The sequence below is a fragment of the Burkholderiales bacterium genome, assembly GCA_023511995.1.
Classification (GTDB): Bacteria; Pseudomonadota; Gammaproteobacteria; order Burkholderiales; family Thiobacteraceae; genus Thiobacter.
Map to the genome: position 1 here is coordinate 1 of JAIMAL010000015.1, position 56720 is coordinate 56720.

General features: G+C 65.9%; 52 protein-coding genes, 1 tRNA gene and 1 riboswitch (1 of these 54 running past the window's edge). Of the genes, 14 read left to right on the forward strand and 39 right to left on the reverse strand.

All coding sequences use genetic code 11. The features are described 5' to 3' along the window. Positions 1-22 precede the first annotated feature (22 nt). The 4 genes from K6T56_08680 to trxA all read right to left on the reverse strand — a co-directional run bounded on the left by K6T56_08680 (position 23) and on the right by trxA (position 3719). Positions 23-682 (reverse strand): MBL fold metallo-hydrolase, encoded by a 660-nt coding sequence (locus K6T56_08680; GenBank protein MCL6556418.1) that lies wholly within the window; start codon positions 680-682, stop codon positions 23-25. Between the two features lie 162 nt (positions 683-844). Beyond that, on the reverse strand, positions 845-1513 hold the full coding sequence (locus K6T56_08685) for a metalloregulator ArsR/SmtB family transcription factor (protein MCL6556419.1): 669 nt from the start codon (positions 1511-1513) through the stop codon (positions 845-847). Positions 1514-1984: 471 nt separating this feature from the next. Continuing rightward, complete coding sequence (rho, locus tag K6T56_08690; protein MCL6556420.1) at positions 1985-3244, reverse strand: transcription termination factor Rho; 1260 nt, start codon at positions 3242-3244, stop codon at positions 1985-1987. A 148-nt stretch (positions 3245-3392) separates the two neighbouring features. Continuing rightward, complete coding sequence (gene trxA, locus K6T56_08695; protein ID MCL6556421.1) at positions 3393-3719, reverse strand: thioredoxin TrxA; 327 nt, start codon at positions 3717-3719, stop codon at positions 3393-3395. 208 nt (positions 3720-3927) lie between these two features. Here trxA and K6T56_08700 point away from each other — a divergent pair, with 208 nt between their 5' ends. The 3 genes from K6T56_08700 to K6T56_08710 are packed head-to-tail and all read left to right on the forward strand — an operon-like array spanning position 3928 to position 10213. After that, complete coding sequence (locus tag K6T56_08700) at positions 3928-4251, forward strand: ferredoxin family protein (protein MCL6556422.1); 324 nt, start codon at positions 3928-3930, stop codon at positions 4249-4251. A 26-nt stretch (positions 4252-4277) separates the two neighbouring features. Further along, a complete protein-coding gene (locus tag K6T56_08705; protein ID MCL6556423.1) occupies positions 4278-6995 on the forward strand; it encodes an exodeoxyribonuclease V subunit gamma in 2718 nt (905 codons plus the stop codon). Continuing rightward, positions 6992-10213, forward strand: coding sequence for a UvrD-helicase domain-containing protein (locus tag K6T56_08710; protein ID MCL6556424.1), 3222 nt, complete (start codon positions 6992-6994; stop codon positions 10211-10213). Before K6T56_08705 ends, K6T56_08710 begins: the two co-directional genes overlap by 4 nt. On the opposite strand, the gene K6T56_08715 is transcribed toward K6T56_08710, so the two are convergent. The 3 genes from K6T56_08715 to K6T56_08725 are packed head-to-tail and all read right to left on the reverse strand — an operon-like array spanning position 10194 to position 11795. Then, complete coding sequence (locus K6T56_08715; GenBank protein ID MCL6556425.1) at positions 10194-10724, reverse strand: Mut7-C RNAse domain-containing protein; 531 nt, start codon at positions 10722-10724, stop codon at positions 10194-10196. The two genes, K6T56_08710 and K6T56_08715, sit on opposite strands and share 20 nt — an antisense overlap. Positions 10725-10755: 31 nt before the next feature. Then, complete coding sequence (locus K6T56_08720; GenBank protein MCL6556426.1) at positions 10756-11088, reverse strand: DUF2069 domain-containing protein; 333 nt, start codon at positions 11086-11088, stop codon at positions 10756-10758. A gap of 2 nt (positions 11089-11090) precedes the next feature. Beyond that, positions 11091-11795 carry a DUF2470 domain-containing protein gene (locus K6T56_08725; GenBank protein MCL6556427.1) on the reverse strand — a complete coding sequence of 235 codons (705 nt, stop codon included), beginning with the start codon at positions 11793-11795 and terminating at the stop codon, positions 11091-11093. A 94-nt stretch (positions 11796-11889) separates the two neighbouring features. On the opposite strand from K6T56_08725, the gene K6T56_08730 reads away from it, so the two are divergent. Continuing rightward, positions 11890-13104, forward strand: coding sequence for a YihY family inner membrane protein (locus K6T56_08730; GenBank protein ID MCL6556428.1), 1215 nt, complete (start codon positions 11890-11892; stop codon positions 13102-13104). Here K6T56_08730 and K6T56_08735 read toward each other — a convergent pair. The 15 genes from K6T56_08735 to K6T56_08805 all read right to left on the reverse strand — a co-directional run bounded on the left by K6T56_08735 (position 13097) and on the right by K6T56_08805 (position 26153). Then, complete coding sequence (locus K6T56_08735) at positions 13097-14686, reverse strand: hypothetical protein (GenBank protein ID MCL6556429.1); 1590 nt, start codon at positions 14684-14686, stop codon at positions 13097-13099. The genes K6T56_08730 and K6T56_08735 overlap by 8 nt on opposite strands. A gap of 152 nt (positions 14687-14838) precedes the next feature. Next, the gene (locus K6T56_08740) at positions 14839-15582 is read right to left on the reverse strand and encodes a metal ABC transporter permease (GenBank protein MCL6556430.1); all 744 of its coding nucleotides are present in this window, start codon (positions 15580-15582) and stop codon (positions 14839-14841) included. Further along, complete coding sequence (locus tag K6T56_08745) at positions 15579-16478, reverse strand: zinc ABC transporter substrate-binding protein (GenBank protein MCL6556431.1); 900 nt, start codon at positions 16476-16478, stop codon at positions 15579-15581. The genes K6T56_08740 and K6T56_08745 overlap by 4 nt, the downstream gene beginning before the upstream one ends. 25 nt (positions 16479-16503) lie before the next feature. After that, entirely contained in the window at positions 16504-17835 is a 1332-nt protein-coding gene (locus K6T56_08750) for a hypothetical protein (protein ID MCL6556432.1), read from the reverse strand. Positions 17836-17899: 64 nt separating this feature from the next. Continuing rightward, positions 17900-18199: a hypothetical protein gene (locus K6T56_08755; protein ID MCL6556433.1), complete on the reverse strand. Its 300-nt coding sequence runs from the start codon at positions 18197-18199 to the stop codon at positions 17900-17902. Positions 18200-18323: 124 nt separating this feature from the next. Further along, positions 18324-18680 (reverse strand): hypothetical protein, encoded by a 357-nt coding sequence (locus K6T56_08760; protein MCL6556434.1) that lies wholly within the window; start codon positions 18678-18680, stop codon positions 18324-18326. Continuing rightward, complete coding sequence (locus K6T56_08765; GenBank protein MCL6556435.1) at positions 18665-19849, reverse strand: class I SAM-dependent methyltransferase; 1185 nt, start codon at positions 19847-19849, stop codon at positions 18665-18667. Before K6T56_08765 ends, K6T56_08760 begins: the two co-directional genes overlap by 16 nt. Positions 19850-19898: 49 nt before the next feature. Beyond that, positions 19899-20867: a tyrosine recombinase XerC gene (xerC, locus tag K6T56_08770; GenBank protein ID MCL6556436.1), complete on the reverse strand. Its 969-nt coding sequence runs from the start codon at positions 20865-20867 to the stop codon at positions 19899-19901. Continuing rightward, complete coding sequence (locus tag K6T56_08775; GenBank protein MCL6556437.1) at positions 20779-21447, reverse strand: DUF484 family protein; 669 nt, start codon at positions 21445-21447, stop codon at positions 20779-20781. The genes xerC and K6T56_08775 overlap by 89 nt, the downstream gene beginning before the upstream one ends. Beyond that, positions 21444-22346: a diaminopimelate epimerase gene (gene dapF, locus K6T56_08780; GenBank protein ID MCL6556438.1), complete on the reverse strand. Its 903-nt coding sequence runs from the start codon at positions 22344-22346 to the stop codon at positions 21444-21446. Before dapF ends, K6T56_08775 begins: the two co-directional genes overlap by 4 nt. Before the next feature lie 2 nt (positions 22347-22348). Continuing rightward, positions 22349-23359, reverse strand: coding sequence for a sel1 repeat family protein (locus K6T56_08785; GenBank protein ID MCL6556439.1), 1011 nt, complete (start codon positions 23357-23359; stop codon positions 22349-22351). Next, on the reverse strand, positions 23337-23756 hold the full coding sequence (locus K6T56_08790; GenBank protein MCL6556440.1) for a CoA-binding protein: 420 nt from the start codon (positions 23754-23756) through the stop codon (positions 23337-23339). Before K6T56_08790 ends, K6T56_08785 begins: the two co-directional genes overlap by 23 nt. Then, complete coding sequence (locus K6T56_08795) at positions 23756-24430, reverse strand: methyltransferase domain-containing protein (protein ID MCL6556441.1); 675 nt, start codon at positions 24428-24430, stop codon at positions 23756-23758. Before K6T56_08795 ends, K6T56_08790 begins: the two co-directional genes overlap by 1 nt. Beyond that, complete coding sequence (locus tag K6T56_08800; GenBank protein ID MCL6556442.1) at positions 24427-25308, reverse strand: lipid A biosynthesis acyltransferase; 882 nt, start codon at positions 25306-25308, stop codon at positions 24427-24429. Before K6T56_08800 ends, K6T56_08795 begins: the two co-directional genes overlap by 4 nt. Then, on the reverse strand, positions 25305-26153 hold the full coding sequence (locus K6T56_08805) for a lysophospholipid acyltransferase family protein (protein MCL6556443.1): 849 nt from the start codon (positions 26151-26153) through the stop codon (positions 25305-25307). The genes K6T56_08800 and K6T56_08805 overlap by 4 nt, the downstream gene beginning before the upstream one ends. An 81-nt stretch (positions 26154-26234) precedes the next feature. Here K6T56_08805 and metK point away from each other — a divergent pair, with 81 nt between their 5' ends. The 3 genes from metK (at position 26235) to metF (ending at position 29839) form a co-directional block, all read left to right on the forward strand. Continuing rightward, positions 26235-27395: a methionine adenosyltransferase gene (gene metK / locus K6T56_08810; GenBank protein ID MCL6556444.1), complete on the forward strand. Its 1161-nt coding sequence runs from the start codon at positions 26235-26237 to the stop codon at positions 27393-27395. Positions 27396-27411: 16 nt separating this feature from the next. Further along, positions 27412-27490: riboswitch (S-adenosyl-L-homocysteine riboswitch) on the forward strand. Between the two features lie 14 nt (positions 27491-27504). After that, positions 27505-28914, forward strand: coding sequence for an adenosylhomocysteinase (ahcY, locus tag K6T56_08815; GenBank protein ID MCL6556445.1), 1410 nt, complete (start codon positions 27505-27507; stop codon positions 28912-28914). A gap of 91 nt (positions 28915-29005) precedes the next feature. Next, on the forward strand, positions 29006-29839 hold the full coding sequence (gene metF, locus K6T56_08820) for a methylenetetrahydrofolate reductase [NAD(P)H] (GenBank protein ID MCL6556446.1): 834 nt from the start codon (positions 29006-29008) through the stop codon (positions 29837-29839). A 58-nt stretch (positions 29840-29897) separates the two neighbouring features. Here the strand turns inward: metF and K6T56_08825 are convergent, their stop codons facing one another. The 11 genes from K6T56_08825 to K6T56_08875 form a co-directional block, all read right to left on the reverse strand. Beyond that, entirely contained in the window at positions 29898-30998 is a 1101-nt protein-coding gene (locus K6T56_08825) for a radical SAM protein (protein ID MCL6556447.1), read from the reverse strand. Beyond that, positions 30991-32052, reverse strand: coding sequence for an NAD(P)/FAD-dependent oxidoreductase (locus tag K6T56_08830; GenBank protein ID MCL6556448.1), 1062 nt, complete (start codon positions 32050-32052; stop codon positions 30991-30993). The genes K6T56_08825 and K6T56_08830 overlap by 8 nt, the downstream gene beginning before the upstream one ends. A gap of 7 nt (positions 32053-32059) precedes the next feature. Further along, the gene (locus K6T56_08835; GenBank protein ID MCL6556449.1) at positions 32060-33121 is read right to left on the reverse strand and encodes a lipoate--protein ligase family protein; all 1062 of its coding nucleotides are present in this window, start codon (positions 33119-33121) and stop codon (positions 32060-32062) included. Then, complete coding sequence (locus tag K6T56_08840) at positions 33114-34205, reverse strand: hypothetical protein (GenBank protein ID MCL6556450.1); 1092 nt, start codon at positions 34203-34205, stop codon at positions 33114-33116. Before K6T56_08840 ends, K6T56_08835 begins: the two co-directional genes overlap by 8 nt. Positions 34206-34237: 32 nt before the next feature. After that, a complete protein-coding gene (gene gcvH / locus K6T56_08845; protein MCL6556451.1) occupies positions 34238-34678 on the reverse strand; it encodes a glycine cleavage system protein GcvH in 441 nt (146 codons plus the stop codon). Positions 34679-34821: 143 nt separating this feature from the next. Next, complete coding sequence (locus K6T56_08850) at positions 34822-35331, reverse strand: DsrE/DsrF/DrsH-like family protein (protein ID MCL6556452.1); 510 nt, start codon at positions 35329-35331, stop codon at positions 34822-34824. 82 nt (positions 35332-35413) lie between these two features. Next, entirely contained in the window at positions 35414-35641 is a 228-nt protein-coding gene (locus tag K6T56_08855) for a sulfurtransferase TusA family protein (protein ID MCL6556453.1), read from the reverse strand. A gap of 108 nt (positions 35642-35749) precedes the next feature. Further along, positions 35750-36073: a rhodanese-like domain-containing protein gene (locus tag K6T56_08860; GenBank protein MCL6556454.1), complete on the reverse strand. Its 324-nt coding sequence runs from the start codon at positions 36071-36073 to the stop codon at positions 35750-35752. A gap of 73 nt (positions 36074-36146) precedes the next feature. Then, positions 36147-37076: a dimethyl sulfoxide reductase anchor subunit gene (locus K6T56_08865; GenBank protein ID MCL6556455.1), complete on the reverse strand. Its 930-nt coding sequence runs from the start codon at positions 37074-37076 to the stop codon at positions 36147-36149. 5 nt (positions 37077-37081) lie between these two features. Continuing rightward, on the reverse strand, positions 37082-37777 hold the full coding sequence (locus tag K6T56_08870; protein ID MCL6556456.1) for a 4Fe-4S dicluster domain-containing protein: 696 nt from the start codon (positions 37775-37777) through the stop codon (positions 37082-37084). Positions 37778-37797: 20 nt separating this feature from the next. Then, entirely contained in the window at positions 37798-40668 is a 2871-nt protein-coding gene (locus K6T56_08875) for a molybdopterin oxidoreductase family protein (protein MCL6556457.1), read from the reverse strand. Positions 40669-41153: 485 nt separating this feature from the next. On the opposite strand from K6T56_08875, the gene K6T56_08880 reads away from it, so the two are divergent. Both K6T56_08880 and K6T56_08885 read left to right on the forward strand, forming a co-directional pair. Beyond that, positions 41154-41229, forward strand: a tRNA-Thr gene (locus K6T56_08880). Between the two features lie 374 nt (positions 41230-41603). Next, positions 41604-43334: a hypothetical protein gene (locus K6T56_08885; GenBank protein ID MCL6556458.1), complete on the forward strand. Its 1731-nt coding sequence runs from the start codon at positions 41604-41606 to the stop codon at positions 43332-43334. Here the strand turns inward: K6T56_08885 and ppx are convergent. From ppx to rpiA, 3 genes are all read right to left on the reverse strand, one after another. After that, on the reverse strand, positions 43285-44790 hold the full coding sequence (gene ppx, locus K6T56_08890) for an exopolyphosphatase (protein MCL6556459.1): 1506 nt from the start codon (positions 44788-44790) through the stop codon (positions 43285-43287). The genes K6T56_08885 and ppx overlap by 50 nt on opposite strands. Positions 44791-44802: 12 nt before the next feature. Next, positions 44803-45504 carry a phosphate signaling complex protein PhoU gene (phoU, locus tag K6T56_08895; protein ID MCL6556460.1) on the reverse strand — a complete coding sequence of 234 codons (702 nt, stop codon included), beginning with the start codon at positions 45502-45504 and terminating at the stop codon, positions 44803-44805. A 62-nt stretch (positions 45505-45566) separates the two neighbouring features. After that, positions 45567-46223, reverse strand: a complete 657-nt coding sequence (gene rpiA, locus K6T56_08900) for a ribose-5-phosphate isomerase RpiA (GenBank protein ID MCL6556461.1) — start codon at positions 46221-46223, stop codon at positions 45567-45569. Positions 46224-46341: 118 nt separating this feature from the next. Between rpiA and ilvA the strand changes: the two genes are divergently transcribed. Continuing rightward, a complete protein-coding gene (gene ilvA, locus K6T56_08905; GenBank protein ID MCL6556462.1) occupies positions 46342-47859 on the forward strand; it encodes a threonine ammonia-lyase, biosynthetic in 1518 nt (505 codons plus the stop codon). 21 nt (positions 47860-47880) lie between these two features. Here the strand turns inward: ilvA and K6T56_08910 are convergent, their stop codons facing one another. Next, positions 47881-49269, reverse strand: coding sequence for an NAD-dependent succinate-semialdehyde dehydrogenase (locus K6T56_08910; GenBank protein ID MCL6556463.1), 1389 nt, complete (start codon positions 49267-49269; stop codon positions 47881-47883). A 101-nt stretch (positions 49270-49370) separates the two neighbouring features. On the opposite strand from K6T56_08910, the gene K6T56_08915 reads away from it, so the two are divergent. Then, positions 49371-51350 (forward strand): lytic transglycosylase domain-containing protein, encoded by a 1980-nt coding sequence (locus K6T56_08915; protein MCL6556464.1) that lies wholly within the window; start codon positions 49371-49373, stop codon positions 51348-51350. 32 nt (positions 51351-51382) lie between these two features. On the opposite strand, the gene K6T56_08920 is transcribed toward K6T56_08915, so the two are convergent. Further along, the gene (locus tag K6T56_08920; protein ID MCL6556465.1) at positions 51383-53143 is read right to left on the reverse strand and encodes a hypothetical protein; all 1761 of its coding nucleotides are present in this window, start codon (positions 53141-53143) and stop codon (positions 51383-51385) included. A gap of 74 nt (positions 53144-53217) precedes the next feature. On the opposite strand from K6T56_08920, the gene K6T56_08925 reads away from it, so the two are divergent. The 3 genes from K6T56_08925 (at position 53218) to K6T56_08935 (ending at position 55482) form a co-directional block, all read left to right on the forward strand. Then, positions 53218-53961 (forward strand): ABC transporter permease subunit, encoded by a 744-nt coding sequence (locus K6T56_08925; GenBank protein MCL6556466.1) that lies wholly within the window; start codon positions 53218-53220, stop codon positions 53959-53961. A gap of 16 nt (positions 53962-53977) precedes the next feature. Beyond that, positions 53978-54688: a hypothetical protein gene (locus K6T56_08930; GenBank protein MCL6556467.1), complete on the forward strand. Its 711-nt coding sequence runs from the start codon at positions 53978-53980 to the stop codon at positions 54686-54688. A 110-nt stretch (positions 54689-54798) separates the two neighbouring features. Further along, positions 54799-55482, forward strand: coding sequence for a prepilin-type N-terminal cleavage/methylation domain-containing protein (locus K6T56_08935; protein MCL6556468.1), 684 nt, complete (start codon positions 54799-54801; stop codon positions 55480-55482). Positions 55483-55488: 6 nt separating this feature from the next. Here the strand turns inward: K6T56_08935 and K6T56_08940 are convergent, their stop codons facing one another. After that, positions 55489-56720 carry the 3' portion of a monovalent cation:proton antiporter-2 (CPA2) family protein gene (locus tag K6T56_08940; GenBank protein MCL6556469.1) on the reverse strand. 739 nt of this gene lie beyond the right edge of the window, so 1232 of the gene's 1971 nt are visible here — the last part of the coding sequence; its start codon lies beyond the right edge, outside the window; the stop codon is at positions 55489-55491.

Consider the following 56720-nt stretch of genomic DNA (forward strand, 5'->3'; position numbering starts at 1 on the left):
GCCTGAACTGGAAAACACCTCATCAGGTATTTATGCAATCATACAGCCGCGTTGCACTTCGAGATTGAATCCACCAACCGATGGTGGAAGAGGGCTTGCCGGAAAGCCCCGCGCCACAGACGCTGCCCGCCTGATGCCCAGGGAAGATTTCCGTCTCATCGGGTAGGGTAAGTAGTTTGCCATGGAGCGAGTCGAAGAGCAGCCCAGCCATCTCCCGCTCGCGGCCCGCCAGATCAGGGCGGCCCACACTGCCCACGAAGAGGGTGTCACCCGTGATGACGAACCAGGGTTGTTCCCCACGCCGTTTGTCAGTAACGAGAAGGCAGACACTGTCCAGGGTGTGGCCGGGCGTGTGCAACACCCGAATGACCACGTTGCCGGCTTCGATGGTTTCGCCATCGGCAAGGGGGGTGAAGGCGAAACGCACCACACCGCGGTCACTTTCGTGCAGGCAGTAGTTCGCCCCCGTCATCTGGGCCAGCGCCCGGCCACCGGAATAGTGGTCGGCGTGAACATGGGTATCGATGACATGGGTGATGGTGACACGGGCCTCCTTCGCCTGGTCGATGAACCATTGTTCGTCACCAGCCACCACATCCACCGCCACCGCCTTGCCCAGCGTTCCACAGCCGAAAAAGTAGGAAAGGGACGCTTCCCGGGTCGAAAGTTGCCTGAAAAACATACCGCCCTCCGTGCATCGAGGTGGACACGGACTGCGTCCAATATTCAAATGATCATTTGATTGGAAAATCTACACCCCGGGGCAGGGGATGTCAAGGCAGAGGCTTTGGCAGGGTTGAGCCGGACGGCCCGGGGAGGGCGAGGGAAGGGAGAGGCGCTTGCGCTACGCGCCTTTCTCCACCGGCAGGCGCTCGGCCTTCCATTCGGGAAAACCCTCCTCCAGCCGGCGGGCGCGGTAGCCCTTCCTGCGCAGGATGGCGACAGCATCCACGGCAAACATGCAGTAGGGGCCGCGGCAGTAGGCGACGATCTCCTGGTCCTTGGGCAGGGATTTGAGGCGCTTTGGCAACTCGTTGACGGGAATGTTCACCGCCCCCGGGATATGGCCGGCGGCGAACTCCTCCGGCGGACGGACGTCGATGACCACCACGTCCCCGCGTTTCACCAGGCGGAGCAGCTCCTCCCGCTTGACGGGGGTGAGCCCGTCACGGCTGTCGAAGTACTCACGGACGATGCGCTCCACCTCGGCGAGCTGCCGCTCGGCCACCTGGCGCAGACAGGAAAGAAGCTTGGGGATGGCGGGGTCACTCAGCCGATAAATGACCTGCAGCCCCTCCCGGCGCGAGCTCACCAGACCCCCATCCCGCAGGACCTGCAGGTGATGGGAGGTGTTGGCCACCGACATGCCGGTGGCCGCCGCCAAGCCCTCCACGCTGCGCTCGCCCTGACCCAGCGCCTCCAAAAGCTCCAGCCGGCCGGGCTGTGCCAGCGCCTTGGCCACCCGGGCGAGCTGTTCGTAGAGGCGTTTTTTTGGTGGCAAATTCCCGTGCATGCAGGTATTCCACCAAATGTTTCGACCCTGCGCAAATCTGCCGCGGACCAGGACCTCTTCCGACGAGGCCTGAGAATGAGCGTGCACGCAATCTCCAGCAGCGGCGCCTTTCTTTGCGCAGTCTGCCGCCGCCACCTCGAGGCGCCCTCAGCCCCGCCGCATGCTGTCGAAAAAGTCCTAGTTGTCTTTCCTGGCGTGGAGTCGGTCCAGCAAAACGCCCTCCGCCGAGAGGTGCGGCTGCGGACGGGAAAAGCCGGGGCCCCGCCGCGCGGGGATGCGACCCGGAGCAGCCGCCACCTCGAGGCGCCCTCAGCCCCGCCGCATGCCGTCAAAAAAGTCCTGGTTGTCTTTCCTGGCGTGGAGTCGGTCCAGAAAAACTCCCTCCGCCGAGAGGTGCGGCTGCGGACGGGGCAAGCTGGGGCCCCGCCGCGCGGGGATGCGACCCGAAGCAGCCGCCACCTCGAGGCGCCCTCAGCCCCGCCGCATGCTGTCGAAAAAGTCCTGGTTGTTCTTTGTGGCGCGGATTTTGTCCAGCAAAAATTCCATCGCCTCGAGGTCGTCCATCGGATACAAAAGCTTGCGCAGGATCCAGATCTTTTGCAGGACGTCGGGCTTGAGCAAAAGCTCCTCGCGCCGGGTGCCGGAACGGTTGACATTGATGGCGGGATAGATGCGTTTTTCCGCCATACGCCGGTCGAGGTGGATTTCCAGGTTGCCGGTGCCCTTGAATTCCTCGTAGATGACGTCGTCCATGCGGCTGCCGGTGTCGATCAGCGCCGTGGCGATGATGGTGAGGCTACCACCTTCCTCGATGTTGCGCGCGGCGCCAAAGAAACGCTTGGGTTTCTGCAGGGCATTGGCGTCCACACCCCCGGTGAGCACCTTGCCGGAGGCAGGTTGCACCGTGTTGTAGGCGCGCGCCAGCCGCGTGATGGAATCGAGGAGGATGACCACATCCTTCTTGTGCTCCACCAGCCGCTTAGCCTTCTCGATCACCATCTCCGCCACCTGCACGTGACGGGAGGCGGGCTCGTCGAAGGTCGAGGCCACCACCTCCCCACGCACCGTGCGGGACATCTCGGTCACCTCCTCGGGGCGCTCGTCGATGAGGAGCACGATGAGCACCACGTCCGGATGATTGGCGGTGATGGCATGGGCGATGTGTTGCAACATCACCGTCTTGCCGCTCTTGGGTGGCGCCACCAGCAGCCCCCGCTGGCCCTTGCCGATGGGCGCGATCATGTCGATGACGCGGCAGGTAATGTTTTCCTCGGATTTGATGTCCCGCTCGAGGGTGAGCATCTCCGTGGGATGGAGAGGCGTCAGGTTCTCGAAGAGGATTTTGTTTTTGGCGTTCTCCGGCGGTTCACCGTTGACCGTATCCACCTTGACGAGGGCGAAATAACGCTCCCCTTCCTTGGGCGTGCGGATTTCCCCCTGCACCGTGTCGCCGGTATGCAGGTTGAAGCGGCGGATCTGCGAGGGGGAGACGTAGATGTCATCCGGGCCGGCGAGATAGGAGGTGTCGGGGGAACGCAGGAAACCGAAACCGTCCTGCAGCACTTCGAGGGTGCCTTCGCCGTAGATGCTTTCGCCCTTGCGCGCCTGGTTTTTGAGCAGAGCGAAGATGAGGTCCTGCTTGCGCATGCGCGCTGCGTTTTCGATTTCGTTGGCAACCGCCATTTCCACCAGTTCGGAGACGTGGCGACGTTTGAGGTCGGAAAGATGCATAGACTCGTGGCGCAGATGAGGAAGGGGTTGAATCGCGGGTGCGGAAACCGGAGACGCGGACTGCGCTCCCGGAGGAATCGGCCGGGCGCCCGTCTTGTGGTTATCGGGCGCCCGCCTTCAGGAAACTTCAGGGTGAAAAATAGACGCTTTAGAGATTACTGTCAATGAAGGCGGTGAGCTGGGACTTAGACAGCGCCCCCACCTTGGTTGCCTCGACGTTGCCATTCTTGAAGATCATCAGCGTGGGAATGCCACGGATGCCGTATTTGGCGGGCGTGGACTGGTTCTCGTCGATGTTGAGCTTGGCCACTTTGAGCTTGCCCGCGTATTCCTGTGCCACCTCGTCCAGGATGGGGGCGATCATCTTGCACGGGCCGCACCAGTCCGCCCAGTAATCCACCAGGACGGGGAGCTCGGACTGCAACACCTCCTGCTCGAAGGTGTCGTCGGTGACATAGTGAATGTGTTCGCTCATGGCATCCTCGCTTGACGAAAGACCCACCCGGAGGGGCCGGATGCGGGTCTGGGTGATGGGCTGGTTGATTGTTGTGGATTTTGTCGGGAAAACCGCAGCCTATCCTAACCAAAATCCCGCAGCTTGGGAAGCCGCGCGCGGGTTTTGCCCGCCCCCTTCGCGAAGGTTACAATGAAGCCCCTTTTTCCCTCTTGCGAGGCGTCCTGCCATGGCCTATGTCGTGACCGAAGCCTGCATCCGCTGCAAATACACCGACTGCGTGGAGGTCTGCCCCGTGGACTGCTTCCACGAGGGCCCCAATTTCCTGGTGATCGATCCCGAGGAATGCATCGACTGCACCCTGTGCGTCCCGGAATGCCCGGTGGGCGCCATCTACGCCGAGGATGACGTGCCCGAGGATCAGCGGGACTTCATCCAGCTCAATGCGGAGCTGGCCAAGGTGTGGAAAGTCATCGTCGAGCGCAAGGACCCCCTGCCCGACGCCGACGAGTGGGCGAAAGTGAAGAACAAGCGCGATCAGCTCATCCGCTGAAATCGCCGTCGGCAGGGCGCCGCCCCATGGATCTCGAGGCGCTTGCCCCCTTGACCGAGCTTGTCGCCGCCCCCACTGCCCTTAAGGAGGCGGCAGAGCGCATCATCGCCGCCCATGCCGATCTGCTTCCGGATCTTTCCCGGCTCATCGTGCTTTTGCCCAGCCTGCACGCGGCGGCCCCCTTCGCCCATGCCCTGGTGCGCGCCGCCCGTTGCCCCACGCTCGTTTTGCCCCAGCTCACCACCCTGCCCCAGCTTGCCCGGCAAATCCCCCTCACCGTGGAGGAGACGCCGGACCTGCTGCGGGAGGAAATGCTTTACGCCGCCTTGCGGGCGCAGGGGTGGTTTGCCGAACAAGACCGCTGGCAGATCACCCGGGCACTTCTGCGTCTTTTCGATGAGCTCACCCTCAGCCGGGTGGGACTGCCCGCTGACGCGGCCGGCTTCACCCAGCGCCTCGCCCAGGCCTACGGCGTGGCGGAGGGGGAGACGCTGCGCTTCGAGGCGCACCTGGTGCACACCCTGTGGCGGGCACACCATGACGCCCTCGCCGGCCGACCCGACGCCACCACGGCCTACGTGATGCGTCTTTCGCAGCTTGCCCGGGACGCAGCCCGCCCCCTCTACGGCATCGGGCTCATGGAACTTTCGCCCGTTGAAGTGGAATGTCTTTGCCGTTATGCCGAACGGCAGCCGGTGCGGCTTTTTGCCCCAGCGGTGTTTTCGGGGGAAGCCGACCCGCTGCAGGCAGTCCTTGCCGCCGCCTGGGAGCACACCAGCCCACCCCTGCAGGAACGGGGCCGGCAGTTGAAGTCAAGCCTTGCGCAGAGCCCCCTCGCGGGCAGGCTTGCGCTCTTCGGTGCCGGTAGCCTCGAGGAGGCAGCCCGGGCGGCGGAACACCAGGTGCGGCAGTGGCTTGCCGAGGGCAGGCAGAGGCTTGCCGTCGTTGCGCAGGATCGCCTCGCGGCGCGCCGCCTGCGGGCGCTTCTGGAACGGGCGCAGATTCTGGTGGAGGACGAAACCGGCTGGACGCTTTCCACCACCAGTGCCGCCAGCGTGGTGATGCGCTGGCTTGACCTCATCGCCGCCGATTTCCACCACCGGGAGCTCCTGGACTTTCTCAAGTCCCCCCTGGTGTTCGCTGATCTCGAGGCAGGCGCCCGGCGGGAAGCGGTCTATGAACTGGAGCAGCTCATCCGCTCCCGCAATCTGGTCTCGCGGCTTGACCACTACCTGGCAGCAGCGCAGGAAGGGGAATCCGAAAGCCTCCCCCTCCTGCAACGCCTTGCCGCCGCACACCGCATCTTAAGCGGGCAGGCACGCCCCCTGGGCGGCTGGTTCGACGCCCTTTTCACCACCCTCAACACCCTGGGCATCACGCCCGCATTGGAGAAGGATGTGGCGGGCCGGCAGTTGCTGGATCTGCTCGCGGACCTGCGGCAGCAGGCGGCAGCCGCCACGCACCGCTTCAGCCTGGCGGAATGGCGCCGCCTCCTCGACAGCCGCCTGGAGCAGGCGACCTTCCGTGATCCCAGCATCGAAAGTCCGGTGGTGTTCACCCATCTGGCGGCCATGCGCCTGCGCACCTTCGATGGGGTGATCCTGCTGGGCGCGGGGGAAGACCAGCTTCCTTCGCGGTCGGAGGGCGGGCCCTTTTTCAACGAGGCGGTGCGCCGGGAACTGGGCCTGCCCACTCGGCGAGAGGCAACAAGCCTCGAACGCCGCTCCCTTGCCCTGCTGCTTGCCTCAAGCCCCCGGGTGCTCGCCATCTGGCAGAAAAGGCGCGAGGGCGAGGAGGCGTTGCCAAGCCCCTGGCTCGATGGCCTGGCCACCCTGCATGCCCTCGCCTGGGGGCAGACGCTCATGGTGACGGAGGCGCCCCCCATGCTCCACGGGCATCCGCCGCAGCAGGCGGGAACGCCCCGTCCCGCGCCGCGGCTTGCGCCCCATCAGGTGCCCTGCCGCATTTCCGCCAGTGGCTACCGCAGCCTGCTTGCCTGTCCCTACCAGTATTTCGCCCGCCATGTCCTGGGTCTCAACGAGGAGGACGAGGTGCAGGTGGAGATGGAAAAGCAGGACTTCGGCAACGTGGTGCATGACATCCTTGCCCGTTTCCATGCCCGTCATCCAGGCCTCGCCGCAGCGGAACCTGAGGCCGCGGAAAGCGCCCTGCGGCGCGTGAGCGAGGAGGCCTTCGCCCCCCTCACCGCCCAAAACTACCTCAACCACGCCTGGAAATTCCGCTGGGAGAAGCTCATTCCCGCCTATCTCGCCTGGCAGGGCGAGCGGGAGAAGGAAGGCTGGCAGGTGCGGGAACAGGAGGTGGCGCGGGCGGTGGAACTGCCCCTGCGCAACGGCAGCACGCTGCTTCTCACCGGCAAGCTGGACCGCCTCGATGCCCGGCAGGGGGAGCTCGCCGTGCTGGACTACAAGACGGGTGAGGCCAGGCGCCTGAAAAAAAACCTGGAGCGGCCGGGCGAGGAGGTGCAGCTTCCCGTCTATGCCCTCCTTGCCGAAAAACGGGTGCGCATGGCGGGCTTTTTGAGCCTTTCCGGCGACAAGGTGGAGCTCGTGCCTTTCCCCCGTGATCTGGTGGCGGAAGCGGAGGCGATCGAAGCCCGCCTCATCGATCTCTTCGACGCCTTGCATGAAAGCGCGCCGCTGCGCGCCCAGGGCGTGGCGGAAACCTGCGCCCACTGCGAAATGGCGGGCCTTTGCCGCCGCAGTTTCTGGGGCGGGGAATGACGCCAGCTTCCCCCCTCACCCGCTCCGCCCTCGATCCCCGCACCAGCGTCGTCGTCGAAGCCTGTGCGGGCAGCGGCAAGACCTGGCTCCTCGTCTCCCGCATCGTCCGCCTGCTCCTTGACGGTGCCGATCCAGCGGAAATCCTGGCCATCACCTTCACCCGCAAGGCGGCGCGGGAAATGCGCACCCGCCTCAACGACTGGCTGCGCCGGCTCGCCACCGAGGACGAAGCGGCGGTCCGTGATCGCCTTCTGGCCTGGGGCCTCGCCGAGGATGAACTGGCGCAACGCCTGCCCCAGGCACGGGGACTTTTCGAGCGGGTGCTCTATGCCGATCCCGGCATCACCATCGACACCTTCCACGGCTGGTTCCTGAAGCTGCTCTCCCACGCCCCCCTGGGCGCGGCCGCCGGCGAGGTGACCCTCCTGGAACACACGGCCTCCCTGCGAGAGGAAGCCTGGCAGGCCTTTGCCGACCGCCTCGCCGGGGCGACGGAAGAGAAAGGCGCGCAGGCACTGGTCACCCTGTTTCGCGAATGGGGCCTTGCCAACACACGACAGGCGCTGGAGGATTTCCTCAACCGACGCACCGAATGGCTGGCCTTCACCGGGGGCGGGGAGGATGCCGTGGAACGCGCCATGGAAGCGCTCCACCGAGCCCTTGGCAGCCCGCCGGAAGAAGACCCCTTGGCCGCCTTCTTCCGCGGCGGGGCCGAAGAAGAGATCGCGTTTCTTGCCGACATCCTCAGCCGGGGCGGCAAAAGGGCGCAGGGTCTTGCCTTGCGGCTTGCGCGCGATGAACAGGACGATGAAAGCCGGTTTTCCGCGCTGCAAAGCGTGGTCTTCACCAGCGAAGGCCGACCCCGCAAGGAAGTGTTTGATCTCGTCGCGCGGGAAGCCGGGGAAGCGGGCACGGCGCGGCTGGAATACCTTTCCAAACGCATCCTGGATACGGCCGAGGCGCGGCTTGCGCGGCGCATCCTGCACCTCAACGAAGCGGCCTTCCGCTGCGCCACGGCCTATCTCGCCCAATACCAGCGGCTGAAGGAGGCGCGGGGGGCGCTGGATTTCGCCGACATCGAACTCTTCGCCTGGCGGCTCGTCACCACCAGCGATCACGCGGAATATCTGCAATACAAGCTGGATGCCCGCTACCGCCATGTCCTCATCGACGAATTCCAGGACACCAACCCGGTGCAGTGGCAGATTCTGCGCGCCTGGCTTGCCGCGAGCGAAGCAGCCGATCGACGCCCCACCGTCTTCCTCGTGGGTGATCCCAAGCAGTCCATCTACCGCTTCCGCGGCGCGGAGCCGCGGCTTTTCACCCTGGCCCGGGATTGGCTCAAGCTCCACTATGGCGCCATTCACCTCACCCAGGATGAATCGCGCCGGTGCGCACCGGCGGTGATCGATGTGGTGAACCGCGTCTTCGGCGCCCTGCCCGACTTCCCCCATTTCCGCCCCCACCGGGCCCATCGGCAAAGCTTGGCGGGGGGTGTGTTGATCCTGCCCCTTGCCGTGGCCGAAGAACCCCAGGCGGCGGAGGAACGGCTGCGCAACCCCCTCGTCGAACCCCTGCCGGAGCCCGTGGTGGGCCCGGCCTTGGAGGCACAGGCCCTTGCCGCCTGCCTGCGCGAGCTGGTGGGGCGTCTGCCGGTGTGGACGGAGACGGGACAGCGGCCCGCTCGCTTCGGCGACATCATGGTGCTCACCCGCTCCCGCAACCATCTCTCCCATTTCGAAGAGGCCTTCAAGGCTGCCGGGATTCCCTTCCTCAGCGCCCGCCGCGGGGGACTGCTGGAAACCCTGGAAGTGAGCGACCTGCGCGCCCTGCTGGAATTTCTCGTCTTGCCCTTCGCCGACCTGCGCCTGGCCCAGGTGCTGAAAAGCCCCCTCTTCGGCGCAACCGATGAGGACCTGCTATGCCTTGCGGGGCGAGCCGAACGCACCTGGTGGCAACGCCTGCAGGCCCTGGTGCAGGAAGGGCTTGCCAGCACACCGCTTTGCCGGGCGGCACAGCTTCTTTCCGCATGGCGTGATCTCACCGACCATCTGCCGGTCCACGATCTTCTCGACCGCATCTATGCCGAAGGCGAAGTCATCGAGCGCTACCTCCGCGCTGTGCCGCCGCCGCTGCACGCGGGCGTGGTGGCCAATCTGCACGCCTTCCTGGAACTCGCCCTCAAGGTACAGGGCGGGCGCTACCCCTCCCTGCCGCGTTTCCTGCAGGAGCTCGCCGATCTCAGCCGTGCCGGGGAGGAGGCACCGGACGAGGGCGCCGTGGCGGTTGACGACGATGCCGTGCGCATCCACACCATCCACGGCGCCAAAGGGCTGGAGGCGCCCATCGTCTGTCTCATCGATGCCCAGCACCGCGGCAACCACAACGATGCCTACCGCGTGCTGGTGCAATGGCCGCCGGAGGCGGACACGCCCACGCACTTTTCCTTCCATACCCGCAAGGACGAAGTGGGGCGCGCGCGTGCCGCCCTGGTGGAGGAGCAAACGGCCCTTGCCCGCCGCGAAGAACTCAATCTCCTCTACGTGGCCCTCACCCGCGCCCGGCAGTATCTGATCGTGAGTGCCTCCGGGCGTGGCGAGGAGGCGGACAGTTTCTACGGGCGCATCCGCGCCGCAGCACCTGCCCATCCGCTGGATCTGGCCACCCTGCCGCCACCGGCCCCCGTGGTGGAGCCTCGGCCGCCAGCGGTGGCCGCGCTTGTCCCGCCAAGCGCCACGCCAGTGGGGCGGCGTATCCTGGAGGCCGACACCCCCGCCATCCGCCGCGGCATCGCCCTGCACCGTCTGCTGGAGGTGCTGGGAAGGGGCACAGACGGGCTCAACGAGATCGCCTTGCGCCGCGAGCTCAAGCTGGACGCGCAGACTTTCGTGGCGCTTGCGGAAGAGGCGCGGCGCCTCATCACGCAGCCGGCCCTGGCGCGCTTCTTCGATCCCCGGCAGTTTTTGCGCGCCGAAAACGAACTGGCCTTCGTCAACGAGGACGGCGAGATGGGACGCATCGACCGCTTGGTGGAGTTCCGTGAGGAAGTGTGGATTCTCGATTACAAGATGGGAGAGGCGGCCTCACCCTCCCGCATTGCAGCGTACCGCAGCCAGCTTGCCACCTACCGCCAGGCGATGGCGCCCCTTTTTCCGGGCAAGGCGGTGCGCACGGCGCTGATCTTCGCCGATGGCACGCTCATGGAGCTGTCCCCCTGAAAACGCCTGCGTCGGGCAAGGCCCCTAGCGCGGGTGGGGCTTGGCGCGCCCGTTGCCAGGCGGCGAGGGTGGCCGCCATGCGCCGGTAGTGGGAGCCCGCCCAATAGACCCTTTCGCAGACAGGACAGGTCAAAAAGTCCCTTGCCGCGCGGCGCACGCCCTCGGGTAGGCGGTCGATGTCGCCGGGACGGGCGGGCTCAAGGAGCGTGTTGTCCAGCAGGCAGCGGCTGAAGGGGCGCGCCAGCCAGTCGATATCGATGAGGCGGCCAAGCCGCGCCGCCTGCTCGGCGAGGCTGCCCTGTGCCAGCACGATCACTTGCGCCTGCCCCGCCTTGTGGGCCGCCATCTGCCGGTCGAGGGTGATGAGCCAGCGGCCCTCCGCCACCGCCCGCCGCACGAGTTCCCCATCCGGCGCCTGCGCCCCGGCGAGCAGGGTGTCATGGCCCGCCGCGCGCAACCAGCGGGCAAGCCGCGCCAGCATGACATCGCAGAGGAAACGGGGCGGGTTCATGATGTGTGAGACCCGCGCGGGATCAGGCGGTTCAGTGTGCCGTCTGCCGCACATAGGCCACGGCACTCAGCAGGAAGACCAGAGACAGGACGATTTCCACTGCCGCAAGCCTTGCCGCCGGCGCCGGTTCCGTCAGGGCACGCACCACCCCTTCGGCGAAATAGGCAAGGATCAGCATGGACGCCCATTGGTAGGTGTAGCGCCGGCCGCGCAGGATGCCGAAAAGGGGCAGCAGCAAAGGCAACACCTTCAGCACGAGGAAGGAGCCGCCGGGACGCAGGGGCGCCCAGAAAAGCTCCCAGAAGAGGCAAAGGAAAATCAGGGCGGTGAGACTGACGATCGCCCCATAGTGGAAAAGCGCCATCCTCAACCCGGCGTCCTCCCGGACTGCGCCAGTTGGCGCAGGGCCTCGCGCACCCCCTCCACATCCCACACCGGTTGCGCAAAATCGAGGCGCAAAAGTCCCGTGCCAATGCGCAGGTCGAAGCCATCGCAGTCGATGCCCACCATGGAAACTTCCGCCGCCTCCACCCCCGCTTGACGGGCGTAATGGACGAGGGCGTCGCGGTGCTGGCTGTTCATGTGGTCGAGGATGTCCGCCTCCACTTCGGCAAGGCGCGTTGCCAGCGCCAGATAGTCCCCTGCGGTGACCCACACCGCGGCGCCGAAGCCGGGGATGCTGCGCAGCCGCACCGGCTCGATACGCCAGAAGGCGAAGTCGAGGGAAAGGTAATCCGCCGCCTGGGGGAAGTAGCGCAGATAGCGGGCGCGACAGGCGGGAATCTCCTCATCGGGCACCAGCCGTGCCTCACCCAGGCAGGTGAAGCGGGGCGAGGCCAGCACGTGTTCCTCAGGGGAGAGCGCCGCCGCCAGACTCAGCCGGGCATGGTAATGGAGGTTGCGGGTGTGTTCGGCCAGGGCGCTGATGAGCATGACCGGCCGGCCCTGGTGGTCGGCCACGTATTCGACGAAGGAGGCGTAGGGAAAGCCCGGCATGTCGTGGGACTGGGTGGCGATCACGCCGGTATGACAGCGGCGCACAAGCCGCCGCACGCGCAGGGCAGGATCCATGGTTTGTCTCCGGGAACGAACACGCTGATTATCGCAAAGGCGGGCGCCGCCGTCGCCTTGACGCTGCGGGAGGGCGGGTGCTACCGTCCGCGCCATGCCGCCGCGCGCCCTGCCGCCTTTGCGTTTCCTGCGTTTCGTCCTTCGCCGCTTTCTCCGCGACCGCTGCCCGCAGACCGCGGCCGCCCTCGCCTACACGACCCTGCTCGCGCTGGTGCCGCTGATCACGGTGGCGCTTGCCGTGCTCGCCGCGTTTCCCGTTTTTGGCGAGCTGATGACCGCGCTCAAGGTCTTCCTCCTCACCCACATGGTGCCCGAAATCGCCGGGCGCATCATCACCGTCTACATGGTGCAGTTTTCGGAAAAAGCCTCGCGCCTCACCCTGGTGGGCCTCTTTCTGCTGGTGCTCACGGCGCTGCTCCTCATGCACGCCATCGAGGAAGCCTTCAACACCATCTGGCGCGTGGCCAAACCCCGACCCCTTGTGCAGCGTTTCCTCAGCTACTGGGCGGTGCTGACCACGGGACCCTTGCTGTTGGGCGCAAGCCTTTCGGTGACCTCCTATCTCGCCTCCCTTTCCCTGGGCTACGCCAGCCAGATTCCCTGGCTGGGGGTGCATCTGCTGCGGCCGCTGCCGGCGCTCCTCATGGCCCTCGCCTTTGCCCTGCTCTACACCCTGGTGCCCAACCGCACCGTCGCCTTCCGCCATGCCGTGGTGGGGGGGCTCGCGGCCGGCATCGGCTTTCAGGTGATGCAAAGCGCCTTCACCTGGTACGTCACCCACTTTCCCACCTTCCGCCTGGTGTATGGTGCCTTCGCCGCGCTACCCATCTTCCTCGTCTGGCTTTACGCATCCTGGCTGGTGGTGCTGCTGGGAGCGACCCTCACCGCAGCGTTGCCCGCCTGGCCGGGTGCCGAGGAGGGCAATAATCTGCCCGGCTGGCGTTTCGTCGCCGCGCTGGAATTGGCAGGCCGCCTGGTCCTGGCGCAGCAACAGGGTGTGCCCCTCGCTACGGCTGCGCTCCTTGGCCCCCCGGCAGCAGCCAGTGATGAGCGGGAGGCGCTGCTTCCCCGCTTGGCCGAGGCAGGGATCGTGGCCCGCACCGACGACGGGCGTTGGCTACTCGCCCGGCCGGCCTCCGCCATCACGGTGGGGGAGCTTGCGCGCCTCTTCCTCTGGGATGGCCGCGTGGCGGCGGAAAGCAGCAACACGCGCATCCGCCACTTCCTCGAGACGCTGAACCACGCCGCAGAGCCGGCCTTGGCGCAGAGTCTCGGGGAGCTCTTTCTTTCACCCGAATCCGTCAGCTGAAGAGGAAGATTTCGAAGCTGTCGGTCTGCTCCAGAAGCTGCCGGGCACGCACGATGCGCGTGCCCTCCGGCGTGCGCAGGGTGAGCTCCCGCTCCGGCAGGAAAGTGCCCCGCGCCGCCAGGAGCCGCTCCGGCTGTTTGAGCTGGGGCATGGCAGGCAGAAGCAGCGCCGGCTGATGGGGGGTCTCCGCGGCCGTGATGGTGGGGCGCACCGCCACCGGCACCGCCCGCGGGGAGAGGAACTGGGCGCCGAGCTGGATGCGCTCCGGCGTCTCGCTGCGAATCCAGCGCACCGCGGCCACACCCCACTCGTTGCCACCCGTGCGCAGACCGATCACATCCCCGACGCGGATGCGGGTCACACTGCGCGGTTCGTTGGCCAGCGCGATGCCGCCCGCACTCTCGTTGACCACATGCCAGGTGGTGCAGCTGTAGGTCACATGCTGCCCCGTGCGTTCCCCCCCATGGGCCACCTGCACGGTGATTTCCACTTCGTCCGCCGTCTCCGGCACTTCGTCGGTAACCCCCCCTTCCCCGGCCAGGGTATGGTAGAGGGCCGACAGTCCCGTGCAGATGAAGGCCGAGCCGCCCGCCCCCAACCGCTGGAAGGTGCGTTTCGGCCCCAGCCCCCACAGGGTGAGCAAGCGTTTCAACAGGCTCAATGCCGCCGCCTCACCCGCCACTTCCGGCAATCCCGCCGTCACCGGTGAAGTGCCCCTCTCCACTGCCTGCAGCGCATCGTGCAACCGGCGCACGAAGGGCAGCGTGTTGAGCAGAATGTCGCTGCGCGTGTCGGTGGAACCCGTGTGGTGGGCAAGCGGCCGCGGCGGTCTGTCCTCGTCCAGGCGCACCAGGAACAGGCCATGGGGTGTGGAGGCCGGCGCCAGCGGCTGCAGGAGCGCAAGCTCCGCGGTGCGCGCAAGATAACGTCTCACCAAAGCAAGCTGGCCCTGCAACAGACGGTAGGGATCGGCAAGCGCGGTGAGGAGGATGCGCTTGTAGGTGTGGTTGACACTGCCACCCCCTTCCTCCGGCGGCAGCGGCGTTTCGTGGTGGTTTTCCCGCGCGGCGTACCAATAGACCTGGTGGATCTCGCCCCACAGGCCGGCGGGGGTGGGGGCGTAGGTCTCGTAGCAGATGTCGAGAATATCGCCGAGCCCTTCCAGAATGCGCTGGCAGGCCAGGGGCGCGAGCTTCTGTACCCCTAGGGCGAGGCGCCGCTGGCTTAGATCCAGCAACACCAGCTTGTAGCCGTTGGTGAGCTCGGACAGCACCTCCCGCGCCAGTTGCGCCGAATGTCTTGCCCGCTCACCCAAGGGCAGGGGCCGGCCTTCGTATTCCTGTTTCAGCGCCGGCAGCAGGGCATGGATGGTGTGCCGGTACTGCTCCAGAAAGCGCAGCCGTGCCTCTTCCGAAAGCCGCACGGCACGGCTTGCCACCAGGGCGTCGGCGAGCTTGCGCCCCGCCTCCAGGGCATTGGCAAGGGGCAGGGATTCCAGCCATTCCTTCACCTGGCGGGGTCGCGTCTCCAGGGCAATGCCAGACTGCGCCGTCACCCCGGGAATGGACAGCTTGAGCGTCATGAGGTGCTCCCCGCCTTTCCTCGCGTTTCCAAACGCGGGGATTGTGACACAGGGGGAAAGCGGCGGGCAATTGGCGCCCCGCCGCAATCAGCTCACCGCTGCCCTCTGCCGGAGGCAGAGGTGGACGCGGCAACGCTTCGCGTTGTGGCCCATTACCGCAGCCGGACCAGGGCGCGGGTGCCCCAGGCCGTGATCACCAGGGCCCAGACGATCACCGGCCCGGCGGGCAGGTCCCAGCGGGCGGAGGCCAAGAGCCCCAAGGCATAGCCGAGACCGCCGGCGAGGATGCCCCAGGCCACGCCACGGCGCACCGGCATGCCCCGCACCGCCAGCGCCGGCACGATGAGGCTGGCGAAGACGAGGTAGACGCCCACCATCTGCACCGAGGCGGTGACGGCACAGGCAAACACTCCGTAGAAGGTGAGCCGCCAGGCCCGCCCCGCAAACCACAGCGCAGCCAGCAGGACGGTCACCACGGCGAGAATTTCCACCTCGGACCACCCCACCCACAGAATCTGCCCCGCGAGCATGTCCTGCAAATGTTCGCCGCCGTGGGGGTGATGGGCGAGCAGCAGCATGCCGGCAGTGGCCGCCAGTACGAAGAGGACGCCGATCAGGGCCTCCTGCACTTGCGGCCAGCGCCGCTCGGCGTGGTTGAGGAGCACCGCACCCACGAGGGCGGCGGTCACCGCCACCGCCTGCATGGCCACGCCATGGGCCTGCCAGCCGGCCAACCCGGCGATGAGCACGCCCAGGGCCGCAAGCTGCGCCAGGGCGAGATCGACGAAGACGATACCCCGCGCCAGCACCTGCAAACCCAGGGGCACGTGGGTGAACAGCACCAAAAGCCCAGCAAAAAAAGGCGGTGCAAGCCAACCCCACTCGGCGGCATTCATCCCTGGCTTCCCGCAGCAAGCAGCCGGCGCAGGATGTCGTCGAAGAGGCTCGTGAGATCGCGGGCTTGCGGGCTGCCCCCGACGGTGGCGGGAAGGGCCACGGCGGGGATGTGGGCGCGGCTTCCAAGCCAGTCCGCAGCCCGCTCATCCTGGTAGGTGGCACGCAGAATGAGGCGCGCCGGTTGCTGCCGCAATCCCTCCAGCACACGGCCAAGGTGGGCCGCGGAAGGTTCGATGCCCGGCTTGGGTTCCAGCACCGCCACCTCCTGCATGCCAAGCCAATGGAGGAGATAGGTGAACACCTTGTGATGCACCACCACCGCGACACCCTTCAAGGGAAGCGCCTGGCGTTCCCAGTTGGTGATGGCTTTGAGCCAGCGCTGGCGGAAGTCGGCAAGCCGCGTCTCATAAAGGCCACGGCCGGTGGCATCCAGCTCCCCCATGCGCACTGCCAGGGCTTCCGCCACGCGCAGAATGTTGCGGGGGTCGAGCTGGATGTGGGGGTTGCCCAAAGGATGCACATCACCTTCCGCGCGGTCGATGCGGCTGGGCACTTCGAGGAGGTTCACCTGGCGCGCCGCCTCGAAATAACCCGGCTGGCCCGGCTGGATACGGGGATTGGCCGCCTGGCGGATGACCAGGGGCAGCCAGCCGACCTCCAGGTCCGCGCCCGTGCACAGCAAAAGATCGGCGTTGCGGGCGCGGGCGATGAGACTGGGGCGTGCCTCGATGCGATGGGGATCCATGAGGCCGCTGGTGGCCTCATAAACCGTCACCCGCTCGCCTCCCAGTTCCCGCACCAAGGCCCCCCATTCGGGTTCGCAGGCGAAAACGCTCAAGCCCGCCCGCGCCGGCAGGGCCGTAAGCGCAAGAAGCAGCAACACGATTCTCAGCATGACGCGTCTCCTTTTCCCAATGGCATCAGAAGGCATGGGCGCCGTGGGCACCCAGGGAAAGCACGTATTGCAGAAGGAGCTGGTTGTCGGTCTGATCCCGCCGCGCCTCGTCCCGCGACAGTTGCAGGCGGAAACGGCTGTACTCCGAGGGGCTGTAATCCGCCATCAGGCTCACGCGCCGTGGATCGTGGCGCGCCAGAACCGGAAGCTGTCCCCCATTGGCTCCCGCTTCAACGGTGCCCGCGGAAAGCCGGTCGAAACGCAGGCCCACCCGCCAGCGCGGCGCAAACTGGTAGACGCCCTGGGCATACCAGCCCGACTGCGCCCGGCGGAAGGCGTCGGTCACAGGGTGGCTCAGGTCGTAGGTGAGGTCCCCCTGCTCGCGGCTCCGGTAGTACTCGCCCTGCAGTTTGAAGTTGCGGTACTTGGGATTTCCTTCTGGCGCCCACTTCCACACCAGGCTCGCCACCCATAGCCGGGAACGGCCGCTGAAGCTGTTTTCCACCCAGTTGCCGTTGACATCCTCCGCCTCGAAGCGCCGGTCCTGGGGCCGCTGAGAGAGAAAGCCCAGGCCCGCAAGCCAGGCGTGACCCACCCCCGCATCGCCCCCCAGCCGCGCCGTCAGGGCCCACGCCCCGACGCCGTTTTTGTTGCGCTTCGCCCCCGGGAAGGCCGCGCCACGACCCGCTTCCAAGCCAAGCTGGAAAAAGGTGTCGGTGGGCAAAAGCCACTTGAGCTGCACCCCGTCCTCAGCACGATTGCCACCGAGAAATGCCTGCTGCGCATAGGGCGGATCGACGAAATCCCAGGCATGGGGATGCTGCTCGTTGATATAGCCGATGCCGGAATAGAAGCGCCCGGCCTTCAGGGTGAAGCCGGCCGGCAGGGCCAGGGTCTCGAGATAAGCGTTTTCCACCGCCACCTCGTTGTCGGGTGAGGCAGCCAGCATGAATTCGCCCCGCAGATAGGGGTCGATGTTGGCGGAAAGCAAAAGCTCCGACTCCCCCAGGCTGAAACTCCGCTTGCCCGGCCAGGTTTCCGCGCCACTGGGAAGAAAGCCATCGAGGCGCCAGGTGGCGGGATCGCGCTGAAGGTGGGCATAGGTGCCGGACAGAATCAGGGAGATGGCCGGGTTGAAGGCCGTCGCCGGATTGCCGGCCGGCTCTTGCCGGGGTGCGGCGGGCTTCTGCTCCGCTTCGGCCAGTCTTGCCTCGAGGGCAGCGATGCGTGCTTCGTACTGACGCTTGAGGGCTTCGATCTCGGCGCGGATCGCCTCGATATCCGATTGCGGCGCAGCCAGGGCGAGACAGGGCAGCACGGCCATGGCGCCGCCCGCGCAGAATTGACGCAGGGACATGGTTCCTCCTTGCTCGAATGGTTTCGTGACGGACACCCCTTGCGCGGGGCAAGACGACGAAACGTCAAACGGCAGGAGGCGCGCGTGCCTGGGGTGCGGAAAGGAAGCGGGAGGAGAAACTTTCGCCGGCGGCTGCGGCAGAAAAGCCAGTTTCCACCGGCACAGGAAGGACAGCAGGCTTGGCCGTCAACCCGGCACCCAGCGGCGCCTGGGCCACACACTGCTCACAGACTTTGTCCGGGGGAAGCTGCTTTTCCGGTGCCGCCCGCCCACCGCTGAGGTGCTGCAGGGCATGGGCCCACAGCCCCGCCTGGGCAAACACCAGAAAAGCCGCGAGCAATAAAGGCGAAAGGAAGCGTTGCACGGGGGACCTTTTAGGGGCTTCGAATTATAGCAGCCTGCCGGACTTATTGAGCTTATGAGTCCAGTACCTTTGGCACTCGGGTTGATGTTCCGGTAGGCAAGGATAGCGGAGATTGCGGCTGCAATCAGGGCTGGGGCGTCTCCAGCACACGGGCGCGGCCGCTTGCGGGATCGAGCCAGAGGTGAAGCTCGCAATATTCCGTCTGCGGTTCCACCGGCGTGGGATCATCGGCACAACTGCAGCCAGCGATGATGCCCTCATAGAACACGCCCACGCGGATGAACACCCCATCGTCTCCGGGACGATGGGCAAGCACCACCACCTGATGGGGTCGGTCCGCCACATGGCTGGTGTGGGTAAGCGCCGCCTCAAGCGGCAGGGCGTCGGCGGGCAGGGCCTCCAGTTCGGCCTTGAGCACCTCAGCGAATTCGGCCGTGCCCAAGGCACGCGCAGCCGCAGGCAGATTCAATTCACGCGACATAGCAACCCCTTGAGATAAGCCGCCTCGGGAAAGGCGAGGTGCACCGGATGATCCGGCGCCTGGGTGAAACGTTCGACGATGGCGGCTTCCACCCCCGCGTCCAGGGCGCTTCCGGCAACGATCTTCTGGAAGAGTTCCTCCGACACCCCGCCGGAACAGGAGAAGGTGGCAAGCCAGCCACCGGGCTCCAGCAGTTTGAAGGCGAGCAGGTTGATGTCCTTGTAACCCCGCGCGGCCTTTTCCACCTGTGCCGCCGTGGGGGCGAACTTGGGTGGATCGAGGATGATGAGACCAAAGCGCCGGCCCGCATCCCGCAATTCGCGCAGGACGCGGAAGACGTCACCCTCCACCCAGTCCGCGGCTTGCGGCGGGAAGCCATTGTGGGCGGCCTGGCGACGCCCCCAGGCCAGTGCTTCGGCGGAACTGTCGATGGAAGTGACCTGAACCGCCCCCTGCGCCAGAGCGTGCAGGCTGAAGCCCCCCGTATAGCTGAAGCAATTGAGCACGCTGCGGCCGCGGGCAAGCCGCCCCACGCGCAGCCGGTTCAAGCGTTGGTCGAGGTAAAAGCCGGTCTTGTGCCCCCGCTGAACGTCCACGAGAAAGCGCAAACCGCCCTCCTCGATTTCGATGACCGCCGGCGGCGCATCGCCTCGTAACGGGCCCACCCGCGGGGACAAGCCTTCCAGGGCGCGCACGTCAACATCGGAGCGTTCGAACACCCGGCCAACCCCCGGCAGGGCGAGGAGGGCATCGGCAATGACCTCACGCCAGGCTTCCGCCCCGGCGGTGGAAAGCTGAAGTACCACTGTGTCGCCGTAGCGGTCGGCAATCACGCCAGGCAGACCATCGGATTCGCCATAGACCAGGCGACAACAGTGGGGATCGAGCGCCGGGTGGCTGCGGGCAGCGACACTGGTGGCGATGCGGCGGGCAAAGAAGGCCGCATCGATCGTCTCCTCGCTGCGCCAGGACCAGACCCGGGCGGCAATTTGCGAGCGGGGATTGTAGGCGGCCCAGGCGAGAAATTCGCCGGAAGCCGAAACGAGGGCCACGGTCTCACCCGCCTCCGCCTTACCCTCAACCCGCGCAATGGCACCGGAAAACACCCAGGGGTGGTGGCGCTTCAGGGATTTCTCGCGGCCCGGGACGAGGATCAGGCTGGCGGTCATGGAAAGCTTCCGTTTTACTCCCCGCGGGAACAGACGCGGCGTTTCTTCGCTAGGCCTTCTTCTTCGCCCGGGGATGGGCCGCGTCGTACACCTTGGCCAGATGCTGCCAGTCGAGATGGGTATAGACCTGGGTGGTGGCGATGTTGGCATGGCCCAGCATTTCCTGCACCGCCCGCAAATCGCCACTGGATTGCAGCACATGGGAGGCGAAGGAATGGCGCAGCGTGTGGGGATGCACATGCTGGCCAAGTCCCAGGCGCTTTGCCCAGTGTTCGAGACGCAACTGCACCGCGCGCGGCGTCAAGGGATCGCCGCGCCGGCTGACGAAAAGGGCGGAAGCCCGGGGCGCAGCCCAACGGTCGCGCACGGCAAGCCATGCCCGAAGCGCCGCCAGGGCATGGCGCCCCACGGGCACCACGCGGGTTTTCGCCCCCTTGCCGGTGACGCGCGCCTCCCCCGCCGCCAGGTCCACGTCGCCCACCGCGAGCGCCGTGAGCTCCGACAGGCGCAGACCGGAGGAGTAGAAGAGCTCCAGCATGGCGCGGTCCCGCCGGGCAAGGGGGTCGTCCCCTTCCACCTCCATGAGGCGCGCAGCGGCATCCGGTGACAGCGCGGCGGGCAGCTTCTTTTCCGCCTTGGGGGCGCGCAGCCCCTGGCAGGGATTGTGGGGCAGTCCCCTTTCCCGGGCAAGCCACCGGTAGAAGGTGCGCCAGGCGGAGAGCATGCGCGCAAGGGACCTGCCGGACAGGCCCCGCGCGTGCAGCACGCCGAGGAAACGCCGGATGTGATGCACACTGAGCTTGGCAAGGGGCGTGTCCCCGGCCAGCGCGAGGAGGGTTTCCACATCACGCCGGTAGGCGGCCACGCTGTGCGCGGAAAGCCGCCGCTCGTTGGCGAGATGGCTGAGAAAGGCCGCCAGGGCCGGGGTTTCAGGCGTGCTCACCCGGCAGATAACGCTTGAGGGCCACGCTGATGAGCTCCCCCAGCCGCTTGAGATAGAGGGTGCCCATGCCCTGATAGAAACGCTGGGGGTCTTCGCTCGCCAGCACCAGGAAGCCGAAGACGCGCTCCGCGCGCAGGGCCACCATGGCGAAGGATTTCAGGCGCGAAGCGTGTTCACCAAACCAGGTGCCCGTCTCATAGAGGGCATGGGAGCCACATACCGGATTGGCGAGACTTTCCGCATAGACCCGCAGTTCCTTGCTGGTGCCGGAAAACTCGCTGAGTTCCGGATGAAGGTTCTGTCCTTCCCACAGCCGCATGGCCACGTGGGGGACGGCAAAATCCTCGCGCAGGTTGTAGTGGATGGCCTGCAGGGTGGATTCGAGACTGGTGGCCATCAGGAGCGCCAGGCTGAAGCGATGCACCCGCTCGCCCAGGGCGTCGTTTTCCTCGCCGAACTGGATCAGCTCCCGCAGCTTGGATTCCAGGAGGGCATTCTTGTCCCGCAGGGCGATGAGCTGCCGCTCTGCCAGCGAGATGGTGCGTCCGCCGTGGGGATGGGGAATGTTGATTTCCGTGAGCAGGTGCGCGTGGGTTTCGAAGAATTCCGGATGCTCCCGCAGATAACGCGCCACGTCTTCCGCTTCCAGTTTCATCGTGCTCCTTCGTCCTGTGCGTGCCAGCGATGTGCGCAGTATAAAGCAAGCGGCGAGCCCGGCGTATCGGCAAGCTCGATCTCACCATCGAAGACCGTCACCGCCGGCCCCGTCATCAGCACCGGCCGGCCATCGCCCGCCCAGCGGATGGTGAGGTCCCCGCCACGCATGCTGACGCGCACGCGGTGATCGAGCAGGCCACGGGTGATGCCCGCCACCACTGCGGCGCAGGCACCGGTGCCGCAGGCCAGGGTTTCGCCCGCGCCTCTTTCCCACACCCGCAGGCGGATGTGATCGCGACGCACCACTTCCATGAACCCGGCATTGACCCGGTTGGGGAAGCTCGGATGGTGCTCGATCAATGGCCCATCGTGGGCCACCGGCGCGTGGGCGACGTCCTCCACCACCTGCACCGCGTGGGGATTGCCCATGGACAGCACCGACACCTCGACGATTTTCGCCCCCACACTCAACAGGTAGGTGGGTGCGCGGCGGTCGGTGAGAAAGGGCACGGCCTCCGGCTCGAAACGGGGCACACCCATGTCCACCGTCACCTGCCCATCGTCCTCCAGCCGCGGCACGATGATGCCGGCGCGGGTCTCGACGCGAATCTGTTTTTTCCGGGTGAACCCCTTGTCATGCACAAAGCGCACGAAGCAGCGCGCACCATTGCCGCACTGCTCCACCTCACCGCCATCGGCGTTGAAGATGCGGTAACGGAAGTCCGCATCCGCCACCGTCGGCCGTTCCACCAGCAGAATCTGGTCACAGCCCACACCGAAATGACGATCGGCGAGAAAGCGGCATTGCTCCGGCGTGAGCGCAACCTGCTGGTGAATGGCATCGAAGACGACGAAGTCGTTGCCCAGGCCGTGCATTTTGGTGAAGCGAAGCGGCATGTTCATTCCCCGGTGGGCCGCAAGTAGCTGAAACCGGCGGGGGCTTCCAGGCGGGTGTCGCCGGCAAACAGGGTGAAGTGGAGTATAACCGGCGGCGCGCCGTCATACTCCACTTCGTAGCGGTCAAGGAAAGCGCGCCCCCGCGGCGCATCCGGGTGGACGAAGAAGCAGCAGGGGCCGAGACTGCGGTAGTGCACCACCTCTCCGTGGGGCCCCCGCAGTGCGTTGAGATAAGCCCACTGGGCGCCGTAATCGCTGCCGGCGCGGATGGGATCGTCGCGCCCGCCATAGCCCGGATCAGTGGCCACGCCGGTCAGGCGCGCCACGCCGGCGGCAAGCTGCCGCCGCAGCTCCCGCAAGGCAAGGCCCCGGTCGGGCGTGTCCGGCAGGGCCAGCACGCGCAAAAAACGCTGCGCCCGCACATGCCCCTGACGCGCCGCGAGTTGGAACCAGGCACGGGCCTCGTCCACGTTGGCCGACAATCCCCGCCCATCGAGGAGCAGACGGCCAAGGAAATACTGGGCTTCCGCATGCCCCTTCTCCGCGGCGCGGCGCAGCCACAGCGCCGCTTCCGGAAAATCCCGGTGGGCTTCGACGCGGATGTGGTAGAGCCCCAGTTGGAAACAGGCCTCGTCGCTGCCGCTTTGGGCGGCGCGGCGCAGCCAGGTGACAGCCGCGGCAAGATCCTGCCCTTCCCCTTCCGCCTCGAAGAGCTGGGCAAGGGCCAGCGCCGCGGGCACATGCCCCGCCTCCGCCGCCCGCTGCAGGAGGTTTTGCGCCTCTGCCCGGTCCTGCACCAGTCCCTCGCCCTTGCGATACATCTCCCCCAGCACATACATCGCCTCCGGCACGCCCCTTTCCGCGAGAGGCGCGAGGCGGACGAAGGCCTCCGCGTAATCACGCGCGTGGTAGGCGGTGATTCCCTGGGAAAGCTCATCGGCACGCACCACACCGATGGCAAAGAACGCCGCAGCAATGAGCCGCCCCGCCTCACGCCCCAAGATACGCCACATGGTCCTTGTAGATGCAACGGTCCATGACCACGAGGAGCCCCGCTGCGCGCGCCCGCTCGGCCGCCGCCTCGTTGACGATGCCTTCCTGGATCCAGATGGCGGGAATGCCAAGGCGGAGGCATTCATCGACGATGGCATCGAGGTGTTCCGCGGCGCGGAAGACATCCACCAGGTCGATTTTTTCCGGCACGTCGGCAAGCCGCGCATAGGCCTTCTCCCCCAGCACTTCGGCCACGCCGGGCCGCACCGGGATGATGCGATAGCCGAGCGCTTTTAGCGCGCGCGCCACCTTATGGCTGGGACGATCCGGCTTGGGGGAGAGTCCCACCACGGCAATGGTCTTCACGCGGGAGAGAAGATCGCGGATCACCTCCGGCGGCGGATTGGAAAAACCCATCAGGATCCTTTCGCGGGCGACAAGCGGCCCCAGGCCACCCAGTGCCGATCGCTCACCACTTCCACACGCCAGTCATCGAGGCCGGTCTGTTTCAGTTGGGCGGCGACTTCCTCCGGCGTGTAGGCGGCAAACAGGGAGTTTTCGAAATCCCGCCGCAATACCGGCGGCGCCGCCCCGCAATGCCGTGCCACGAGTTCCTGTGCCGCTGCGGGCGAGGAAGGCCGCATCAGGTCCATGACGAAGCCACACGCCCCCGGCCGCCCGGCAGCGCGCATGCTCTGCCACAGCACCATGGGGTCGGCAAGATGATGCAGCAGGCTGTTGGAAATCACCGCGTCGAAGCCGCCGGGAAGCGCCGCCGGCAGCCGCACCTCGGCAAGCCGGACGCGGCCGGTGAGGCCTTCTTCCTCGAGCCGCCGCCGCGCCCAGGCCAGCATCGCGGCCGCACCGTCCAGCGCGGTGATCCCGCAGCGGGGATACGCTCGCGCAAAACGCACCGTCACATCCGCCGGCCCGCAACCCAGATCCAGTACCTGGCCTTTCTCGAAATCCGGAAAGCGGGCGCGGAAGTGGGCGACGAAGGCCTCATGGGGTTCGGCAAAATTCGCCTCGGCATAGGCGCGGGCCTGTTCCGCATCGTCCATCAGTTCGGGTTCGGGAATGCGGGGAATCACTTTGCCTCCGTGTAGGGGGTTGGCAGACCCTGCGGCCGGGTCTTGAAGCGCTTGTGCAGCCAGAAATACTGCTCCGGCATTTCCCGCACCCGCGCTTCGATGAAGGTATTCATGCGACGGGTGTCGGCCTCGACATCATCGCTGGGAAAATTCTCCCACGGCGCATAAAAGCGCAGCACATAACCCTGACCACCGGGCAACTGGCGGGTCACCACCGGCAACACCACCGCCTGGCCGAGACGGGCGAGCCTCGAAAGCCCCGTGATGGTCGCCGCCGGAACACCGAAGAAGGGCACGAAAATGGAATCACGGGGACCGAAATCCATGTCGGGCAGATAATAAAACGGTACGCCAGCGCGGATCACCTTCACCACCTCCCGTACACCGTCCTGGCGGGAAAACAGCCGTTGCTCGTTGAAGCGGGTGCGGCCGCGCAGAAGCAGGCGGTCGAACACCGGATTCTTCTGCGCGCTGTACATGGAAGCGGCGTTGGCTTCCAGCGCCAGGCGCGCCCCACCCATGTCCAGCCCCACGAAATGGGGAGCGAACCAGATGACGGGGCGGCCGCGCACCGCCTGCCAGTGTTCCACGCCCTCCATGCGCACCAGGCGGCGGATGCGGTCCGCGGACGACCACCAGAGAATACCGCGTTCCAGGAAACTGCGGCCGAAGGCGCGGAAATGGCGGCGCACCAGGCGTTTGCGCTCATTGGGCGAGAGCTCGGGGAAACACAGGCCGATGTTGATCTCCGCCACCCGCCGGCGCTCCCGCCCCAAAACGTAGAAGGCAAGCCCCAGCGCCTGGCCCAGAGGATTCTGCCAGGCAAGGGGCAGGAAATGCACCAGCCAGACGAGAAAAATGCCCAGGCGCACCATCATCGCGGCTTGCTGGGTCCCTTGTAGCGGTTGTAACTCCACAGATACTGCCCCGGGCAGCTGCGCACCAGGGCTTCGATGGCCGCGTTGAGGCGCCGGGCGTCCTCCACCGGCTCGCCGGTGAAAGGCAGCGGCGGCGGTGTGATGGTGAGGGCATAGCCTTTCCCCTTCGGCAGACGCCGCGCCACGGCGAAGAGGACCGGCGCACCGCTTCGCTGCGCCAGTTTCGCGGCCAGGGTCATGGTGTAGGCGGGCCGGCCGAAAAACGGTGCCCACACCCCCTGCCCCGCCGCTGGCACCTGATCCGGCAGGATGCCCACCGCCTCACCCCGCGCAAGGGCGGCCAGAAGCTGGCGCACGCCACTCAAGTCCGTGCGGGCAAGCTTCAGCCCCCCGCGGCTGCGGCCCGCTTCCATCAGGCCCGTGAGGCGGGCAAGCTTCGGCGGACGGTAGAGCACCGTCAGCGCAAGCCGGCTTGCAGCGTAGAGCGCGGCCCCCTCGAAGCAGCCGAGATGGGGGGTGAGGAAGATCACGCCCCGGCCGCCCGCCTGCGCCGCCTCCACGTGCTCCCAGCCCTCACAGGTGGCAACGAGGCGCGCCACTTCATCGAGCGGCCGTCCCCACAACACGATGAGTTCGCCCAACGCCTTGCCCGCCTCGGCCACCGCCTGCCGGCGCAGTCGTCGCAGCGCCCGCGCATCCGGTGCGATGCCGCTATTTTGGAGATTTTCCTTGAGTCGCCGGCGATAGCGGGGGGAGGCGGCCCAGGCGAGATAACCCAGGACGGCGCCGCAGGCGTGCCAGAAGCGCAGGGGCAGCCGCGCCGCGAGTCTCAGCGCAAAGGCCATGACACGGCCGCGCTTGGGAAGCGCCGGGGCAATGTGGTATCCTGCTGAATTCTTGTGAACTTCCAAAAAAGAAACGGCAAAATGAGCGATTTTCTGTTCACTTCCGAGTCGGTGTCCGAAGGTCATCCGGACAAGGTGGCCGATCAGATTTCCGATGCGATCCTGGACGCGATCTTAACCCAGGACCCCCATTCCCGCGTAGCCTGCGAAACGCTGGTGACGACCAATCTCTGCGTAGTGGCGGGCGAGATCACCACCGGTGCCGTGGTGGACTACAGCCAGATTGCCCGCGACACCATCAAGCGCATCGGTTATGACGATCCGGCCATCGGCTTCGATTATGAAACCGCAGCGGTGATGACCAGCGTGCACAAACAATCCCAGGACATTGCCATCGGCGTGAACGAAGGGGAGGGCCTCTTCCTCGACCAGGGCGCGGGGGATCAGGGCCTCATGTTCGGTTTCGCCTGCGATGAAACCCCGCAGCTCATGCCCATGCCCATTTACTACGCCCACCGGCTGATGGAACGCCAGGCGGAGCTGCGCAAGGACGGGCGGCTGCCCTGGCTGCGGCCGGATGCGAAATCCCAGGTCACCATCCGTTATGTGGACGGCCAGCCCGCCAGCGTGGAGACGGTGGTGATTTCCACCCAGCACCATCCGGAAGTCTCCCACGCCGTGCTCACCGAGGCGGTGATTGAGGAGATCGTCAAACCTGTGATCCCGGCAGGCATGCGCAAACAAACCCGCTATCTGGTGAACCCCACCGGCCGTTTCGTCATCGGCGGGCCCCATGGCGATACGGGACTGACCGGGCGCAAGATCATCGTCGATACCTATGGCGGCGCGGCCCCCCACGGGGGCGGTGCCTTTTCCGGCAAGGACCCCTCCAAGGTGGACCGTTCGGCGGCCTACGCGGCGCGTCACGTGGCGAAGAACATCGTCGCCGCGGGGCTCGCCCGCAAATGCCTGGTGCAGGTGGCCTATGCCATCGGGGTGGCCAAGCCCGTTTCGCTGATGGTGAACACCTTCGGCACCGGCCGGCTTGCCGACGAGCGCATCGTCGGGCTCATCGAAAAACATTTCGACCTGCGGCCGAAGGGCATCATCCAAAGCCTGGACCTGCTGCGCCCCATCTACACGCGCACGGCCACCTACGGGCATTTCGGCCGCGACGAACCGGAATTCACCTGGGAGGCCACCGACAAGGTCGAGGCCTTGCGGGCCGACGCCGGGCTTTGAATCACACAAGGGGGACGCCGCCGAGGGGCGCTGCGACCTGCCGCACGGCAGGCCAGGCTCGGCGGAGCGTGTCCTGGCAACGGCGCCCGTTCATTTTCAGGAGACCGTGATGAACGCACCTGCCAATTTCACCGATTTCAAAATCGCCGATCTTTCCCTCGCCGACTGGGGGCGCAAGGAGATCGCCATCGCCGAAAGCGAGATGCCTGCGCTCATGGCCATCCGTGAGGAGTATGCGGCAAGCCAGCCCCTGAAAGGCGCGCGCATCTCCGGGTCCCTGCACATGACCATCCAGACGGCGGTATTGATCGAAACCCTGGTCGCCTTGGGTGCCCAAGTACGGTGGGCGTCCTGCAACATCTTCTCCACCCAGGATCATGCCGCCGCCGCCATCGCCGCACAGGGTATTCCCGTTTTTGCCTACAAGGGCGAGTCGCTGCAGGAATACTGGGAATTCACCCACCGCATTTTCGAGTGGCCGGATGGCGGCTTCAGCAACATGATCCTCGACGACGGCGGCGATGCCACGCTTCTTCTGCATCTGGGCACCCGCGCCGAGCAGGACCCGACGGTGCTCGCCCATCCCACGAGCGAGGAGGAGTCCATCCTCTTCGATACCATCCGCCGGCGGCTCAAGCAGGATCCCACCTGGTATTCCACACGCATCCGCCACATCAAGGGGGTCACCGAGGAAACCACCACCGGGGTTCACCGCCTCTATCAGATGCACGCGCGGGGGGAACTCCGCTTCCCGGCCATCAACGTCAACGACTCGGTGACCAAGAGCAAGTTCGACAACCTCTACGGCTGCCGCGAATCTCTGGTGGATGGCATCAAGCGCGCCACCGACGTGATGATCGCCGGCAAGATCGCCGTGGTGTGCGGTTATGGGGACGTGGGCAAGGGTTCGGCACAGGCCCTGCGCGCCCTCTGCGCCCAGGTGTGGGTCACCGAAATCGACCCCATCTGCGCCCTGCAGGCGGCCATGGAAGGCTACCGCGTCGTCACGATGGATTATGCGTGCGACAAGGCGGACATCTTCGTCACTGCCACCGGCAATTACCATGTGATCACCCATGAGCACATGCTGAGGATGAAAAACCAGGCCATCGTCTGCAACATCGGCCATTTCGACAACGAGATCGACGTGGCCAGCCTGGAAAAATACCAGTGGGAGGAGATCAAGCCGCAGGTGGATCACGTGATCTTCCCCGATGGCAAACGGATCATCCTCCTCGCCAAGGGCCGGCTGGTGAATCTGGGCTGCGCCACCGGACATCCCAGCTATGTGATGAGCTCTTCCTTTGCCAATCAGACCCTGGCGCAGATCGAGCTTTTCAACCACACCGACAAATATCCCATTGGCGTCTATACGCTGCCGAAGAAGCTGGACGAGAAAGTGGCACGCCTGCAGCTCAAGCGCTTCAACGCCGAACTCACGGTGCTGACGCCGGAACAGGCGGCCTACATCGGTGTACCCATCGAAGGCCCGTACAAGGCCGAGCATTACCGTTACTGAAGCCCTGGAGCCCGGAGGATGGGGAAGCCTCAGAGCCAAAGCCGACCGCGATCTCCGGAAGCTGCGCACTTTGGGCACGCCGTGGTGAGACATGTCTGACAAGCGCACCTTCAGTTTCGAGTTCTTCCCGCCCAAGACCCCCGAGGGCGTGGAAAAGCTGCGGGCCACGCGGCGCCAGCTTGCGCGTCTGCAGCCGGCCTTCTTCTCCGTCACCTATGGCGCCGGCGGCTCCACCCGCGACCGCACCCTGGAGACAGTGCTGGAAATCCAGGCCGAGGGCTTCAACGCCGCACCGCATCTGTCCTGCATCGGCGCGAGCCGCGAAAGCATCCGCGAAGTGCTGGCCACCTACAAGGCACAGGGCATCCGCCGCATCGTCGCCCTGCGCGGCGACCTGCCCTCGGGGATGGCCGATCCCGGCGAGTTCCACTATGCGAACGAACTGGTGGCTTTCATCCGGCAGGAGACCGGCGACTGGTTCCACATCGAGGTGGCGGCCTATCCCGAATTCCATCCCCAGGCGAGGAGCGCCCGCGAGGACCTGCTCAATTTCCGGCGCAAGGTGGAAGCCGGCGCCAACGGCGCCATCACCCAGTATTTCTACAACGCGGATGCCTATTTCCGCTTCGTCGATGACGTGCGGGCGCTGGGCGTGGAAATCCCCATCGTGCCGGGCATCATGCCCATCACCAATTACGCGCAGCTTGCCCGCTTCTCCGATGCCTGCGGGGCGGAAATCCCCCGCTGGCTGCGCAAACGCCTGGAGGGCATGGCCGACGACCTCGACGGCTTGCGCGCCTTCGGGCTGGACGTGGTCACCGACCTGTGCGCCCGCCTGCTGGAAGGCGGCGCGCCGGGGCTGCATTTCTATACCCTCAATCAGGCCGGCCCCACCGCCACCATCTGGCAGCGGCTGGGACTCTAGGCACGCCTTGGCTTCCCGCGCCTTGCCCCAGGGGAGGCTTCAGCCTGCCCGCGGCCCGCTATTCCCCACACGACCATGCAGGGGAGGCCGGCCGGCCAGAGCACGCCGGCAGGGCGCCAAGCTGCCGGCGCACGAGGAGCACGTCCTGGCGGACGAGGGGGAAGGGATAGGAGCGGATGTCGGAGGGGCTGGAGTCCCCGTAGGGACGGTTGCAGGCGGAGATGTCGGCTTCCGGCCCCGGACAGCCCGAGGTGCGGAAGGGTCTGCCACTGTCGATGATGGAATCGAGCGCGTTGCGCGCAAAACCGAAGTCGATGACACGGCCTTCTGCATCGAAGCCCATGCGCTCGACACGGCCGCCGGCGTGATCGATGAGATAACGGCCGAGCTGCACGCGGCGCCATTGCCCCGCATCGCAGGCGGGCCAGTCCTCCATCAGCGACCCGCGCTCGGGGAAGAAGGCGAAAAGATGGGTGTGGCCGCCCATGTCGCGGATTTTCTGGCAAAGGCTGAGGAGTTCCCGCTCCGTCTCCCCCATGCCGCAGATGAGGTGGACGCCGAAACGCTCCGGGCCAAACACCTCCGCCGCCCATTCGATGGCCTGCCAGTATTTCTCCCAGCGGTGGGGACTGTCCACGGTGCGGCCGCGGGTACGCTCGAAAATCTCCGGGGTGACCGCATCCAGCGCCACGGTGAAGATGTCCGCGCCCAACGCCTTCAGCTCCACGAGATCGCTGCGGCTCATGGTGGTGGGGTTGGAAAGGATGGAAACCGGAATGTGGGGCAGCGCCCGCACCCATTTATCCAGCAGCACCCGCGTGTCGGCATCGGAATCCGGATGGGTGATCATGGAAATACACATGCGCTGGAAACGGCCGCGATCCGCGCCCGCCCTGACGCGGGCGATCACCTCGTCGTAGCGGGCGAGGGGCCAGTCGACGCGGATGAAATTGCGCTCGGCGTAATCCCGTGCCTCCTCCCGGTGCCGGGCGAGCCCGCAGTAGGCGCAGTTGGCGCGGCAGCCTTCCGCATAGGTAAGCAGCAGATTGAGACAATGGGTGCACTCGGTGCGATACATCCTCCCGGGGAGCATGCCCAGGGTGATCGCCGCCGCCGTGCTCATCTGCACGTATTCGGGGGAACGCTGCAGTCTATTCATCGCCATCCCGCGCAAAATATTCGGCAAAGCCAACCCAGCCGCGCCGGAAGTCCTCATCGCTCCGTTTCGCCTTGCGCCACAGCTCACGCCGGCGCGCCAGCGCCCGGTCAAGACTGGGACCATACACCTCCCGCACCGCCTCTTCGTAGTCGCCGAGGGCGTGCCGGCGGCCCCCCACCCAGGCGGCCGCAGCGCGCCCCGCCTGGGCCCCGGAGTCCACCGCGGCGGCAATGCCCGCCCCGCTCACTGGATGGGTGAGGCCCGCCGCATCGCCGGCGAAGACCACGCCCTGGGTCACCAGCCGTGGGCGCAGCCCGCCCACCGGAATGGCCCCGCCCGTGCGGGAAAGGACGGGGGGCTGCAGCCGGCCCTGGGCGATGAGGTGGTCACAAAGGCGCGTGAGGCGCCCTTTGAGCTGCTCGGCCGGGCCGGCCAACCCCAGGCCCACATTGACCGTCCCGCCCCGGGGGAAGAACCAGGCATAGCCGCCCGGGAAATCCTCCCCCAGCCACACATCGGTATCGGCATGGGCGCGGGCTAAGCGGAAGGTGTACTGGCGGGTCCACAACAGGACAAGGGGAACAAGTCCCAAAAGCCGCCCGACACGGGAGAGGGGACCATCCGCCGCCACCAGCGCACCGTAGCCCACCTGCCTTACGCCGTGCCCGTCTTTCAGGCAGGCCACGCGAGCCGCGGCATCGAGGGCGATGAGGGCGGTGCCGGTGGCAAGGGCTGCACCCGCCGCCTGCGCCCGATGGGCGAGATGCCGGTCGAAGGCGGCGCGATCGATCATGAGTCCGCCCGCCACCGTGTGCACCCAACGCCCCGAGGGCAGGCAGGTGTTCATGCCGGAAATCCGCTGCTTCACCACGCCCGGCGCCTGCGCGGCAGCGGCCAGGGGCAGCGGGATGAATTCCGCGCATTGCACGGGCACGCCCACCCGTTGCCGCTTTTCCACCACGAGCACCCTCGCCCCGGCTTCCGCCGCCGCCGCGGCGGCGGCCGCCCCTGCCGGCCCACAGCCCACCACCAGCACATCCACCCGCTCCATCATGTCCGCCTCATGTCCGCGCCCGCTGGAGCGCCTCCCGCGCCACCTCGGCGAAGTCGGTGGGGGCAAGCCCGCCCAGGTCCACCCCACCGCCGGCAAGGAACGCCTGCACGGCGTCCGCCAGCGCCTCCCCCTTGACATCCCGCAGCCGCGCCTCCAGGTCGAAAATGGCGCGCCGGGGGGAGACGAAGAAATCCCCGGTGAACTGGATCTGCATCACCCGATCCCGCAGCCGGTCGTAGGCCAGACCCACGCGCACGAGTCCGCCGGGGAACTTGCGCACCGCCTCCACCCGCGGCACCTGGCCCCGCTTCTGCAGGCCATGCACCCAGGCCTCGTCATCGATCTCCTTGAGCGCTGCGGCAAAGCGCGCCTCCTCGGCGGCGGTGAGCCCCCCTTCGGCAAAACGCACGCCGAAGGCCTCGCTGAAGGATTCAACCAGCGCAGCCTGCACCTCCGCCACGGGGGGCCTCGCTCCCAGCAGTTCCGCCAGGGACACCACCCGTTCCCGCACCGAGGCGATGGCCTTGTCCGCCAGTTTCTCCACCGGCAGCCGCAGCACCCGCAGCAGACGCTCCACCTCCACATCGATGAGCAACGTGCCCTGGTAGAGCAGGGCATCCCCTTCGAAGACGCCGCCGGTACCGGAAATCTTGCGCCCCGCCACTTCGATGTCGTTGCGGGGGCGGAAGCGGGCGGCCACCCCCAGGCGGGAGATGCCCTTGGCCGCGGCTTCGCAGATCACCCGGGCGATGGCCGCGAGATCACTTTTGCCAAAATCGCGCCGGTCACAATACAGCTCCCACCCCAGTTGGCTCGCATCGAAGTAGATGGCGCCGCCACCGGTGAGGCGCCGTTGCACGGCGATGTTCTCCCGGCGGCAGTAGTCGAGGTCCAGTTCCTGTTCCGGATTCTGGTGGAAACCCACCAGAGCGGAGGGCATGAAGCGCAGGAAGCGCAGGGTGTTGCCCACCTCGCCGGCGGCGCGTGCCTCCAGGAGGGCGCGGTTCAAGGCGATGTTTTCCGCCGCCGGGCGCAGGCCGGTATCCAGGAGCCGCCAGACTTCAGCCATGACAGACCACCGGCAGGGGAAAACGGGAAGAAGCGGGCCTGCGCTGCAAAGCCCAAGTGGCTTCATCCACGGGGAGGGTGTGACTTCCGGCGAGCGCCGGCGGCAGCGAGCAGCAACCCGCGCCAATGCGCACCGGCCGCCCCAGACGCAGGGCAAGTTCCACCACGCCCTCCGCCGGATGGGCGATGGCATCGAGCCCCGCGAGCACGCCATAGGCATCGATGGCAAGCCGCACCCGTCCCGGCGGTCTCGCACAGCCCAGGGCGAGGGGAATGTCCGGCAGGGCAGCGCGCGCCTCGAGGAAAAAACGACCCACCTCTTGCGCATCGGGTGTGGCAAAGGGGCGGGTGGGCGGCGCGTAGAAGGGCATGGCCACCACCAGCACCAGCCCATGGGGGCGGTGACGGGCCACCATCTCCAGCGCCCGCCACTCGCCCAAGAAGCGGCCGTAGTGGAGCCCCAGCACGATATGGGGCACCACCCGCAGCCCGCTTTCCAGAAGGGAGGCGAGGCTGTCTTCGAAATCGGCCACCGGCCGTTTCAGGTGATACACCTGGGTCAGGGTATCCTGGGCGCCGATGACATCCATCATGGCCACATCCACGCCCGCCTCCCGCAATGCGCGGGCGCGGGGCAAATCGGTGAGGGCGGTGTGAACAGCGATGCGGAAATCGGGGAAGGTGTCCTTGATGCGGCGCAGGATCGGCAGATGGCCACTGTAGTCCACCTCGTTGCGCCGGTTGGAGCCGCCGGTGAGGAGCATCCCGGAGGCACCACGGGCGATCTCGCGGTTGACGATCTCCCACAGAACCTCCGGGGTGCGCGCCGGGATCATGGGTTGCAGGATTTTCGCCTTGCAGTGGTCACAGGCAAGGGCGCACTCGCCACCGGTGATGGACACCGCCGGCCAGCGCGCAGCAACAGGCCCAATCTCCCCCGAGGCAAAGGTCTTGAAGCTTGGGATATGAAAGGTGATGGGCGTGGGCACCGCCGCGCGGCTCAAGGCCCGCACGAGGTCTTTATCCAGCCTTACCCCGTCGAGAGCATCCAGCACGCCGTCCGCATCGGCCAGACTGTGGGTCATTGCCTCCTCCCGCGCGCCCGCGGTTGCCCGCCCTACGCGCAACCGGTGAAGCCTTCCGCCTCCATTTTCACCTCGAAGGCGGCCAGCGCCGCCTCGCCGGTGAGAAGCGTATCCACCTCGTCGTCCCAATCGGCAGGTGCGATGCGCACCAACCATCCCTGCCCGTAGGGGTCTTCGTTGATGAGGCTTGGCTGTGCTTCCAGGGCCGTATTGATGGCGATGATCTCGCCGCTCACCGGTGCCTTCACCGGCCCTACCCATTTCCCCGACTCCACGGTGGCCACCGACCGTCCCTGATCCACCCGGCGGCCCAAAGCCTTCGGCGTGAAGGCGACGATGGGACCGGCCAGCGCCACCCCGTAGGCGGTCATCCCGACGCTGACGGTGCCATCCGCTTCACGGCGACACCACACGTTGGAATCCACGTCGTAGTAGAGATCGTCTGGGAAAGGGCAGCCGCGTACCGTGCTCATGGGAGGCTTCCGGACGCATGCGCTGCGCCCGAGGTGATGAGATTTTAACCTACTCCGTGCGCCGCCTCGACCCTGATGGGGCAAGGGGCACAAAAAAACCGGTGAGCCGCAACCCACCGGTTTTTCGCCGCCGCGCCGCCCGTTCAGATGAACAGGCAGATATCCGATTCGCCGGCGAATTCGAAGAAAGTCGCGGCGCCGCCGTATTCCAGGCCATCGATGAAATCATCGTGCTCGAAACCGAACAGGTCCACGGTCATCTGGCAGGCGATGAATTTCACGTCCGCCTCACGGCAGAGGGTGCGCAGTTCCTCAATGGTGGCCACGCCGTTGTTGGCGACGGTTTTTTTCATCAGGGCCGTGGCGAGGGATTCGAAACCCGGCACGATGGCCTGGATCGCATTGGGGATGTTCCAGTTGATGGAGCGGAACCATTTCGGCCCGAAGGGCATTTTCATGGGCATGCCGGGGTTGCCCAAGGGGCTCACCTTGAGACCGCTCAGGTCCTTGCGCAGGATCTGCAGGCCGTAGAAGGTGAAAAAGACCTGCACCGTATAACCCAGGGCCGCGGCGGTGGATGCCAGGATCAGGGGCGGATAGGCCCAGTCGAGCGTGCCTTTGGTGGCGATGATCGCCAGCTTCTTGTCTTCCATGGGGGTGCCTCCTCTCAGGGTTGAATCACGCCCGTTCCTGTCCAACCGTTGTGATTGTTATGGGCAAGTGCGCGGATGGGGATTATTTTTTCTTCATGAAGAAGGTGAACTCCCCACCGGACTCGGCGGAGGACACCAGTTCATTGCCGGTCTGTTTGGCGAAGGCCTGCATGTCCTTGACGGAGCCGGGGTCGGTGGCGACGACCTTGAGGATCTGGCCGCTGGACATCTCGGCAAGGGCTTTCTTGGTGCGCAGGATGGGAAGCGGGCAGTTCAGGCCGCGCGCATCGAGTTCTTTGTCAAAGTGCATGGTGAGCCTCCAGAAGGGTTTATGAAAAAATTCGCAACCACGAATATGCGATAAACGGTTATTTATAATCCAGTTGGCCGCGTCTGACAACACCCGCCACGGGGGCCTTCACGCCGCGGCGAGCTTCAACCCCGCCCGCGCCCAGTTGATGATGCCGCCCGCCAGGTTGTACACCTGATCGTAGCCCTTGTTGGCCATGTAGGCGCAGGCCTGGGCAGAGCGGGCCCCACTGCGGCAGTAGAAGACCACCGGCTTGTCCTTGGGCAGCTCATCGCCCGCCAGGGGAAGGAGATGGAGCGGCAAAAAGCGCGCCCCGGGAATGGCGCCGGCGGCAAATTCCGCCTCGGTGCGCACGTCCACCAACACCACCTCCCCCTCCGCCTGCATGCGCTGCACGGTCAGGGGATCCACTTCCTTGATACCGAAACTCATGAACATGATCGTCCTCCACGAAGTATATTAACGGACGCTAATATACCGTTGTTCTGGGCATTTTCAACCCTCTCTAACAACGCTGGGCCCCGTGGTAGAGGTTCACCACATGCCGCGCCTCGGCAAAGAACAGCCAGCGCTCGGCCAAAACGCCGCTCAGGGCAATGAGGGCGGCGACCGCGCCTCCGGAGAGACTCCGCCCGTCAAGGAGCCAAAGCAAAGGAATCAGGAAGGCCGCGAGGAAGACGAAAATCCGCAGCGCCCACGCCCAGCGGCGGGCGATCCTGAAGCCGAATTCCTGGGTGAGGAAGGTGCCGTGGGTATGCCCGGCGTCCAGGAGTTTCACCTGGGCGCGGGTGAATCCGGTGGCGGTTTGGATGGTGGAGGTCGCCACCGGGCTGCCAATCCAGAAATAGTAGAGACCCTTGAGGGCAGCCGCCGCGATGAGGAAGAAAAGCACCCACTGCCGGTAAGGCGCGGCATCCACTTCGGCTGCGCTTGCCACCAGCAGCAGGATGAAGGCCCCCGTGTAATGCCCCAGGGCCAGATAATTGGCCGGCACCAGCGGCGTGTTCCACTGGCGGATGGTCTTCAGGCAGGCGTAGATCATGCTGGTGGAAAAGAGCGTGGCCCAGGCAAGGAGGGTCGCCACGCCCCCCAGCGCAAGCCGTAGCGACTCCCAGTCGGCGTGGAGAAAGGCAAGGGCCACATAACCGAAGCCGAAGGGAAAGAAGGCGACGGCGAAGACGCCCTCCCGCGACAGCCAGGAGGTGCGCCAGCGGCTGAAGGCCCGCCAGGCATTCTTCGGATTGGCAAGATGGCCCACGGAGGAAATGAGCCCGGCAATGATGAGGATGAGGGCGATGCCACCGCCCAGGGCCACCTGTTTCGGCGCAAGCCCCCCGCCCAGACGGAAAAGATCGGCGGCATAGAGCAGGGCGAACAGGCCGAAGCCTGCGCCGGAGCTCACAGTGAAGAAAATGACACTGAATGCGGGATGCACGGTGCTTACCTCTTGACGATCCGGTTCGCAAAATTCTTTAGCCGCTCTTTGAAGCCAGGCTTGCCCAGGTTCTCCGTGGGGATCGGCGGCGCCTTGCGCGGCGGCAGGTAGTGGTTGGTGGGGTTGTAGCCCAGCTCCGGCAGCAACTGATAGCCCTCGCGCTCCCGCACGGCGCGCGAGACAGCGGAATCGGGGTCGTCGAAGTCGCCGAACATGCGCGCATGCGCCGGACAGGTGAGCACACAGGCCGGCTGGCGTTCCTCGATGGGCAGATTCTCGTCGTAGATGCGGTCGATGCAGAGGGTGCACTTCTTCATGGTTCCGCTGGCGCGGTCGAGCTCCCGGGCGCCGTACGGGCAGGCCCAGGAGCAGTAGTTGCACCCCATGCATTTGTCCTGATCGACGAGGACGATGCCATCCTCGGCGCGTTTGTAGGACGCGCCCGTGGGGCAGACGGTGACACAGGCGGCATCCTCGCAGTGCATGCAGGACATGGGGAAGTTGATGGTCTTGTTGTGGGGATACTCGCCCACCTCGAAGTGGCGGATGCGGTTGAACCAAACGCCGGACGGCTCGGCCCCGTAGGGCTCATAGTCGGAGAGCGGTCCGGTGGTGCCGGAGGCATTCCACTGTTTGCAGGCGATGGCGCAGGCATGGCAGCCCACGCAGACATCCAGATCGATCACGAGTCCCAAACGCATTTGTCTTCCTCAAGGGGGCGTCATTCGTCTCCGGCGCGCGCGGAAAAGCGCAGCACCGCGGGTCGCCGTCCGTCATCCCAGGGCAGGGGTTTGACCGGCGGGAACTGGGGCAGGCTTTCCCCGTCAGTCGCTTCAGCCTTGTACACCCGCACCCGCAGATCGAACCACGCCGCCTGGCCGGTGACCGGATCGGAATTGGTGAGGGGGCGCTCACCTGGCTTTTCCGGCAACAGTTCGGAAATGAGGTGGTTGAGGAGGAAGCCCTTGGTGGCTTCGGAAGCATCCGGGGTAAGGCCCCAGGTTCCCCGCTGCTTGCCGATGGCATTCCACGTCCACACCGTGTTTTCCTCGCAGCCCTCCATGGTCTTGAGCTGGCAGCGGATGCGGCCGTTGTGGGACTCCACCCACACCCAGTCATCGTCCTTGAGCCCCAGCTCGGCCGCCTTTCTCGCATTCATGTAGAGGCGGTTTTGCGCCATGATCTGGCGCAGCCAGGCATTCTGCGAATCCCAACTGTGGTACATGAACATGGGGCGCTGGGTGAGGGCGAAGAAGGGATATTCCTCGGCATTGATGCGCTGCTGCTCCAGCGGGGTGTACCACAGGGGCAGGGGATCGAAGTATTTGGCAAGCCGCTCCCGGTCCGTGTGGCTGGTGGGTTGTGGCCCATCGTAGAGCCCCTGCCCCGCCAGCCGGAATTTCTGCAGCGGCTCCGAGTAAATCTGCATGATGATGGGTTCCACCTTGCCGACGAAGCCGGCATCCGCCGCCACTTCCAGGTAGTCCCGGTTGACGAAGCGGTTGTATTTTTGGTTGTCCGGCCAGTGGTGGGCGAAGAAGGACTGGTTCTCGATGTATTTTTCCCACTGCTTCGGATTGGGCTCGCCCTTGAGGGACTTGGTGCCATCCTTGCCGCGCCAGCCGGCGAGGAAACCGACACCGGGGCTGCGTTCGAAATTGACGATGAAGTCCTTGTAGTCCTTGAACTTGCGCGTGCCGTCCTTGTTCGTGAAGGCGGGGAACTTGAGTCGGCTGGCGAGCTCCACCAGCACTTCCTGCCAGGGACGCACATCCCGGTCTGGCGTGACCACCGGATGGCGGATGGCATCCGCCGCCGCGTCGGGCTCGGAAATGGGGCGATCCAGCAGCGAAATGCAATCGTGCCGCTCCAAGTAGGTGGTGTCCGGCAGCACCAGGTCGGCGAAGTTGACCATCTCGGAGTGGAAAGCATCCACCACCACGAGGAAGGGAATCTTGTACTGGCCAAACTCCTCCGGGTCCTCCTCCAGGAGCATCTCCTGGATGCGCTGGGTGTTCATGGTGGAATTCCACGCCATGTTGGCCATGAACAGGATCAGGGTGTCGATGGCGTAGGGGTCGTGCCGGGTGGCGTTGGTGATCACCATGTGCATGAGGCCATGGGAGGCCAGCGGACTCTCCCAGGAATAGGCCTTGTCGATGCGCACCGGATGTCCTTCGGCATCGATCACCAGGTCTTCCGGCCGGGTGGGGAAACCCAGGGGCGGTCGCGCCAGCGGCGTGTTGGGCGCGTGGATGATGTCCAGATTGTTTTCCGGCAGCTGATGGGGCGGAATGGGTTTCGGATACGGCGCACGGGCGCGGAAGTTGCCGGGCCCATCCAGCGCCCCCAAAAGAATCTGGATGAGATGGATGGCGCGGCAGGTATGGAAGCCGTTGGAGTGGGCGGAAATCCCCCGCATGGCATACATGGCCACGGGACGCCCCACCACCTTGTCGTGCTTGCGGCCCCAGACATCGGTCCATTGGATATCCAGCTCGATGGTCTCCTTGAAGGCCACATGGGCCATCTCCAGCGCCAGCCGCTCGATGGTCTCGGCCGGCACCCCGCACTCCCGCGCCACGTTCCGCGGTGCGTAACGCTCATCCAGATAGCGCTCCGCCACCAGCGTCATCACCGTCTTCACCGGGCGGCCATCGGGAGCAACGAATTCACCGAAGAGCGCCGGCGCAATATCCGCCTCCAGGGCGGAGACGAAGCTTTCCTTCTCCAGGTCCCAGACCAGGGGATTGCCCGCCTCATCCCGCAGAAAGAGGCCATCCCCCTTCTGCCCCGGGGTTTGCACCACCAGCCACGGCGCGTTGGTGTAGCGCACCAGGAACTCCCAGTCGAACAGTTCCCGGGAGAGCAGCACGTGCACGATGGACAATGCCAGCAGGCCGTCGTGGCCCGGCCGGATGGGCACCCATTCGTCGGCGATGGCGGAATAGCCGGTGCGCACGGGGTTGATCGACACGAACTTGCCGCCGTGGCGCTTGAGTTTCTCCAGGCCGATCTTGATGGGGTTGGAGGAATGGTCCTCGGCCACGCCCCAGAGCACGAAATACTTGGCGTAGTCCCAGTCCGGCGCGCCGAACTCCCAGAAGGAAAAACCGATGGTGTAAAGCCCCGCCACCGCCATGTTGACGGAGCAGAACCCCCCGTGGGCCGCCCAGTTGGGGGTGCCGAACTGCTGCGCCCACAGGCCGGTCAGGGCCTGCATCTGGTCGCGGCCGGTGAAGAAGGCAAGCTTGGAGGGATCGGTGGAACGGATGAGTTCGAGGCGGTCGGTCAACAGGTCCAGCGCCTGCTCCCACTCGATCTCCACGAATTCCCCCGAGCCTCGCGGCGCCCCGGGCTTGCGCATGAGGGGCTTCCTCAGCCTGGCGGGGGAATACTGTTTCATGATGCCCGCGTTGCCCTTGGCGCAGAGCACCCCCTGGTTGGTGGGGTGATTGCGGTTGCCCTGGATGAAGCGGACCTTGTTGTCCTCCAGGGTGACCTTAATGCCGCAGCGGCAGGCGCACATGTAACAGGTGGTGTATTTGATCTCCTGCCGCTCGTGGTTTTCCGTTCTGATCACAGCACTCATGAAACCTTCCTTTTTCCGCGTCCCGGATGCCCGCCCCTTTGCCGCGCAGCGGCACCTTTGTCTCAAACCGCAGCGCCCGACCGCGGGGATGCCCGCCCAATCCCGGATTTCTCACCATAGCCGATGGAAAAGCCTCGGGCGGCGGGCAAGTCCCCGCCCAGGCTGGACACGGCCCGCCGGGGCGAGGGGCGGACTGTACATAAGAATCTGTTAATTTATCAATGAAGAAATTTTGATCCCGGGGATAAGTGCTTCTGATACGGGACTTTTTTGTCCGTTTAGGTTAAAAAACCCCAGCGTTTCGCCGCCCCTCTGGGAGACGACAGCGGTGAGGGACCATGGCGAACCGCCGCCTCGTCATTGGAGCGGCGAGGCACCATGATCGTCAGGAGGCGTTTCGGCCGCCTTCCCACCCCCGCACCACGGCGCCGTTTTTCCCGCAGGCGAACGCCGGGGACGAGGAAATCTGGGATAATGAGCGCCCCGCCGGCATAGCTCAGCAGGTAGAGCAGCTGATTTGTAATCAGAAGGTCGCGGGTTCAAATCCTGCTGCCGGCACCACCAACGAGGCGTCCAGCGATAGTGTACACTGGCACACACCCCGCTTTTGGCGCCTTTCTGTCCCCGCAGTGTCCCCATCAATTCAATCGAGTAGGCCTTAGGCCCCATCCCGCGCTACGCCGCCAACGCCCCCGCTCCCCGCAGGAGCTGAATTTGTCCGCCCTGGGATGTTGGCTCCCGCCACGCTTTCCTGGCTCGTGTTGTATCCTGAACGCAGCGACCCTTTTTCCGTCCCAACGGGGGGCTCCCGTTGCCGAAGCAGCCGGCAGGAACGGGGCCCCATGGGCCCCGCGCGTGGCACGGGAATTGCTGTTCGCGGAGGCGGCCCAGGCAAAAACCACCAACCGGCAGCCCGGCTTGCCCTCGAAAACTCCATGATCAGCTTCAGGAAATTCTTCTCCAAAGGGCCCGACCATCCCCTTGCACGGGACGAGGCGCTCACCACGCTGCTCGCGCAGCTTCCCGTCAACGATCCGACACAATTGCTTGCCGAGCTGAGCCATTGGCTCCTGCAGCTCGCCGACGAGGCCCCGGTGAAGCATCGGGCCACCAAGCTCTATCGTCTCGATCAGGCGGGCCAGGCCGCAGAGCGCAAACTGCGCAGCCAGTATGTGGAATCCCCCCGCCTGCACAAGGCAATCGAGGAGCGCCTGTGGAATACCGCCTACGAATTCCTCGAAGCCTCCATCAACGCCCATTTCCGCACCCTGGCCGAATCGCTGGCCAACCGGCGCGAAAAACGGGAACTGGCCACGCTGGCCGTGCGCACCATCCGCCGCCTCGACCTGCAGCATCATTGGTTCACGCTGCGTTATCAGCCGCCGCCGGCGGAATGGTGGGATGAGGTCTATAGTCTCATCCGGCTGGCCGAGGACGAAGGGCTCATGCGCCTGCCCGTGGTACTCAACCCGACGACGGGCACCGAGACCACTTTCGTGCGGGAGCTGCTCAAGCTGCTCATGGCAACGGTCACCGAGCCCAGGCAGTTCACCAAACCGCAGCTTGCCCTGGCGCGTCACCTCATCGACGCCCTCGCCGATGAGTACGTGTGGGAGGACCTGCCGGGGGCGACCGCCATTTTCCACGTGGATTTCTCCCGGCGCAGCACGCCGGTGCGGCTCACCCCCACCTCCGAACGCCATTTCATGGCCCGCTGCTTCGGGCCGGGGGGCGCGGTTCCCCGTCTCGTCACGGCCCTCAAACAGGTGGAACAGGGCGCGATGCCTGCGCTGCTGGGGATCATTGATCCGACGCTCTACCGCCGCGCCGACCTCCTGGAAGTCCTGGCGCGGCTTGCCCAAAGCCTGAGCCGCTCGCGCCCTTCGGCGGAGCATGTGCATTTCGACAAGCGGCACCACGCGCGCACGCGCTCCTTCCTCCAGATCTGCGTCATTCATGGCTTCACCACCCTCTACAAGGGTATGACGCAAAGCGCTCACCCTGTGCCCAATCCCGCCACGCCCGCCGACAGCCTCACCTACGACGGCCAGGTGGGCACCCCTATCTTCGGCTTCGTGCGGGAAAAGACCCGCCAACAACAGGCGCGCCTCGATGCCCGCCCCACCCATGTCCTGCCCGGCGACAACGAGGTCTGCGAAAGCTGGGTGGTGCATGATGTGAGCGAAAAGGGTTACGGCGTCGAGATCACCACCCCCGCCGGCGATTGGCTCGCCCCCGGCATCGCGGTGGGCATCCATCAGGACGAAGGCTGGGCGATCGCCGTCGTGCGCCGCGTGGTGCGGCCCAGCGTGGATACCGCCGAGGTGGGGCTGGAAATCCTGTCGCGCAAACCGACGCCAGTCATGCTGCGCCCCGTGGAATCGGAACTGTCCGTGTGGGAGACGGCGGCCGACACCCAGACCTACCACCACACCCCCGCCTTCCTGCTACCCCCGGAAGCGGGGCTGCAGGAGGAGGCCTCCCTGCTTTTGGAGCCGGGCAGTTACCAGTTGCACAAGCTTTATCATCTGTTCGCCGGCGGGAAACCGCAGACGGTGAAGCTTTTGGACCGGCTCATCCAGTACGGCGACATGGACCAGGTCATCTTCGCCCCGATCAAACCCCGTCAGGGGACTGCGGCAGACGACCCAGGGCATCGCAGTTAAGCTGCAAGCCCAGCGAGCGCCATTCCGCCTGTTCCTTTTCCAGGAGCATGGCGGTCAGGGGGTTGTCGGCAAGCCAACGGGGATCCACCTGCAACTGCCCGCGCTTATCCTGCCAAGCCAGCGAAAGAGAGGGCAGTGGTTCATCGTTGCGGCTTCTGTGGAAGAGCACTGCCAGGCGCAGCACCGCGATGAGGGGCCAGTCCTGCACCTCCGTCACCAGCGGCGCGGCCTTGGCCAGCGAGCCGCGGTGGGCACGCACGAGGAGCGCCAGGCGTTCCTGATCCCGGCGCGAAAAACCCGGCATGTCCGCATTGGCGAGGATGTAGGCGGAGTGGCGGTGATAGCCGGAATGGGCGATGGAAATACCGATCTCATGCAGCCGCGCCGCCCACTCCAGATGTTGCTGCGCCTCCGCCGGAAAAGCGCTGGCAATGCCGGCGAAAAGCCGCGCCGCCGTCTGCGCCACCCGCTCCGCCTGCCGCTTATCCACGTGGTAGCGGCGCATGAACTCGACCACCGTCGCCTCCCGCTGGTCGTGGTGGTGGAAGCGGCCGATGAGGTCGTAGAGAATCCCTTCCCGCAGGGCACCGCTTGCCACTTCCATGCGGCGCACCCCCAGCTCGCGGAACACCGCCGCCATGATGGCGAAGCCGCCGGCAATGACGGGGGCGCGGTCGGCGGCAAGGCCTTTGATTTTCAGTTTCCTCACCTCCCCCGCCCGGATGAGCATGGCGCGCACTTGATCCAGCGCCTCGGCGGTGATGGCTCCATCGCTCAGGCCATTCTCCGCGCAGATGTCGGCAAGCGCGCGCGCCGTGCCGGAGGAACCCACCGCCTCTTCCCAACGGCCGGCGGCGAATTCGGCGGCGATGGACTGCACTTCCACGCGGGCGGCCAGCTCCGCTGCCTGCATCGCGCTTTTGCTGATGCGCCCGTCGGCGAAGAAGCGACGGGAAAAACTGACGCAGCCCATGTAGAGGCTTTCCATCTGTTCCGGCTCATAGCCGCGACCGAGGATGCATTCGGTGGAGCCGCCGCCGATATCCACCACCAGGCGGCGCACGGAGGAGGCCGGCAAACTGTGGGAGGCGCCAAGATAGATGAGCCGCGCCTCCTCACGCCCGGCCACCACTTCGATGGGAAAACCCAGCGCAGCTTCCGCCTTGAGGAGAAAGGACCGCGCATTCTTCGCCACGCGGAAGGTGTTGGTGCCAACCGCGCGCACCGCTTCCGGCGGCAGCCCGCGCAGTCTTTCGTTGAAGCGTCGCAGACAGGCCAAGGCCCGCGCCTGGGCGGCTTCGTCGAGATACTTGTCTTCGGTGAGGCCGGCGGCGAGCCGCACCGTTTCCTTCAGGGCATCGAGGGGATAGATCTGCTCGCCGATGACCCGCGCCACCTGGAGGCGGAAACTGTTGGAGCCGAGATCGACGGCGGCGATGACGGAATGCTCGGCCACAGCGTCGGCACCCTACTCCAGGACCTCCCGCTCCATCTCCTCGACGCTGGTGTGGCGCACATCCTTGCCCTTGACCATGTAGACCACGTATTCGGACATGTTCTTGGCATGGTCGCCGATGCGTTCGATGGCCTTGGCGGCAAACAGAATGTCGATGAACATGCTGATGGTGCGCGGGTCTTCCATCATGTAGGTGATGAGGTGCCTCAGCTCACTGCGGAACTGTTCGTCCACCTGCATATCCTGTCGCGCGATCTGGGTGGCGGCGGTGGGATCGAGACGGGCAAAGGCATCCAGCGCCTTGCGCAGCATGTCGAGGACCATCTCGCTCATGTACTTGATCTGGGAAAACCGCGGCTGGGTAATGCGATCCGCCTCGTAGATGAGCTTGCTCATGCGCGCGATCTTGGCCGCTTCGTCACCGATGCGCTCCAGATCGGTGATGGTCTTGATGATCATCATCAGCATGCGCAAATCCCCTGCCGTGGGCTGGCGGCGGGCGATGATGTGGCTGCAATCCTCGTCCAGGGAGACCTCCATGGCATTGACCCGGTGATCGTTCTGGATCACGGTCTGTGCCAGCTCCAGGTCGCCGTTGATGAGCGCTTCGACGGCATGGATGATCTGCTCCTCCACCAGGCCGCCCATCTGCAGCACCCGGGAGCGCACCGATTCCAGCTCGGCATCGAACTGTTTGGAAGTGTGTTCAGCCATGGTTCCTCTCCTCACCCATTCTGCCCGTTCCTCTGTGACCGTCCGGTGACAGGCCGCCAAACCTAGCGCTTCAACGCGGTCACCCCCTGCGGCGTGCCGATGAGGGCGAGGTCCGCCGGACGCCGCGCGAACAGACCATTGGTGACCACCCCGGCGATCTGGTTGAGGGTGCTTTCCAGTTCCACCGGGTTCAGGATATTCAGGTTGTGCACATCGAGAATGACGTTGCCGTTGTCGGTGACGAAACCCTCCCGCAGCTTGGGCTGCCCCCCCAGTTTGACCAGCTCCCGCGCCACATAGCTGCGGGCCATGGGGATCACCTCGACAGGCAGCGGGAATTTCCCCAGCACGTCCACCAGCTTGGTGTGATCGACGATGCAGATGAACTTGTCGGAGGCCGCAGCGACGATCTTCTCCCGGGTCAGGGCGCCGCCGCCACCCTTGATCATGTGCAGATGCTCGGTGATCTCGTCGGCGCCATCCACATAGAGGGGAAGCTGGCCGGCATCGTTCAAATCGATGACGCGGATGCCCCGCGCCATCAGCCGCTGCCGCGTGGCTTCGGAGCTGGCCACGGCGGCATCGATCTTGTGTTTGATTTTGGCCAGCTCATCGATGAAATAGTTGGCGGTGGAACCGGTACCCACACCGATGAGACCGGGCTCGACAAAGGCGATGGCTTCCCGCGCCACCGCCTGCTTGAGTTCGTCCTGGGTCATGCTTGGCCTTCCGGAAAAATGCAGGGAAACGGCAAGGATAGCGCCGGGACGGGATTTTCTCAATTAAAATGGCGGCATTTGCGAAACAACTACCCCCTTTGGTTCCACCCGGCAACCGATGACCCGCACGCCCGACTATCTGCGCATGATCCTCACCAGCCGCGTCTATGACGTGGCCATCGAAAGCCCGCTGGAGCCCGCCCCGGGGCTTTCCCGCCGCACCGGCAACCGCATCCTGCTCAAACGCGAGGACATGCAAAGCGTGTTTTCCTTCAAGCTGCGCGGCGCCTACAACAAGATGGCCCATCTGCCGGCGGCTGCCCTCAAACGCGGTGTCATCTGCGCCTCCGCCGGCAACCACGCGCAGGGGGTAGCCCTTGCCGCGCAACGCCTCCACTGCCAGGCCACCATCGTCATGCCGGCCACCACGCCGCAGATCAAGGTACAGGCGGTGGCAAGCCGGGGCGCCCAGGTGGTGCTCCATGGCGATTCGTACGACGAGGCCTTCGCCCATGCCTCGCTGCTGGCGCGCAAGCACCGGCTCACCTTCGTCCATCCCTACGACGACCCGGAGGTGATCGCCGGCCAAGGCACCATCGGCATGGAAATCCTGCGCCAGCACACCGAGCCCATCCACGCCATCCTCGTGCCGGTGGGAGGCGGCGGTCTCATTGCGGGGATTGCCACCTATGTCAAGACGCTGCGGCCGGACATCCGCATCGTCGGCGTCGAGCCGGCGGATGCCGACGCCATGCATCAGTCGCTGAAAGCGGGCAGGCGCGTTGCGCTGTCCCAAGTGGGCCTGTTTGCCGACGGCGTGGCGGTGAAGCAGGTGGGCGAGGAGACCTTCCGCCTGTGCCGCCAGTATGTGGACGAAATCGTCCTCTGCGACACCGATGCCATCTGCGCCGCCATCAAGGACGTCTTCGAGGACACCCGTTCCATCCTGGAACCCGCGGGCGCCCTTGCCATCGCCGGGGCGAAGACCTACGCGGCCCGCCACCGTCTGAAGGACAAGACCCTTATTGCCATTGCCAGCGGCGCCAACATGAACTTCGACCGTCTGCGCCACGTGGCGGAACGGGCGGAACTGGGCGAGCAGCGGGAAGGGATCCTGGCGGTGACCATCCCCGAGACGCCGGGCAGCTTCAGGCGGTTCTGCGCCCTGCTCGGCCCCCGCAACATCACCGAATTCAACTACCGCTATGCCGACCCGCGGGAAGCCCACGTCTTCGTCGGCGTGCAGGTGCAGGACCGACGCGAGGTGGGGGAGCTCGTCGCCCGCCTGAAAGCCGCCGGCCTCAAGGCCCTCGATCTCACCGACAACGAAATGGCCAAGCTCCACGTACGCCATCTGGTGGGCGGCCATGCCCCGCAGGCGAAGGACGAGCGGCTGTTCCGTTTCGAATTTCCGGAACGGCCCGGGGCGCTGATGAAATTCCTCGACTCCATGTCCCACGGCTGGAACATCAGTCTCTTCCACTATCGCAACCACGGCGCCGATTACGGGCGGGTGCTGGTGGGCATCCAGGTGCCGGCCGCCGACCAGAAGGCCTTCGCGCAATTTTTGGAGCGTCTGGGCTATCCCTGGTGGGAAGAGTCCAACAATCCGGCCTACCGCCTCTTCCTCGGCTGAACTCTGCGCCTGCGCGGTCTTTCAGGTGCGCGCCCGCGCCCGCACGGGCCGCGACCACACCGTCTTCACGTTCACGAATTCCCGGATGCCGTGATAGGAAAGCTCGCGGCCGAAACCGGATGCCTTGACCCCGCCGAAGGGCAGGCGTGGATCGGACTTGACCATGCCGTTGATGAACACCGAGCCCGCCTCGATGCGCCGCGCCGCCGCTTCGGCGCGCGCCGTGTCGCGGCTCCAGATGCTGGCCCCGAGGCCGAAGCGGGTTTCGTTGGCGATTGCCAGCGCCTCCTCCTCCCCCGCCGCGCGGATGATGGTCGCCACCGGGCCGAACAGCTCCTCATGATAGGCGCGGCAGCGGGCGGTAACGTGATCCAGGATGGAAGGCGCGTAATAGACCCCCTCCCGAGCCAGCGGCGCACAGCCCGTCACCGGCACCGCCCCCTGGGCGATGGAATCCGTCACCTGGCGGTGCAGGGTCTCCCGCAGATCCAGCCGCGCCATGGGGGCGATGTGCGTCGCCTCGTCCATGGGATCCCCCACCACCAGGGCCTCGACGCGGTTTTTCAAGCGGGCGACGAACTCGTCGGCGATCTCCGGCACGACGATGAATCGCTTGGCGGCGATGCAGGACTGACCGCAGTTGAGGAAACGTGAGGCCACGGCCTGCTCCACGGTGAAATCGAGATCGGCGTCCGCCAGCACGATGAATGGATCGGACCCTCCCAGCTCCAGCACGCATTTCTTCAGGTGCTGCCCGGCCACGGTGGCCACCCGCCGTCCGGCTTCCTCCGAGCCGGTGAGGGTCACCGCCTGCACATGGTGGCTGGCGATGGCATCGGCGACATCCCCCGCCTCGATCATGAGGGTGGTGAACACGCCCTCCGGCACGCCGCCATCCCGGAACACCGTCTCCAGGGTAAGCGCACACTGGGGCACGTTGGAGGCATGTTTGAGCACCACGGCGTTGCCCGCCATGAGGGCCGGTGCCGCCGCGCGGAAAACCTGCCAGAAGGGGAAATTCCAGGGCATGATGGCGAGCACCACGCCCAGCGGCGCGTAGGTGACGTAGCTTTTCGCGGCGTCCGTCTCCACCGGCTCGTCCTGGAGGAACAGCGCCCCGTGCTGGGCATAGTATTCGCATGCCGTGGCGCACTTCTCCACTTCCGCCCGCGCCTCCCGGAGGAGTTTGCCCATTTCGCGGGTGATGAGTTCGGCATAGCGGTCACGGGCCAGGCGCAGATGGATGGCCACCTCGCGCAACACCGCGGCCCGTTCGGCAAAACTCCGTTGGGCCCACTCCTTCTGCGCTGCGGCAGCGCGCGCCAAGGCATCGGCGAGGCGATGACTGTCCCAGCTCACATAACTTCCCAGTACCCGGTTGGTGGCGGGATTGAGACTCACATACGGCATAATTCAGCTTCAAACAGTGACGACAGCCTCGAACGCCGCATCCATCCTCGAGGCGGCACCCCGGTGGTCAACGCTTTGGCGACTGCGGCAGCGGAGTTTTCATGGTGAATATAGCAGAGAGGGATAGGATCCGCGCCTGGATCCCCGCGCTTGCACGCCTCATCCTGCTGCTGGGCTTTTGCCTGCCCCTTTGTGGGGTGGCCGCGCCTGAGGACGATGTGCTCGCCGCCCGCGATGCCTACCAGGCGCGCAACGTCACCCGTCTTGCCGAAGCAGTGCAGAGGCTTGACGGCCATCCCCTTGCCGCCCTTGCCCGTTACTGGCAGCTTTCCCTTTCCCTGGAGGAGGTGCCGGCGGAACGGGTGCAAGAATTCGTGAGCGCCTATCCCGACTCCCACCTCGCCGACCGCCTGCGCGGCGAATGGCTGAAGGTGCTGGGCAAGCGCCGGGACTGGGGCCGTTTCACCGCCGAATATCCCCTCCTAGTGAACGAAGACCGGGAGGTCACCTGCTACGCCCTGCAGGCCCGTCTCGCCCTTTTTCCGGCCGACACCAGCGCGCTGGATGAGGCCCACCGCTTGTGGTTCACCGGCGCTTCGCTTCCCGCAAGCTGCGATCCCCTCTTCGAACGGCTGGCGGAGACGCGCCGTCTGAGTCGGGACGATGTCTTCACCCGCCTGCGCCTGGCCCTGGAGGCCGGCAATGTGAGCGTGGCCCGTTCCATTACCCGCTATCTGCCAGAACGGGACCGCGCCATGCTCAAACCTCTGGAAGCCGTCGCCGACAACCCCCAGCGTTTCCTCGAGCGCAAAAGCTTCGATCCCGGCGAGCGCGCAAGCCGCGAACTCGTGCTATTCGCCGTCACACGCCTGGCCCAGACCGACCCCACACAGGCGGCTTCCCGCTGGCAGACCCTGGCCCAGGGGTTTCCCCCAGAGGACCAGGCCTATATGTGGGGAGAGCTTGCCTACCAGGCGGCGCGCCGCCTCGACCCCGTGGCCCTCGAGTGGTATCGCCGCGCCAAAGATGCGCCCCTTTCCGATTCCAAGCGCGCCTGGCAGGTGCGCGTCGCCCTCCGGGTGGGGGAATGGTCCACGGTGCTGGCGGCGATCGAGGCCATGAGCCCCGAGGAGCAACGGCAACCCGTCTGGCGTTACTGGAAGGCGCGGGCGCTCAAAGCCATGGGCAAAACCGTCGCCGCCACCGAACTGCTGGTTCCCCTGTCACGGGAACACCACTACTACGGCCAACTGGCACTGGAAGAGCTGGGCAGCGTCATGGCACCACCAGCCACCAACTACAAACCCAGCGAAGGGGACATCGAGGCCATCCGGGAGAAGCCCGCCATCCAGCGCGCGCTCGCCTTTTTCCGTGCCGGACTGCGCAGCGAGGGGGTGCGCGAGTGGCAGTGGGCGATCCGCCAAATGGATGACCGGGAGCTTATTGCCAGCGCGGAACTGGCGCGGCGCAATGATCTCTACGACCGGGCCATCGCCGCCGCCGAACGCACCCGGCAACTGCATGACTTCGACCTGCGTTTCCCCACCCCGCACCGGGATCTGATGCAAACCTACACCCGCAGACTGGGCCTCGATGAATCCTGGGTCTATGGCCTCATCCGTCAGGAAAGCCGTTTCGTGCAGGTAGCCCGGTCGGCTGCGGGCGCTTCCGGTCTCATGCAGCTCATGCCCGCCACCGCCCGCTGGGTGGCGAAACGGCTGGGCCTCGACCGCTTCCACCTGGGACTCGTCAACGAACTGGAAACCAACCTCTCTCTCGGCACCTACTACCTGAAGCATGTCTATGACCGGCTCGATGGCAGCGCGGTGCTCGCCACCGCGGCCTACAACGCCGGGCCGGGTCGCGCCCGCCGCTGGCAGGACGTGCGTCCCCTGGAAGGGGCGGTCTATGTGGAATCCATTCCCTTCAACGAGACCCGCGACTATGTGAAGAAGGTGCTGTCCAACGCCACCTACTACGCCCTGCGCCTGGGGGAGAAGCTCACCTCCCTGAAGGCCAGACTGGCGGTGGTGCCGGGGCGGGGGAGCCGCGACGAAGGGGAATTCGCCAACGAACCCTGAACGAGGGGCCTTTGTCCCTGTTGCACGCGCCGTCAGGCTTTCTCGCCGCGCCTGTCGCTGTTACTCACCACCAGTTTCAGGGCCGGCCGCAGCTCGAAGCAGACCCGTCCCACTTCGTTCGCCACCAGCCGCAATTGATAGCCGAGGGCTTCGGCCTGGCGCGCGGCCTGATAAAGACCGATGCCATAGCCGGTGCTGGAGGCAACCGGCGCGGAGAGCAGGCGGGACGCCGCCTCCCGGCTCACCGGCTGACCGGTATCGCAGACGGTGAGGCAGCGGCCGGCGGAAAAGCGCACGCGGATGAGAATGCCCTTTTGGCTTGCGCGCTTCTTCAGCGCATTCTGCAGCAGGTTATCGGCCACGCTGTCGAAGAGCTCCACCGGAATGGGGGTGTCATCGGGCTCCCCCTCGCACTCGAATTCGATCTCCTCGTCTCCATAGCGGGTCTTGAGCGCCGCCCACCACTGGCTTGCGGCTGCCTCCTCCCGGTTCACCAGATGGGGCGCGCGCAGCTTGCGCAGGGTCTGATCCAGCCGCGAAGTGATCAGCGGCAGTTGCCGTTTCATGAGCCCCTGCAGGGCATCGGCCTGTTCCGGGCCGCTGGATTCCGCCGCCTTGCACAGGGTGGTGAGGGATTGCAGGAGGTTTTTCACGTCGTGGGTAAGCCGCGCCCCCGTCTCATGGATGGCCTGCATGTAGGCGTTCTGGCGCTGTTCCCGCTCCCTGAGTTTTGCTTCATGGAAAAACTCGATGAGCTCCACCAGAAGCCGCGTGTGCATGGTGAGGGCGGGCGCCAGATGGGCGCGGGTGTAGAGATCCACACTCAGGCGGCGCAAGGGGATGTCCAGGCAATGGGCGGTGGGCAGCCCGAACTCGCCCTGCTCCTCCAGGGTGTGCCAGCTTCCGCCGGCAATCCAAGGCAGCCTTCCCAGCTCCTCCATGGCGCGCCTGACGAAGGTTCCCGGCTCCGGCTCGCTTTCCGCGAGGCGCGCCAGATCGCGTAGCCAATCCTCGAAGGGCAGGCCCACGCTCAAAAGGTAACGGGAGAGAAGCTGCCCGAAGCCGGCAAAGCCCGCCCGCGGCTGCCACAGCCAGGCCAGCACCAGGAGCAACCCGGCTAGGCCCAGCAGCGCCCCGGCCAGGGAGATGAGGTAGTGCTCTCCGCTCAGCACCTTGAGAGCGAAGCTGCCCAGCACCAGCACCATGACAAGGAGGAACAGCATCAGGCTGTAGATGAAGTCCACCACGTGGGCGCGGTCCGCCGGCATGTCCTCGCGACCGAGGAAGAGGAGCAGCAGGGGAAAGACGGGCAGGCCGAAGCGCATGAGGAAGGTGACCGGCCCCAGCATGGCCTCCGTGGCGAAGAGGTGGGGCACCACCCAGCCGAGGAGCATGCCCAGGAGATAGGTCACCGCAAGCAAAGCGGAAAGCCGTTGCCGCCGCGCCTCCTGCCCCAGCGCGCGGCCACCGATCAGGCCCACCAGCACGCCGATCCAAAGGGCGGCGGTCCACCAGCCCGCCCCCCACACGAGGGCCGCGGCCAGCAGGACAAGAACCAAGGCGGAAGCGGGGCTGACCGCCTCGTCGGGCCGCCACAAGGGCTGCCAGAAGAGGAAAAAGCCCAGATGCGCAAGGAGAAGCGCCCGTGCCCACCACGCTTCCACTCCCCAGGCGAGCGCGCCATGGAGGGTGAGGAGCATCAGGCCCAGCCACAGGTGGGGATAGGCCCGCGTCCATTGCGCGAGACTTGCCCCGCCCTTCTCGGCCCCCCTGTCGGCCCCCCTGTCGGCCATCTTTTCTTCCCTGCGCCCGCCGGCGACCTGCCGGCTTTCTGCTACCATCGCCCTGTCCCGTTTCCCTTCACACCATGCGAGCAGTCCTCGCCATCGCCCAGCACACCACCCTGGAGGCGCTGCGCGGCCGCACCCTCCTCTGGTCGGCTGCCACCCTGCTCTTTCTCGTCGGTGCAAGCCTCTTTCTGCGGGAAATCGCCATCGCCGACGGCACGCGCCTGCAGACGGCGTTTCTCGCCGCTTCCATGCGTCTTGCCGGTGCCTTCATCGCGGCGACGGTCATTATCGGCGCCATGGTGCGGGAGTTCAACGAACAGGGTCATCTGCTGCTCCTCTCCCTCCCCCTCACACGCTCCCGCTACTGCGCCGGCAAATTCCTCGGCTTTGCCTGGGTCCTTTTCCTGCTCGCCCTGATGGCGGGTCTGCTCCTTGCACTTTTCGTGCCGCCTGTGCGGGCAGCGGCCTGGGGGGTGGCACTGTTTCTGGAATTGCTCATCGTGGGCAGCATGGGCCTCTTTGCCGCCGTGAGCCTGCGCCAGATGCTGCCCGCCCTCCTCCTCACGCTGGGCTTTTATGGGCTCGCGCGGGCCATCGGTGGCATCCAGCTCCTTGCCCACTGGAACCCCACCCAAGGCGCCTGGCTTACACCCCTGGTGGATGGACTGGCCTGGCTTCTGCCGCGGCTGGATGGCTTCGCCGCTTCCGCCCGTGTGCTGGGGGAAGGCGGCAGCCTGACCCCCGCCTTGGTACAGAGTGCCCTCTACTGCGCCCTGCTCATCAACCTCACCCTACTCGATGTCAACCGGCGCGATCTCTGACCGTCCGCGCAGGGGCGTGCTGGTCGCCCTGCTGCTCCTTGCCGCCCACATCGCCTGGCGTGCCCACGAGCCGCTGCCCCCTGCGCAAGCGGGCTTCCTGCCCGCCCCGCCGCCCCTCGCCGTGGCGCGCGCGGCAAGCCTCGGCGAGCCGGTCGCCCTGGCTGGCCTGGCCACCCTGTGGCTGCAGAGCGTGGGCGATGCGCCGGGGGCGGCCACCCCCTTCGCCCAGCTCGATTACGTCCGGCTGGAAGCCTGGCTCGACACCCTGCTTGCCCTCGACCCCTTTGCAGACGCGCCGCTTCTTCTCGCGAGCCACGTCTTCAGCCAGGTGCCCGACCCCGACAGGGTGCGGCGGATGCTGGCCTTCACCCGCCGTGCCTTTGCCGCTGATCCCGACCGCCGCTGGCGCTGGCTCACCCACGCGGCGCTGATCGCCAAACACCGCCTCAACGATACACCGCTTGCCCTCGACTACGCGCGGGCCGTGGCCACCCATACCCATTCCCCGCCGGTGCCCCATTGGGCGCGGCAGATGCCCATCTTCCTCCTCGAGGAACTGGGCGAGGTGGAGGCTGCGCGGATGGAGCTTTCCGCCTGGCTTGCCTCCGGCAGCGTCACCGACCCGGCGGAACGCCGCTTCCTCGGCGCGCGCCTGCTGGAGCTTGAGACCGCCGAAACTTCGCCACCTCCGTCGAGAATGCGACACTCGCCGCAACCACACCGCTGAAATACGGGGAAATACGGCCACCGGCCGCTGCTGGCGCACCCCGCGGCCGGTGGCACGAAGCTTGCAGGCAATGGGGCAGAATAACGACCATAAGACATGGAGAGCGGGTCATGCAGGCAAAGCAGAGTGGCTTCACCCTGATCGAGATCGCCATCGTCCTGGTGATCATCGGGCTGCTCCTGGGCGGCGTGCTGAAGGGGCAGGAGCTCATCCAGAACGCCCGGGTGCGCAACATCATCGCCCAGCAGGATGGCATCAAGGCAGCCTTCTTCGGCTTTCAGGACCGTTACCGGGGTGTGCCCGGCGACTATCCGGCCACCCTTGCCAACCAGAACATCCCGGGGGCGGACACGGTTTGCGGTGGTGATGGCAACAGCCTCATCGAAGCCAAGACCGTAACCGGTTCACCCGAATACGTCTGCGCCTGGTATCACCTCTCCAAGGCGGGTTTCATCACGGGCAATTACAGCGGCACCGGCACCGACTCCGATGCCAACAATTCCCCTGCCAACCCCTTCGGCGGCCTCATCCAGCTGATCTTCGACAATGTCTATCTGGACACCACCCAAAACCCGCCGAAGGTACACAACATCAAAACGGGGATCAACATCCCCAGCACGGTGCTCGCCGAGGTGGACCGGAAAATCGACGATGGCAAGCCGGCGAGCGGCAGTTTCCGCTACTCCTCCTGGAACGTCCCTGAGGGCTCCGGTTGTGTGAGCGACACATCGGGGACCTGGACCTGGGACAACACCGGCGCCCAGACCGTCTGCGGCGGCGCCACCCTCTTCTGAAACGCTTTAACCGCGGGTGAGGCGCAGCTCCGCAAGGGTGAGGTCCTCGGGCAGGCCCAGCAGGACCAGCGTGTCACCCGCTGCGAGGCGCAGCTCCGGCCCCGGCTGCACCCCGCGCACGCCGTGGCGCCGCACCGCCGTCACCTGCACATTGAGGCTTTCCAGATCGATTTCCCCAAGACTGTGTCCCACCGTGGGCGCGCCCTCGGGAATGGTCACCGTATAAAGCCGCGGCTGCACCGTCTCCGTACCTTCTGTTGCCGCTTCACTCAAGCCCAGGAAAAATGCCTTGAGCAGGGTGTAACGCCGCTCCCGCACCTCGCGCACCCGCTTGACCACGCGGGAAGGCGGCACCCCCAGCAGCATCAGGGCGTGGGAAGCCAACATGAGGCTGCCTTCCAGTACCTCCGGCACCACCTCCTGGGCGCCCGCGGCGATGAGTTCATCCATGCGCGAATCGTCCAGGGTGCGCACCACCACCGGCAGCCCGGGGCGCGCCTGCTGCACCACCCGCAGCACCTTGAGGGCGGAGTCCACATCGGCATAGGTCACCACCACCATGCGCGCCCGCGCCAGGCCCGCCGCCGTGAGCACCTCCAGCCGGCTGGCATCGCCATAGACCACACTCTCCCCCGCCGCGGCGGCCTGTTTCACCCGTACCGGATCGAGATCGAGGGCGATGAAGGCGATGTCCTCCTGCTCCAACAGGCGCGCCAGGGTCTGGCCGCTGCGGCCATAGCCGCAGACGATCACATGGTCGGCACGGCCAAAGCTCCGGGCGGCGATTTCATGGAGCTCCGCGGCGCGGCTCATCCATTCGCTGGCACAGAGGCGACGCACCAGTAGATCGCTGTGCTGGATGATGAGGGGGGCAAGGAGCATGGACAATAGCATCGCCGCCAGCACCGGTTGGGCGATCGCCGACCCCAGCAAACCCTGGCTTCCCGCGAGCGCCAACAGCACCAGACCGAACTCCCCCGCCTGGGCGAGCGCCAGCCCCACCCGCCACGCATCGGCGCTGGTGGCGCCAAAAAGTCGCACCAGTCCCGCCACCAGGGCAAGCTTCCCCACCACGAGGGCGACGGTGAGCGCAAGCACGGTGGGAAGATGCGCCCACACCTTGGCCGGGTCGAGTTGCATGCCCATGGTGATGAAGAAAAGCCCCAGTAGCACATCGCGGAAGGGCTTGATATCGGCTTCCACCTGATAGCGGTACTCGGTTTCGGAAATGAGCACGC

Bases quoted from the DNA above. Each gene is read 5' to 3' on its own strand.
- metK (MCL6556444.1), top strand. From the start codon at position 26,235: ATGAGCGATTTTCTGTTCACTTCCGAGTCGGTGTCCGAAGGTCATCCG.
- K6T56_08710 (MCL6556424.1), top strand. From the start codon at position 6,992: ATGACGCCAGCTTCCCCCCTCACCCGCTCCGCCCTCGATCCCCGCACC.
- trxA (MCL6556421.1), bottom strand. From the start codon at position 3,719: ATGAGCGAACACATTCACTATGTCACCGACGACACCTTCGAGCAGGAG.
- phoU (MCL6556460.1), bottom strand. From the start codon at position 45,504: ATGGCTGAACACACTTCCAAACAGTTCGATGCCGAGCTGGAATCGGTG.
- K6T56_08685 (MCL6556419.1), bottom strand. From the start codon at position 1,513: ATGCACGGGAATTTGCCACCAAAAAAACGCCTCTACGAACAGCTCGCC.
- K6T56_08855 (MCL6556453.1), bottom strand. From the start codon at position 35,641: ATGCACTTTGACAAAGAACTCGATGCGCGCGGCCTGAACTGCCCGCTT.
- K6T56_08735 (MCL6556429.1), bottom strand. From the start codon at position 14,686: ATGACGCTCAAGCTGTCCATTCCCGGGGTGACGGCGCAGTCTGGCATT.
- gcvH (MCL6556451.1), bottom strand. From the start codon at position 34,678: ATGAGCACGGTACGCGGCTGCCCTTTCCCAGACGATCTCTACTACGAC.
- K6T56_08790 (MCL6556440.1), bottom strand. From the start codon at position 23,756: ATGGGTTTTTCCAATCCGCCGCCGGAGGTGATCCGCGATCTTCTCTCC.
- K6T56_08745 (MCL6556431.1), bottom strand. From the start codon at position 16,478: ATGCTGAGAATCGTGTTGCTGCTTCTTGCGCTTACGGCCCTGCCGGCG.
- K6T56_08715 (MCL6556425.1), bottom strand. From the start codon at position 10,724: ATGAACCCGCCCCGTTTCCTCTGCGATGTCATGCTGGCGCGGCTTGCC.
- K6T56_08840 (MCL6556450.1), bottom strand. From the start codon at position 34,205: ATGACCCACAGTCTGGCCGATGCGGACGGCGTGCTGGATGCTCTCGAC.
- K6T56_08915 (MCL6556464.1), top strand. From the start codon at position 49,371: ATGGTGAATATAGCAGAGAGGGATAGGATCCGCGCCTGGATCCCCGCG.
- K6T56_08750 (MCL6556432.1), bottom strand. From the start codon at position 17,835: ATGTCCCTGCGTCAATTCTGCGCGGGCGGCGCCATGGCCGTGCTGCCC.
- K6T56_08760 (MCL6556434.1), bottom strand. From the start codon at position 18,680: ATGTCGCGTGAATTGAATCTGCCTGCGGCTGCGCGTGCCTTGGGCACG.
- K6T56_08680 (MCL6556418.1), bottom strand. From the start codon at position 682: ATGTTTTTCAGGCAACTTTCGACCCGGGAAGCGTCCCTTTCCTACTTT.
- K6T56_08920 (MCL6556465.1), bottom strand. From the start codon at position 53,143: ATGGCCGACAGGGGGGCCGACAGGGGGGCCGAGAAGGGCGGGGCAAGT.
- K6T56_08765 (MCL6556435.1), bottom strand. From the start codon at position 19,849: ATGACCGCCAGCCTGATCCTCGTCCCGGGCCGCGAGAAATCCCTGAAG.
- ahcY (MCL6556445.1), top strand. From the start codon at position 27,505: ATGAACGCACCTGCCAATTTCACCGATTTCAAAATCGCCGATCTTTCC.
- rho (MCL6556420.1), bottom strand. From the start codon at position 3,244: ATGCATCTTTCCGACCTCAAACGTCGCCACGTCTCCGAACTGGTGGAA.
- K6T56_08885 (MCL6556458.1), top strand. From the start codon at position 41,604: ATGATCAGCTTCAGGAAATTCTTCTCCAAAGGGCCCGACCATCCCCTT.
- K6T56_08935 (MCL6556468.1), top strand. From the start codon at position 54,799: ATGCAGGCAAAGCAGAGTGGCTTCACCCTGATCGAGATCGCCATCGTC.
- rpiA (MCL6556461.1), bottom strand. From the start codon at position 46,223: ATGACCCAGGACGAACTCAAGCAGGCGGTGGCGCGGGAAGCCATCGCC.
- K6T56_08705 (MCL6556423.1), top strand. From the start codon at position 4,278: ATGGATCTCGAGGCGCTTGCCCCCTTGACCGAGCTTGTCGCCGCCCCC.
- K6T56_08825 (MCL6556447.1), bottom strand. From the start codon at position 30,998: ATGAATAGACTGCAGCGTTCCCCCGAATACGTGCAGATGAGCACGGCG.
- metF (MCL6556446.1), top strand. From the start codon at position 29,006: ATGTCTGACAAGCGCACCTTCAGTTTCGAGTTCTTCCCGCCCAAGACC.
- K6T56_08860 (MCL6556454.1), bottom strand. From the start codon at position 36,073: ATGAGTTTCGGTATCAAGGAAGTGGATCCCCTGACCGTGCAGCGCATG.
- K6T56_08785 (MCL6556439.1), bottom strand. From the start codon at position 23,359: ATGTGGCGTATCTTGGGGCGTGAGGCGGGGCGGCTCATTGCTGCGGCG.
- K6T56_08910 (MCL6556463.1), bottom strand. From the start codon at position 49,269: ATGCCGTATGTGAGTCTCAATCCCGCCACCAACCGGGTACTGGGAAGT.
- K6T56_08800 (MCL6556442.1), bottom strand. From the start codon at position 25,308: ATGATGGTGCGCCTGGGCATTTTTCTCGTCTGGCTGGTGCATTTCCTG.
- K6T56_08730 (MCL6556428.1), top strand. From the start codon at position 11,890: ATGCCGCCGCGCGCCCTGCCGCCTTTGCGTTTCCTGCGTTTCGTCCTT.
- K6T56_08740 (MCL6556430.1), bottom strand. From the start codon at position 15,582: ATGAATGCCGCCGAGTGGGGTTGGCTTGCACCGCCTTTTTTTGCTGGG.
- K6T56_08775 (MCL6556437.1), bottom strand. From the start codon at position 21,447: ATGAAACTGGAAGCGGAAGACGTGGCGCGTTATCTGCGGGAGCATCCG.
- K6T56_08830 (MCL6556448.1), bottom strand. From the start codon at position 32,052: ATGATGGAGCGGGTGGATGTGCTGGTGGTGGGCTGTGGGCCGGCAGGG.
- K6T56_08870 (MCL6556456.1), bottom strand. From the start codon at position 37,777: ATGCGTTTGGGACTCGTGATCGATCTGGATGTCTGCGTGGGCTGCCAT.
- K6T56_08700 (MCL6556422.1), top strand. From the start codon at position 3,928: ATGGCCTATGTCGTGACCGAAGCCTGCATCCGCTGCAAATACACCGAC.
- K6T56_08875 (MCL6556457.1), bottom strand. From the start codon at position 40,668: ATGAGTGCTGTGATCAGAACGGAAAACCACGAGCGGCAGGAGATCAAA.
- ilvA (MCL6556462.1), top strand. From the start codon at position 46,342: ATGACCCGCACGCCCGACTATCTGCGCATGATCCTCACCAGCCGCGTC.
- K6T56_08850 (MCL6556452.1), bottom strand. From the start codon at position 35,331: ATGGAAGACAAGAAGCTGGCGATCATCGCCACCAAAGGCACGCTCGAC.
- K6T56_08725 (MCL6556427.1), bottom strand. From the start codon at position 11,795: ATGGATCCTGCCCTGCGCGTGCGGCGGCTTGTGCGCCGCTGTCATACC.
- dapF (MCL6556438.1), bottom strand. From the start codon at position 22,346: ATGCCGCTTCGCTTCACCAAAATGCACGGCCTGGGCAACGACTTCGTC.
- K6T56_08720 (MCL6556426.1), bottom strand. From the start codon at position 11,088: ATGGCGCTTTTCCACTATGGGGCGATCGTCAGTCTCACCGCCCTGATT.
- K6T56_08835 (MCL6556449.1), bottom strand. From the start codon at position 33,121: ATGGCTGAAGTCTGGCGGCTCCTGGATACCGGCCTGCGCCCGGCGGCG.
- K6T56_08925 (MCL6556466.1), top strand. From the start codon at position 53,218: ATGCGAGCAGTCCTCGCCATCGCCCAGCACACCACCCTGGAGGCGCTG.
- K6T56_08805 (MCL6556443.1), bottom strand. From the start codon at position 26,153: ATGGCCTTTGCGCTGAGACTCGCGGCGCGGCTGCCCCTGCGCTTCTGG.